Source organism: Rhizobium sp. 01N48 (genome assembly GCF_056399145.1).
Window position 1 is genome coordinate 223672 of the sequence record NZ_JBFTQT010000006.1, and the last position, 53581, is coordinate 277252.

62 protein-coding genes (2 of these 62 running past the window's edge) are annotated in these 53581 nt (G+C 63.3%); 26 read left to right on the forward strand and 36 right to left on the reverse strand.

The features are described 5' to 3' along the window. Positions 1–938 carry the 3' portion of a hypothetical protein gene (locus AC1DOG_RS14285; RefSeq protein ID WP_477928857.1) on the forward strand. 904 nt of this gene lie to the left of the window's left edge, so 938 of the gene's 1842 nt are visible here — the last part of the coding sequence; its start codon lies beyond the left edge, outside the window; it ends in the stop codon at positions 936–938. 6 nt (positions 939–944) lie between these two features. Here AC1DOG_RS14285 and AC1DOG_RS14290 read toward each other — a convergent pair whose 3' ends face one another. Both AC1DOG_RS14290 and AC1DOG_RS14295 read right to left on the reverse strand, forming a co-directional pair. Further along, positions 945–1181, reverse strand: coding sequence for a hypothetical protein (locus tag AC1DOG_RS14290; RefSeq protein ID WP_477928859.1), 237 nt, complete (start codon positions 1179–1181; stop codon positions 945–947). A gap of 99 nt (positions 1182–1280) precedes the next feature. After that, positions 1281–1544 carry a spike base protein, RCAP_Rcc01079 family gene (locus AC1DOG_RS14295; RefSeq protein WP_477928861.1) on the reverse strand — a complete coding sequence of 88 codons (264 nt, stop codon included), beginning with the start codon at positions 1542–1544 and terminating at the stop codon, positions 1281–1283. 218 nt (positions 1545–1762) lie between these two features. Here AC1DOG_RS14295 and xseA point away from each other — a divergent pair, with 218 nt between their 5' ends. Both xseA and AC1DOG_RS14305 read left to right on the forward strand, forming a co-directional pair. Next, positions 1763–3367: an exodeoxyribonuclease VII large subunit gene (gene xseA, locus AC1DOG_RS14300; RefSeq protein WP_477928863.1), complete on the forward strand. Its 1605-nt coding sequence runs from the start codon at positions 1763–1765 to the stop codon at positions 3365–3367. Positions 3368–3555: 188 nt separating this feature from the next. Next, complete coding sequence (locus tag AC1DOG_RS14305) at positions 3556–3909, forward strand: hypothetical protein (RefSeq protein WP_477928865.1); 354 nt, start codon at positions 3556–3558, stop codon at positions 3907–3909. A 21-nt stretch (positions 3910–3930) separates the two neighbouring features. Here AC1DOG_RS14305 and AC1DOG_RS14310 read toward each other — a convergent pair whose 3' ends face one another. Then, the gene (locus AC1DOG_RS14310; RefSeq protein WP_477928867.1) at positions 3931–4413 is read right to left on the reverse strand and encodes a MarR family winged helix-turn-helix transcriptional regulator; all 483 of its coding nucleotides are present in this window, start codon (positions 4411–4413) and stop codon (positions 3931–3933) included. Between the two features lie 97 nt (positions 4414–4510). Here AC1DOG_RS14310 and AC1DOG_RS14315 point away from each other — a divergent pair, with 97 nt between their 5' ends. Continuing rightward, on the forward strand, positions 4511–5431 hold the full coding sequence (locus AC1DOG_RS14315; RefSeq protein WP_477928869.1) for an EamA family transporter: 921 nt from the start codon (positions 4511–4513) through the stop codon (positions 5429–5431). Here AC1DOG_RS14315 and AC1DOG_RS14320 read toward each other — a convergent pair. Continuing rightward, on the reverse strand, positions 5406–6659 hold the full coding sequence (locus AC1DOG_RS14320; protein WP_477928871.1) for an aminopeptidase: 1254 nt from the start codon (positions 6657–6659) through the stop codon (positions 5406–5408). The two genes, AC1DOG_RS14315 and AC1DOG_RS14320, sit on opposite strands and share 26 nt — an antisense overlap. A gap of 150 nt (positions 6660–6809) precedes the next feature. On the opposite strand from AC1DOG_RS14320, the gene AC1DOG_RS14325 reads away from it, so the two are divergent. Then, entirely contained in the window at positions 6810–7616 is an 807-nt protein-coding gene (locus AC1DOG_RS14325) for a hypothetical protein (protein WP_477928873.1), read from the forward strand. Positions 7617–7629: 13 nt separating this feature from the next. Here the strand turns inward: AC1DOG_RS14325 and ybaK are convergent, their stop codons facing one another. Genes ybaK through AC1DOG_RS14345 form a run of 4 tightly spaced genes read right to left on the reverse strand, consistent with a single transcriptional unit; the run spans position 7630 to position 10241 of the window. Beyond that, a complete protein-coding gene (ybaK, locus tag AC1DOG_RS14330) occupies positions 7630–8103 on the reverse strand; it encodes a Cys-tRNA(Pro) deacylase (protein WP_209188800.1) in 474 nt (157 codons plus the stop codon). 3 nt (positions 8104–8106) lie between these two features. After that, entirely contained in the window at positions 8107–8457 is a 351-nt protein-coding gene (locus tag AC1DOG_RS14335; RefSeq protein ID WP_477928875.1) for an ArsC family reductase, read from the reverse strand. Between the two features lie 42 nt (positions 8458–8499). Further along, entirely contained in the window at positions 8500–9579 is a 1080-nt protein-coding gene (locus tag AC1DOG_RS14340) for a succinylglutamate desuccinylase/aspartoacylase family protein (RefSeq protein WP_477928877.1), read from the reverse strand. A 44-nt stretch (positions 9580–9623) separates the two neighbouring features. Continuing rightward, positions 9624–10241, reverse strand: coding sequence for a 2'-5' RNA ligase family protein (locus AC1DOG_RS14345; RefSeq protein WP_477928879.1), 618 nt, complete (start codon positions 10239–10241; stop codon positions 9624–9626). 123 nt (positions 10242–10364) lie between these two features. On the opposite strand from AC1DOG_RS14345, the gene AC1DOG_RS14350 reads away from it, so the two are divergent. From AC1DOG_RS14350 to AC1DOG_RS14365, 4 genes are all read left to right on the forward strand, one after another. Then, positions 10365–11594, forward strand: coding sequence for a glycosyltransferase (locus AC1DOG_RS14350; RefSeq protein ID WP_477928881.1), 1230 nt, complete (start codon positions 10365–10367; stop codon positions 11592–11594). 112 nt (positions 11595–11706) lie between these two features. Continuing rightward, positions 11707–12267, forward strand: coding sequence for a methylated-DNA--[protein]-cysteine S-methyltransferase (locus tag AC1DOG_RS14355; protein WP_477928883.1), 561 nt, complete (start codon positions 11707–11709; stop codon positions 12265–12267). A gap of 77 nt (positions 12268–12344) precedes the next feature. Continuing rightward, complete coding sequence (locus AC1DOG_RS14360; protein ID WP_477928885.1) at positions 12345–12644, forward strand: hypothetical protein; 300 nt, start codon at positions 12345–12347, stop codon at positions 12642–12644. Then, on the forward strand, positions 12641–13072 hold the full coding sequence (locus AC1DOG_RS14365) for a PIN domain-containing protein (protein ID WP_477928887.1): 432 nt from the start codon (positions 12641–12643) through the stop codon (positions 13070–13072). Before AC1DOG_RS14360 ends, AC1DOG_RS14365 begins: the two co-directional genes overlap by 4 nt. Before the next feature lie 96 nt (positions 13073–13168). Here AC1DOG_RS14365 and guaA read toward each other — a convergent pair whose 3' ends face one another. The 3 genes from guaA to AC1DOG_RS14380 form a co-directional block, all read right to left on the reverse strand. Further along, a complete protein-coding gene (gene guaA / locus AC1DOG_RS14370; RefSeq protein ID WP_113198764.1) occupies positions 13169–14731 on the reverse strand; it encodes a glutamine-hydrolyzing GMP synthase in 1563 nt (520 codons plus the stop codon). Positions 14732–14868: 137 nt separating this feature from the next. Further along, a complete protein-coding gene (locus tag AC1DOG_RS14375; RefSeq protein WP_112944838.1) occupies positions 14869–15507 on the reverse strand; it encodes a 5'-methylthioadenosine/S-adenosylhomocysteine nucleosidase in 639 nt (212 codons plus the stop codon). Beyond that, positions 15504–15953: a PaaI family thioesterase gene (locus AC1DOG_RS14380; RefSeq protein WP_026283151.1), complete on the reverse strand. Its 450-nt coding sequence runs from the start codon at positions 15951–15953 to the stop codon at positions 15504–15506. The genes AC1DOG_RS14375 and AC1DOG_RS14380 overlap by 4 nt, the downstream gene beginning before the upstream one ends. A gap of 141 nt (positions 15954–16094) precedes the next feature. Between AC1DOG_RS14380 and AC1DOG_RS14385 the strand changes: the two genes are divergently transcribed. Continuing rightward, positions 16095–16556, forward strand: a complete 462-nt coding sequence (locus tag AC1DOG_RS14385) for a GNAT family N-acetyltransferase (RefSeq protein WP_477928890.1) — start codon at positions 16095–16097, stop codon at positions 16554–16556. Here AC1DOG_RS14385 and AC1DOG_RS14390 read toward each other — a convergent pair. After that, positions 16553–17185 carry a nucleotidyltransferase domain-containing protein gene (locus tag AC1DOG_RS14390; RefSeq protein WP_477928892.1) on the reverse strand — a complete coding sequence of 211 codons (633 nt, stop codon included), beginning with the start codon at positions 17183–17185 and terminating at the stop codon, positions 16553–16555. The two genes, AC1DOG_RS14385 and AC1DOG_RS14390, sit on opposite strands and share 4 nt — an antisense overlap. An 11-nt stretch (positions 17186–17196) precedes the next feature. After that, the gene (locus AC1DOG_RS14395) at positions 17197–17649 is read right to left on the reverse strand and encodes a TspO/MBR family protein (RefSeq protein WP_477928976.1); all 453 of its coding nucleotides are present in this window, start codon (positions 17647–17649) and stop codon (positions 17197–17199) included. Between the two features lie 136 nt (positions 17650–17785). On the opposite strand from AC1DOG_RS14395, the gene AC1DOG_RS14400 reads away from it, so the two are divergent. Then, positions 17786–18862, forward strand: coding sequence for a DUF2252 family protein (locus AC1DOG_RS14400; RefSeq protein WP_477928894.1), 1077 nt, complete (start codon positions 17786–17788; stop codon positions 18860–18862). Here the strand turns inward: AC1DOG_RS14400 and AC1DOG_RS14405 are convergent. From AC1DOG_RS14405 to AC1DOG_RS14420, 4 genes are read right to left on the reverse strand one after another with little or no spacing between them, the layout of a single operon-like run. Then, positions 18848–19945, reverse strand: a complete 1098-nt coding sequence (locus tag AC1DOG_RS14405; RefSeq protein ID WP_477928896.1) for a DUF1513 domain-containing protein — start codon at positions 19943–19945, stop codon at positions 18848–18850. The two genes, AC1DOG_RS14400 and AC1DOG_RS14405, sit on opposite strands and share 15 nt — an antisense overlap. Positions 19946–19949: 4 nt before the next feature. Continuing rightward, positions 19950–21086: an imelysin family protein gene (locus tag AC1DOG_RS14410; protein WP_477928898.1), complete on the reverse strand. Its 1137-nt coding sequence runs from the start codon at positions 21084–21086 to the stop codon at positions 19950–19952. Further along, the gene (locus AC1DOG_RS14415; RefSeq protein ID WP_477928900.1) at positions 21086–22621 is read right to left on the reverse strand and encodes a di-heme oxidoreductase family protein; all 1536 of its coding nucleotides are present in this window, start codon (positions 22619–22621) and stop codon (positions 21086–21088) included. Before AC1DOG_RS14415 ends, AC1DOG_RS14410 begins: the two co-directional genes overlap by 1 nt. Positions 22622–22667: 46 nt before the next feature. Then, on the reverse strand, positions 22668–23948 hold the full coding sequence (locus AC1DOG_RS14420) for an imelysin family protein (protein ID WP_289728487.1): 1281 nt from the start codon (positions 23946–23948) through the stop codon (positions 22668–22670). A 212-nt stretch (positions 23949–24160) separates the two neighbouring features. On the opposite strand from AC1DOG_RS14420, the gene AC1DOG_RS14425 reads away from it, so the two are divergent. Continuing rightward, positions 24161–24667: an HPP family protein gene (locus tag AC1DOG_RS14425; RefSeq protein WP_477928902.1), complete on the forward strand. Its 507-nt coding sequence runs from the start codon at positions 24161–24163 to the stop codon at positions 24665–24667. A gap of 16 nt (positions 24668–24683) precedes the next feature. Here the strand turns inward: AC1DOG_RS14425 and AC1DOG_RS14430 are convergent, their stop codons facing one another. The 5 genes from AC1DOG_RS14430 to AC1DOG_RS14450 all read right to left on the reverse strand — a co-directional run bounded on the left by AC1DOG_RS14430 (position 24684) and on the right by AC1DOG_RS14450 (position 29640). After that, positions 24684–25973, reverse strand: a complete 1290-nt coding sequence (locus AC1DOG_RS14430; RefSeq protein WP_477928904.1) for an RsmB/NOP family class I SAM-dependent RNA methyltransferase — start codon at positions 25971–25973, stop codon at positions 24684–24686. A gap of 161 nt (positions 25974–26134) precedes the next feature. After that, positions 26135–26497, reverse strand: coding sequence for a septal ring lytic transglycosylase RlpA family protein (locus AC1DOG_RS14435; RefSeq protein ID WP_026283154.1), 363 nt, complete (start codon positions 26495–26497; stop codon positions 26135–26137). Between the two features lie 406 nt (positions 26498–26903). Beyond that, positions 26904–27776, reverse strand: a complete 873-nt coding sequence (locus AC1DOG_RS14440) for an SDR family oxidoreductase (RefSeq protein WP_477928907.1) — start codon at positions 27774–27776, stop codon at positions 26904–26906. After that, positions 27776–28936, reverse strand: coding sequence for a tRNA epoxyqueuosine(34) reductase QueG (queG, locus tag AC1DOG_RS14445; protein ID WP_477928909.1), 1161 nt, complete (start codon positions 28934–28936; stop codon positions 27776–27778). The genes AC1DOG_RS14440 and queG overlap by 1 nt, the downstream gene beginning before the upstream one ends. An 11-nt stretch (positions 28937–28947) precedes the next feature. Next, positions 28948–29640, reverse strand: coding sequence for a glutathione S-transferase family protein (locus tag AC1DOG_RS14450; protein WP_047506891.1), 693 nt, complete (start codon positions 29638–29640; stop codon positions 28948–28950). A 282-nt stretch (positions 29641–29922) separates the two neighbouring features. Here AC1DOG_RS14450 and AC1DOG_RS14455 point away from each other — a divergent pair, with 282 nt between their 5' ends. Continuing rightward, the gene (locus AC1DOG_RS14455) at positions 29923–30720 is read left to right on the forward strand and encodes an undecaprenyl-diphosphate phosphatase (RefSeq protein WP_047506892.1); all 798 of its coding nucleotides are present in this window, start codon (positions 29923–29925) and stop codon (positions 30718–30720) included. Positions 30721–30782: 62 nt separating this feature from the next. On the opposite strand, the gene AC1DOG_RS14460 is transcribed toward AC1DOG_RS14455, so the two are convergent. The 7 genes from AC1DOG_RS14460 to dnaN all read right to left on the reverse strand — a co-directional run bounded on the left by AC1DOG_RS14460 (position 30783) and on the right by dnaN (position 35746). Beyond that, positions 30783–30932, reverse strand: a complete 150-nt coding sequence (locus AC1DOG_RS14460) for a hypothetical protein (protein ID WP_477928911.1) — start codon at positions 30930–30932, stop codon at positions 30783–30785. A gap of 284 nt (positions 30933–31216) precedes the next feature. Continuing rightward, entirely contained in the window at positions 31217–32197 is a 981-nt protein-coding gene (locus AC1DOG_RS14465) for a complex I NDUFA9 subunit family protein (RefSeq protein WP_477928913.1), read from the reverse strand. Between the two features lie 109 nt (positions 32198–32306). Continuing rightward, positions 32307–32594 carry a DUF1330 domain-containing protein gene (locus tag AC1DOG_RS14470; protein WP_477928915.1) on the reverse strand — a complete coding sequence of 96 codons (288 nt, stop codon included), beginning with the start codon at positions 32592–32594 and terminating at the stop codon, positions 32307–32309. 29 nt (positions 32595–32623) lie between these two features. After that, on the reverse strand, positions 32624–33331 hold the full coding sequence (pyrF, locus tag AC1DOG_RS14475; RefSeq protein ID WP_477928917.1) for an orotidine-5'-phosphate decarboxylase: 708 nt from the start codon (positions 33329–33331) through the stop codon (positions 32624–32626). A 1-nt stretch (position 33332) separates the two neighbouring features. Further along, complete coding sequence (locus tag AC1DOG_RS14480; protein ID WP_477928919.1) at positions 33333–33920, reverse strand: histidine phosphatase family protein; 588 nt, start codon at positions 33918–33920, stop codon at positions 33333–33335. A gap of 1 nt (position 33921) precedes the next feature. Further along, on the reverse strand, positions 33922–34518 hold the full coding sequence (gene pmtA, locus AC1DOG_RS14485; protein WP_018899329.1) for a phospholipid N-methyltransferase PmtA: 597 nt from the start codon (positions 34516–34518) through the stop codon (positions 33922–33924). Positions 34519–34627: 109 nt separating this feature from the next. Next, positions 34628–35746, reverse strand: coding sequence for a DNA polymerase III subunit beta (gene dnaN / locus AC1DOG_RS14490; protein WP_026283155.1), 1119 nt, complete (start codon positions 35744–35746; stop codon positions 34628–34630). Positions 35747–36075: 329 nt separating this feature from the next. On the opposite strand from dnaN, the gene rsmI reads away from it, so the two are divergent. The 9 genes from rsmI to AC1DOG_RS14535 all read left to right on the forward strand — a co-directional run bounded on the left by rsmI (position 36076) and on the right by AC1DOG_RS14535 (position 45296). Further along, positions 36076–36936 (forward strand): 16S rRNA (cytidine(1402)-2'-O)-methyltransferase, encoded by an 861-nt coding sequence (rsmI, locus tag AC1DOG_RS14495; protein WP_051110797.1) that lies wholly within the window; start codon positions 36076–36078, stop codon positions 36934–36936. Further along, positions 36926–37309 (forward strand): YraN family protein, encoded by a 384-nt coding sequence (locus AC1DOG_RS14500; protein ID WP_477928922.1) that lies wholly within the window; start codon positions 36926–36928, stop codon positions 37307–37309. Before rsmI ends, AC1DOG_RS14500 begins: the two co-directional genes overlap by 11 nt. A gap of 123 nt (positions 37310–37432) precedes the next feature. Beyond that, positions 37433–38761: a sn-glycerol-3-phosphate ABC transporter substrate-binding protein UgpB gene (gene ugpB / locus AC1DOG_RS14505; RefSeq protein WP_113198748.1), complete on the forward strand. Its 1329-nt coding sequence runs from the start codon at positions 37433–37435 to the stop codon at positions 38759–38761. A gap of 66 nt (positions 38762–38827) precedes the next feature. Continuing rightward, the gene (ugpA, locus tag AC1DOG_RS14510) at positions 38828–39712 is read left to right on the forward strand and encodes a sn-glycerol-3-phosphate ABC transporter permease UgpA (RefSeq protein WP_112981617.1); all 885 of its coding nucleotides are present in this window, start codon (positions 38828–38830) and stop codon (positions 39710–39712) included. A 14-nt stretch (positions 39713–39726) separates the two neighbouring features. Next, complete coding sequence (gene ugpE / locus AC1DOG_RS14515) at positions 39727–40575, forward strand: sn-glycerol-3-phosphate ABC transporter permease UgpE (RefSeq protein WP_477928925.1); 849 nt, start codon at positions 39727–39729, stop codon at positions 40573–40575. A gap of 2 nt (positions 40576–40577) precedes the next feature. Then, a complete protein-coding gene (locus tag AC1DOG_RS14520; protein ID WP_477928927.1) occupies positions 40578–41681 on the forward strand; it encodes a sn-glycerol-3-phosphate import ATP-binding protein UgpC in 1104 nt (367 codons plus the stop codon). Positions 41682–41832: 151 nt separating this feature from the next. Next, a complete protein-coding gene (locus AC1DOG_RS14525; protein WP_477928978.1) occupies positions 41833–42321 on the forward strand; it encodes a cupin domain-containing protein in 489 nt (162 codons plus the stop codon). A 133-nt stretch (positions 42322–42454) separates the two neighbouring features. Further along, complete coding sequence (gshB, locus tag AC1DOG_RS14530; RefSeq protein ID WP_018899338.1) at positions 42455–43402, forward strand: glutathione synthase; 948 nt, start codon at positions 42455–42457, stop codon at positions 43400–43402. 361 nt (positions 43403–43763) lie between these two features. Next, positions 43764–45296, forward strand: a complete 1533-nt coding sequence (locus AC1DOG_RS14535; RefSeq protein WP_477928929.1) for a YifB family Mg chelatase-like AAA ATPase — start codon at positions 43764–43766, stop codon at positions 45294–45296. 73 nt (positions 45297–45369) lie between these two features. Here the strand turns inward: AC1DOG_RS14535 and AC1DOG_RS14540 are convergent, their stop codons facing one another. From AC1DOG_RS14540 to AC1DOG_RS14550, 3 genes are all read right to left on the reverse strand, one after another. Then, positions 45370–45669, reverse strand: a complete 300-nt coding sequence (locus AC1DOG_RS14540) for a putative quinol monooxygenase (protein ID WP_477928931.1) — start codon at positions 45667–45669, stop codon at positions 45370–45372. 133 nt (positions 45670–45802) lie between these two features. Further along, positions 45803–46765 carry a cysteine synthase A gene (cysK, locus tag AC1DOG_RS14545; RefSeq protein ID WP_018902717.1) on the reverse strand — a complete coding sequence of 321 codons (963 nt, stop codon included), beginning with the start codon at positions 46763–46765 and terminating at the stop codon, positions 45803–45805. A 133-nt stretch (positions 46766–46898) separates the two neighbouring features. Further along, complete coding sequence (locus tag AC1DOG_RS14550) at positions 46899–47516, reverse strand: LysE family translocator (protein WP_477928933.1); 618 nt, start codon at positions 47514–47516, stop codon at positions 46899–46901. 256 nt (positions 47517–47772) lie between these two features. On the opposite strand from AC1DOG_RS14550, the gene AC1DOG_RS14555 reads away from it, so the two are divergent. Further along, a complete protein-coding gene (locus AC1DOG_RS14555) occupies positions 47773–48288 on the forward strand; it encodes a Dps family protein (RefSeq protein ID WP_018902719.1) in 516 nt (171 codons plus the stop codon). A 22-nt stretch (positions 48289–48310) separates the two neighbouring features. Here AC1DOG_RS14555 and AC1DOG_RS14560 read toward each other — a convergent pair whose 3' ends face one another. Beyond that, positions 48311–49216 (reverse strand): DMT family transporter, encoded by a 906-nt coding sequence (locus AC1DOG_RS14560; RefSeq protein ID WP_477928936.1) that lies wholly within the window; start codon positions 49214–49216, stop codon positions 48311–48313. A 102-nt stretch (positions 49217–49318) separates the two neighbouring features. Between AC1DOG_RS14560 and AC1DOG_RS14565 the strand changes: the two genes are divergently transcribed. Next, positions 49319–49777 carry an Lrp/AsnC family transcriptional regulator gene (locus AC1DOG_RS14565; protein WP_477928938.1) on the forward strand — a complete coding sequence of 153 codons (459 nt, stop codon included), beginning with the start codon at positions 49319–49321 and terminating at the stop codon, positions 49775–49777. 4 nt (positions 49778–49781) lie between these two features. Here the strand turns inward: AC1DOG_RS14565 and AC1DOG_RS14570 are convergent, their stop codons facing one another. Both AC1DOG_RS14570 and dut read right to left on the reverse strand, forming a co-directional pair. Continuing rightward, positions 49782–50681, reverse strand: a complete 900-nt coding sequence (locus tag AC1DOG_RS14570; protein WP_477928940.1) for a GNAT family N-acetyltransferase — start codon at positions 50679–50681, stop codon at positions 49782–49784. Continuing rightward, positions 50681–51151 (reverse strand): dUTP diphosphatase, encoded by a 471-nt coding sequence (gene dut / locus AC1DOG_RS14575; protein WP_289728509.1) that lies wholly within the window; start codon positions 51149–51151, stop codon positions 50681–50683. Before dut ends, AC1DOG_RS14570 begins: the two co-directional genes overlap by 1 nt. 90 nt (positions 51152–51241) lie before the next feature. Between dut and AC1DOG_RS14580 the strand changes: the two genes are divergently transcribed. Both AC1DOG_RS14580 and tsaA read left to right on the forward strand, forming a co-directional pair. Continuing rightward, positions 51242–52825, forward strand: coding sequence for a peptide chain release factor 3 (locus AC1DOG_RS14580; protein ID WP_477928942.1), 1584 nt, complete (start codon positions 51242–51244; stop codon positions 52823–52825). A 56-nt stretch (positions 52826–52881) separates the two neighbouring features. After that, positions 52882–53406 (forward strand): tRNA (N6-threonylcarbamoyladenosine(37)-N6)-methyltransferase TrmO, encoded by a 525-nt coding sequence (tsaA, locus tag AC1DOG_RS14585; protein WP_477928944.1) that lies wholly within the window; start codon positions 52882–52884, stop codon positions 53404–53406. Here tsaA and AC1DOG_RS14590 read toward each other — a convergent pair whose 3' ends face one another. Beyond that, a protein-coding gene (locus tag AC1DOG_RS14590; RefSeq protein WP_018898137.1) for a TOBE domain-containing protein crosses the window boundary here: on the reverse strand, positions 53407–53581 show its 3' portion. The gene runs 35 nt beyond the window's last position; the window shows 175 of its 210 coding nt (coding positions 36–210); the start codon falls outside the window, past its right edge; it ends in the stop codon at positions 53407–53409.

Here is a 53581-nt window from a genome sequence, read left to right on the forward strand (position 1 = left end):
GCGGCTTGCGCTTCGTGGTCCTTGCGGGCGTGGGGGCCGGCGTGCTCGCCTCGGCGCTCATCATCGCCCCGCAATGCCTGCGCAATCCGCTTGCCGATCTCGACCCGATGCTGATCGACCTCTGGCTCAACAATGTCCAGGAAGCGCAGTCGATCTTCGGCGCAATGCATCAGGATCCCTATACGCTCGGCTTCTTCTACGCGACGGGATTGTTCGGCATCGCCGTCTGCGTCTTCCGGCTGTTCCACGCCGATCGTGTTCGTATCCATCTCATCCTGCTGTGCCTGCTCGGCATCAGCTTCGGGATCTCGCTTGTCCAGGTTCGCGGCTCGACCTTCGCCAATCAGCTCGCCGTCTTCCCGCTGGCGCTGCTGATCATCGACATGCGCCGCGTCTCCAATGCCGACAGCGAAAATGGCGCCGCCGCGCTGAGCTATATCCTGACCGTGCTTTTGAGTGTTGCCTCGGTCTGGGGGCTGGTCGGCGGCTTCATCGGCTCGCGTCTGGACAACACCCAGGCCGAATTGGCCGAGGCCAAGGAGAAGCTCACCTGCGCCTCGCCCGAGGTTGTCGCGCCGCTGGCGTCGATCCCGCCCGGCCTTGTCTCCGCACCCTCCGACATGGGCGTTCATATCCTGCGCTTCACGCAGAACCGTATCCTTTCCGCGCCCTACCACCGCAACCAGGGCGGCATGCTCACCGAGCTGCATATCGGTCTCGCGACACCCGCGGATGCGGAAGCCTTCATCCGCGGCACCGGCGTGACCACGCTCGCCTTCTGCCCCGATTTCGCGCAGACGCGCGAGATCGCCAAGATGAAGCCGGATGGTCTCTACGCACATCTGGAAAAGGGTAACGTGCCATCATACCTGCAGCCGCTGCCGAAGCAGGAGGGCTCGCCGGTGCAGTTCTTCCGCTACGTGCCGAGTGGTTCCTGAGGGATATCAGACGAGGCGCGCTCTCTTGCGGGCGCGCCCGATCAGGTGCAGCCCGACAAGGCAGGCGAGCAGGCTGATGTTGTAGAAGAGGATGGCGACGGCGAGATCGATGATCGAGGTCGGCCCGAAAAGCGCCGCACAGATATAGCTTCCGCAGATGAGCAAGCCCACGAGAACCATGGAAAAGATGTTGCGCATCGGCGCGGTTGCGATGCCAATTGCTGATGCGGTCAGAGCAATCATCAGGGTCTCCCGAATCACCTCACTATACGTCCGCTGGCTTTGACGAACAATTAACGCATCGGCAACATTCGCGGTTCCGTATGTATCGCCGTTCGACATTCAGACGAGACCGATGAGGCCGCTTGCCGTGGTGCCTGAGGCGCGCACGCGCGACACCCGAAGCGGCAAGAGCGCGCCATCGGCCACGCCCGCGAAGGTCAGCACCGCGCCCGACGCCATCTCCACCACAAGACTGCCGCCGATGCCGACATAAAGCGCACGCGTGGTTTCTGGCAGCGCCAGCGCGTCGTCGGGCGTGATCGGAAAGCCGCTGCTGGCCGGGCCTGTGAGGGAAGGCGTGTGGGATGCAAAGCGATCGGACATGGGAAGCTCCTTGGTTGCTTCCGCAATCATGGTGCCACCATGCAAAACGGGGAAAATCGCGCGCTGGCTTCAGACGTCGTTCTGTCTTGCCGATCTATCAAGCTATTGAAACAGCGCGCTTGTTTTCGCTGAGACGCAGCATCGAACAGCGCCGACGAACAAAAAACCTCCCCGCGCACGGGGCTGCCTTTGCAGGCTTCTTCAGCTAGAACAGCGCCATGAGCAGCTTCTTCGACAATGATTCGCCGAGCAATCTCACCGAATATTCGGTGTCGGAACTGTCGGGTTCGATCAAGCGAACCGTCGAGACGGCATTCGATCAGGTGCGCGTGCGCGGCGAGATCTCCGGCTATCGCGGCCCGYATTCGTCGGGACACGCCTATTTCTCGCTGAAGGACGATCGCGCCCGCATTGACGCCGTGGTCTGGAAGACGAGCTTTTCGCGCCTCAAAGTCCGCCCTGAAGAGGGGATGGAAGTGATCGCAACAGGCAAGATCACCACTTTCCCGGGCTCTTCCAAATATCAGATCGTCATCGAGACGCTGGAGCCGGCCGGCGCTGGCGCGCTGATGGCGCTGATAGAGGAGCGCAAACGCAAGCTTGGAGCCGAGGGTCTGTTCGATCCCGCCCGCAAGCGGCCGCTGCCCTTCATGCCCCGGGTGATCGGCGTGGTAACCTCGCCGACAGGTGCTGTCATCCGCGATATCCTCCACCGCATCTCCGATCGCTTCCCCGTGCATGTCGTCGTCTGGCCGGTGAAGGTGCAGGGCGAGGGCTCGGGCGAGGAGGTGGCGAACGCCATTCGCGGCTTCAACGCTTTCGAGCCCAATGGGCCGACACCGCGCCCCGACGTGCTGATCGTCGCGCGCGGTGGCGGCAGCCTCGAGGACCTCTGGAGCTTCAACGACGAGATCGTGGTGCGCGCCGCCGCCGAAAGCCGGATACCGTTGATCTCGGCCGTCGGCCACGAAACCGACTGGACGCTGATCGACTACGCCGCCGACGTCCGCGCCCCGACGCCGACGGGCGCCGCCGAAATGGCCGTGCCGGTCAAGGCGGAGCTTGAGGCGCAGCTCTCGGGTCTTGCCGCCCGGCTGCAGGGCAGCACGCTGCGGCAGATGGATCAGCGCCGGCAGCAGGTGCGGGCGCTGATGCGGGCACTGCCCTCGCTCGACCAGCTCCTGGCTTTGCCGCGCCGCCGTTTCGACGAGGCCGCATCGGGCCTTGGCCGTGGCCTCGAGCTCAACACGCTCAATAAGCGCCGCAGCTTCGAGCGCACGGCGGCGCATCTGCGCCCCGACATGCTGTCGAACCGGATCGCCGAGCGCCGCCAGATGCTGGCCGAGCGCATGACGCGGGCCGAGCGCACCGTGGAGCGGCTGATCGATCGCTCGAAATCGCGCATCGGCCGCGCCGACGCGGCACTCGCCTCGCTGCCATCGCGGCTGAAGAGCCAGACATCGCGGATGCGCGACCGCCTCGCCAACCTCTCGCGCAGCGCCGACACGGCGGTGCGCCACCAGCTGGTGCGCGCCCGCGGCGAGCTCTCGGCGCAGGAGCGCATGCTGCAATCGCTCTCCTACAAGAACGTCCTGAAGCGCGGCTATGCCGTCATTCGCGACGAGGATAACCGCCCGGTCTCCGAGGCGGCGATGTTGTCGGCGGGCTCTGGCATCTCGATCGAATTCTCCGATGGCCGCATCGGCGCGATCACCACAGAGGGCGGCGAGCCGCCGGCCGGCGCCAGAAAGCGCGGCAGCAAAACCTCGGAGTCGAAGACCGCTGATCCCGCGGCGCCGCCGAAGCAGGGCAGCCTGTTCTGATCCCGCGAGGCTTCTTTGGGGGCCGCGCGGGGCAATCATCAAATCGTGGCCGCGCGCCATCTCCGGGCGTTTAAAAATTGCCGCAAAGTGCTTATCTGGATGCTGAAGCGACCACCTTTCGGTGCGTCGCGCGTTTGACATGGCCCGCCCATCGCGGCCGCTCTGATATTTGAGACTGGAGAAATACCGTGAACAGAATGTTGCCCGCTCTTCTGATGGTCGGCGCCCTTGCCGGCGCGCTCTCCGGCGCTTTGCCTGCCGCGCCGGCGCTGGCGGGCCAGTCGAAAGTGTCCGAGTTCATTTTCGGCAAGGCTTACAACGATAGCGTAACCGCCATTCGCATCACCTCGCTGTCCCAGCGCGAGCAATCCCTGCCGCTCTCGCTGCGCCACCCCATGCCATCAGGCATCCGCGAGGCGCAGGCTACCGTCAGCGCCGACAGGCACCTGATGCAGGCGATCGCCGATCGCGGCATTGCGCTGAAGAATGTCATCCAGGTGCAGCGGGCGCTCAACGGCGGCCACGTGATCTACTACCGCTGATCACTAAGAGAGGGCGGCGTTTTATTCGAACGCCGCCAGGAACTTCCGGAGCAGCGCATCGAGCGCTGCCTTCTCATCCTGATCAAGCGTCCCCGTCAGCCGCTGCTGGTTGGCGACATGCGCGCCGACAGCTTCGTTGACGAGGCTCAGCCCCTTGCCGGTCAGCGCGATCAGGACGCTTCGCCGGTCATGCGGATTGACCACGCGCTCCACCAGGCCCGATTTCTCCAGCTGGTCGATGCGGTTCGTCATCGTGCCCGAGCTTACCATCGTCATCTCAAGCAGATCGCCCGGCGACATCTGGTAAGGCGCGCCGCAGCGGCGCAGCGTCGCCAGCACGTCGAAGGAAGACGACGACAGGCCGTGGCTCTGCAGCACCTGCTCCACCTCGCGCCCGAGATGCGTCGCCAGCCGCTTCATCCGCCCGAGCAGGCCCATCGCCTGGGTGTCGAGATCAGGCCGCTCGCGGGCCCATTGCTGCAATATCCTGTCGACGCGGTCCATCGGCTCACTCCATGCTGATTGAGCTCTATCGCAATATGTCTTGACGTCAAGATAAATCGGCGTAGGCTTATTTTATCTTGAGATAGAGATACTTGATATGAAGAAAAACACGACATACGCCGCTGATGTGTTGGCCACCGCGCTCGCTCCCGCCATCTGGGGCAGCACCTATTTCGTCACCACGTCCTATCTTCCGCACGGCTATCCGCTGACCGTTGCCATGCTCCGCGCCCTGCCGGCAGGGCTGTTGTTGCTCGCGGTCGTTCGCAGGCTGCCTCAGGGCATCTGGTGGTTTCGTGCCTTCGTGCTCGGCGCGCTGAACTTCTCTTTCTTCTGGGCAATGCTCTTCGTTTCGGCCTACCGGCTGCCCGGCGGCGTCGCCGCGACCGTCGGCGCCATCCAGCCGCTGATCGTCATCGTGCTCTCGCGCCTCGTGCTTGGCCGGCCGATCAAGGCGCTGGCGGTCGCAGCCGGCCTTGTCGGCATGGCGGGCGTGGGATTGCTGGTGCTGACGCCAGGCGCCGCACTGGATCCGATCGGGGTTCTCGCGGGTCTTGCCGGCGCCGTTTCCATGGCCTCCGGCACGGTGCTCACCCGCCGCTGGACGCCACCGGTATCAAGCCTCACCTTCACCGCCTGGCAGCTGACGGCGGGCGGCCTGCTGCTGGTGCCGGTGGCGCTGATCGCCGAGCCCGCTCTGCCGCCGCCGACGCTCGAAAACGTGCTCGGCATGGCCTGGCTCGGCCTGATCGGCGCGGCGCTGACATATATTCTGTGGTTTCGCGGTCTCGCCCGCACCGAGCCGTCTGCGGCATCCTCGCTGGGGTTCTTGAGCCCTGTCGTCGCCACTCTTCTCGGATGGCTGGCGCTCGGCCAGGTGCTGACGCCCGCCCAGCTTTGCGGTTTCGCAACGGTGCTGGCGAGCGTCTGGTTCAGTCAGCGGGTCTCGATGCCCGCCAAATTGGATGACAAATCGGTTGTCGAGCCGGCTGTTACGCCCACTCGCCCTGCCGCATGACGGGAACCTTCGAGCCATCGGCTCTGATGCCGTCGATATCGACCTTGTCGGAGCCGATCATCCAGTCGATATGGATCAGGCTGGAATTGCCGCCCTGCGCCTTGATCTGCTCCTGGCTGAGGCTGGCGCCATCAAGGAAGCACTTGGAATAGCACTGGCCGAGCGCGATGTGGCACGAGGCGTTTTCGTCGAACAGCGTGTTGTAAAACAGGATGCCACTGGCCGAGATCGGCGAGGAATGCGGCACCAGCGCCACTTCGCCAAGCCGGCGCGCGCCTTCGTCGGTATCGAGCACCTTGTTCAGCACCTCTTCACCGCGCGACGCCTTCGCCTCGACGATCCGGCCGCCTTCGAATTTCACGCGGATATTGTCGATCAGCGTGCCCTGGTGCGACAGCGGCTTGGTGCTCGACACGTAACCCTCGACGCGCAGCGCATGCGGCGTCGTGAACACTTCTTCGGTCGGGATATTCGGGTTGCAGGTAATGCCGTTCTTGGCAGTGGAGGCCCCGCCGTGCCACTCGTGGCCATCGGCAAGACCGACCGTCAGGTCCGTGCCCGGGCCGGTGAAATGCAGCGCCGAGAACCGCTCGCCGTTCAGCCAGCCGGAGCGCTTCGCGAGGTTGGCGTTATGCTCCGCCCAGGCCGCGATCGGGTCCTCGACGTCGACACGCGAAGCGGCGAAGATCGCCTTGGCGAGCTTGGCGACCGCGATCGGCTCGGGATCGTTGGGGAACACCAGCTTGGCCCAGGCCGGGTTCGGATAGGAGACGATGTTCCAGTTGATGTCGAAGTTGGAGATCTTCTCAAGCGCCGGCTTGTAGGCCGTCGACATCGCCCGGTTGGCGCGGCCGACCTTGGCGGGATCCTGCTCGGAGAGCATCATCGGATTGTCGCCGGCAACAGCAAGCCGCGCGGCCCCGTTCGCATAGGCCTTCGCCATGCCCTCGTAGAGCCAGCTGGACGCCCGGTCGAAGCTCGCATCATTGGCATATTGATAGCGCGCCAGCGTCGATTCCTCGTCGGAATAGAACGCGCTGACCAGGCCGGCACCAGCCATATAGGCGTGCTTGGTGATCTGCCGCACCAGCGGCAGCGCCACGACAGGCGCGGTGATCACGAGATCCTGGCCGCTCTGAAGCTGCAGCCCGACCTTGACGGCGACTTCGGCGAGCTTGTCGAGCTTGATGGGGTCTACGGCGTTATCGCCCTGCGGCATGTAGTTCATGATCGATCACCTTCTGAAACGACGGACAGCGCATCAGACTTAGACCCCTTTGCGGCGAAATTGAAGCTTGCGGCCCTTGCCAATTTCAACCGTGCATATTCAGATGTCCCACGGGGACATCGGGCGAGCGGGGAGCGGATGAGACAGCTGATGGGGATACTGGCCGCGGCGGGGCTCGCCCTGCCGGCAGCGGCAGTCGCTGGCGAGCTCGGCATGACCATGTTCGGCCACAAGGTCGAGATCGTGAAGCAGGATGACGAGCTTGCCTTGACGGTCGATGGCCGCAGGCTGCTGGCCAATGCCTATCTGATGATCGAGGAAATGGCGGTCGTCGGCAACGTCCCGGTCGCCATCGGCTCCTCGTCCAATGGCGGCAATGCCTGCCCGGGCGATCGTTTCGTGCTGTCCTTTTCACCGGGCGCCGTTCCGCGTCTCGACGGGCAGCCGGACGATTGCGTCGGGCTGGAAGTCGAAAACAAGGGCGATCATCTGCTGTTTTCCTCGCAGCCGATCCCCGGCCGCGCCGGCGTGCAGTGGTCCTGGACTGCGCCCGACGGCTTCAAGCCATTGGCCGACGTCGCCTTCAAACCCAATGCCGCAAAGGGCTGGGACACGCTGCGCGATCACAAGGCGGCGCATCCGGCGGAACTCTTCTCCAACGCGGCGGTGGCAAAGGAAATCTACGCTCTTCTGGGTGCCGACAAGGAACAGTATGAGCGCAGCATCACCGGCGTCGGCAGCGGCAGCTTCGATGGCAATGTTTTTACCGGCATGGCCTGCACGCCGCATATGTGCACGGAAGAGGAGGCGATCCTCGTTGCTGATATCGACAGCCGCGCCGTCTATCTGGCCTGGAAGCCTTTCAACAAGAAGATCATTGTTCGCCCGCCGGTCAAGCAGTGGCCGGACAAGGCGCGGTCGGCGCTGAAGGACTGGGCTGCCAAATGGAAGGGTTGAGGCCGGAACTCGCTCACGCCACCAGCGCAGCCGCCGTCGCCTTCAACACGTCAAGCGCATCCTTAGGCGCAAGCCGCACCTGCAATCCGCGCTGCCCGCCATTCATGTAGACGAGGGCTTCGCTCATTGCCGCTTCCTCGATCGCCGTCGGAACCAGCTTCTTCTGGCCGAAAGGGCTGATGCCGCCCACATGGTAGCCGGTCAGGCGCTCGGCATCCGCCGGCTTCATCATGTTGGCCGACTTGCCCTTGAAGGCGGCGGCGAGCTTCTTCATGCTGACCTCGCGGTCGGATGGGACGACGACACAGACAGGCTTGCCGTCCACCTCGGCCATGAGCGTCTTCAACACGCGGTGCGGCTCCTCGCCGATGGCTTCGGCCGCCTGCAGCCCGATGCGCTCGGCGTTCGGATCATACTCATAGGTGTGGACGGTGAAGGCGATTTTCGCCTTCTCCAGAACCTGTGTTGCCCGCGTCGTCTTCGACATCGATCAGCCCTCGAAGAACCCGCCATAGATCTCCGGCTTGAAGCCTATCAGAAGCTTGCCGTCGGCCTCGACAACCGGCCGCTTGATCATCGACGGCTGCTCCAGCATCAGCGCGATCGCCTTCTCGCGGTCGAGATTTTCGCGGGCGTCCTCCGGCAGCTTGCGGAAGGTCGTGCCGGCGCGGTTGAGCACCGTTTCCCAGCCCGCCTCCTGCGTCCACGTCTCCAGATGCGCCCTGTCGATGCCCGATGCCTTGTAGTCGTGGAAATCATAGGCGACGTCGTGCTCTTCCAGCCAGGTGCGGGCCTTCTTCATCGTGTCGCAGTTCTTGATGCCATAGATGGTGACGGTCATTCGGTTCTTCCCAATCGGTTCCCAGCCCCAATGCCAGGGCGCTCAGTTTTCCAGCGCGCCCGGCTTGCGCACAACCTTGCTGGCCGCTCCGCAGGCAATCTTCATCAGGTCGGCGCGGCGGCGCACCAGGCGCGACGAGGTGCGGGTGACGATCAGACCCGCTTGCGGCGCACGCACTTCGATCGCGCCATCGGCCATGCCCGGGCGGGTGAGGATGGTCGCCAGCAGATCGCCTTCCTTGATCTCCTCGCCGATGTTGCGATGGAAGAGCACGGTGCCGGCCTCAGGCGCGCGGATCATCTCGATATTGTCGAGCGGCACTGCAGGGCCGGTAAACGGCGCAAGCGTAACCGGATGGGCGATGGCGCCGCGCGCGGCGAGGAAGTTGAACAGCCCCTCGGCATCCTTCTTCGCCATTTCGGGGTAGACGTCGCGCATGCCGCGAAGCTCGACGGTGACCGAGAGTTTACCCGGCAGCCGCGTCTTCTTCTCCGAAGTCTCGTGTTTCCAGGCATAGCCGATCGCCTCTTCGAAGGCCGAGCTTTCGCCATCCGACAGGAGCACCGCCTCCATGTCGAGGGCCGAGGCGAGATCAGTCGCCTCCGGCCAGAAGGCCTCGTCGATATAGGCATATTGCAGCGATTCATCGTCGCAATGCAGGTCGATCACCAGGTCCGCTTCGAGCGCCATATGCATCAGCTGGCGCTTCAACCGGTCGACGGCATTGTAGCGGTCGAGCTCGGCCACCAGCCCGTTGTGATCACGAACCGAGATCAGCGGGAACTCGCGGTTGAAATTGGTGCGCGTCCCAAGATCGAACCGGCCCTGCAGCTCGCCGAAATGCGATTGCGCCGCACCGATTGGATTGGCGTGCGGGATGATCGTGATGTCGCTGCGGATCTCGCCGGCGCTTTCGGCAGCGCGCAGCTTCTCGCAGAGGAAATGCACCAGCGCCGTTCCCGGCAGCTCGTTGGCATGCAGCGCCGCCTGGATATAGACCTTCGGCGCCTTCGGGTCGCTGCCCTTGAAGCGCAGCACCGGCAGCCGCCACTCCATCCCCGCCGTATCGCCTGAAATGATGATCTCGGACCTATCCATCTTTGTCTCCGCTGCTGCTGTCATTGCTGCAGCAGCTTTAAGCGTGTTCCCATGTGTGAGGCAAGCCGTCAGCCGCGTTCACTGAGCGGCCAGCTTTCCACATGCTCGTAAGTCGGCTCACCCGGCCGTTTGTGCAGGAGCACGAACTCCCGCGCGGGCATGACAACCGGCGCGGCAAGCACAGTCTTAGCCACCGTCTCGTCGGCGTAAAACAGCGTCGCATGCGGCTGGAAATCGGCTTTCACATGCGGCTCGCAGCCGATCGCATGCATCTCGATACCGATCTGGACATGCAGCTGTCGCAACAGTTCCCGACCGCCATTGCCCGAGAGTACAATGGCGTTGCGCGACCCGGTTCTGAACGACGCGACATGATCGAAGCTGAGATCGAACCGGCAGGCATCGACCGCCGACGCTGCCTGGCAAGCCGCGAAGATCATCTCGTCCTTTATCTTCTCGGCGCTCGCAACGCCATAGAGCGAAACGTGTAGCCGCTCAGGCGCCATGGGCGAGAGCAGCCCGTCATGCTCTCTCTGCAGGCGCGCCTGTATCTCCAGGCAGGCCTGTCGCGCTTCGGGATCCGGCAGGATCGCGAAAAACAGGGTTTCTTTGCCAAATCTTGACGATTTCGGGTGCATCGTGCGGCTTGCGAAATCGAAGGACGATTGCGTGTTCTGTTCGTGCATGACCAACCACCGGAGCATCCGCCCCGCCTCTGTCTATCCAGGGAACGCAGGGATGGTAGCAGGTGAATTGAGGAAATCAAGAACAAAAGAAGAACATTCGATATCGATGCCGGGAGACTGTACATGCGTATCCTGATGGCCTGCGCGGCCTTTCCGCCCTTTATCGATGGCGGCGGCCCGATTTCGGCGATGATGGTCGCCAAGCTCCTGATCGCGGCTGGTCACGACCTCGAAGTCGTCAACGTCTCGGGCGAGGACAGGCACGAGGTCTATGACGGCGTGCCCGTGCACCGCCTGAAGACGCTGAACATCGACTGGAATTACCGGCTTCCCCGGCCGGGCTGGAAGAAGCTGATCTGGCATGCGCTGGAGAATTTCAATCCGCGCGCTTATCTCGTCATGCGCCGCGAAATCCGCCGTTTCAAGCCGGATATCGTGCTGACCGACAGCATCGAAAATATCAACGTCGCAACCTGGGCGGCCGCCAAGCGTTCAGGCGTGCCGGTCTGCCATATCCTGCGCAGCGCCTTTTTGCTTTGCTGGAAGGCCAGCATGCGGCGCGGCGACGACAATTGCGTGCGCGCCTGTTCCTCCTGCCAGGTTTCGTCCTACGGCAAGAAATTCTTCTCGCGCTATGTCGATGCCGTGGTCGGCGAGACCGATTTCATCATCGGCCGCCACACCGAGCATGATTATTTCCCCAACGCCAGCACTTACCGCGTGCCCGGCGCCGTCCCGCCGATTGCCGGTAGCGAGCCGCGCAAACCGCCGGAAGGACCGATGCGCTTCGGCTTCATCGGCGTGCATGATCCGGTGAAGGGCCTCGACACGCTCGCCCGCGCAGCCCATAGGCTGGTCAACGACCAGAACGTCCGCTTCGTCATCGCCGGCAGCGCCAAGAGCGATTATTCGAAGTCGCTGCCGCAGAAGTTTCCCCGCGAGAATACGAAGTTCCTTGGCTGGACCAAGCCCGAGGATTTCTTCCCTCAGATCGACGTGCTCGTGGTCCCCTCGCTCTTCCGCGAGCCCTTCGGCCGCGTGGTGATCGAAGCCTTCGCGCAAGGCGTGCCCGTCATCGGCGCCCGCTCCGGCGGCATTCCCGAGTCCATCGATCCCGGCAAGGACGGCTATCTCTTCGACCCCGGCGACGACAAGGCGCTGGCCGCCGAGATCGCATCCATGGCGGCGAAACCAGAGGCTATTCCCGCGCTGTCGCGCGCAGCCCTTGAGGCCGCACGCCGCTACGAGCCGCAAAAGATCGCCGCCGGCTTCGACGCCGTCTTCGCCAAGCTGCGCCCGGATCTCGCAAAGCCTGCGCAGGACGAAGCCGAGCCCCGCCAGGCGCGCGGCTGACCGCAAATTCGCGGCGCGCAAGAAACGGGTTGAATTCGTAGCCGGCAGGTACGATTTTCGGGTGAGGCCGATCATGTCGGTCGACAGGCTTCACTATCGGGAGGCGAGACCCATGGCCCAACAAGCACAGCACTACGCCATCTTCGAAACCGCAGGCGGTTTCTGCGGCATCGCATGGAACGCCATCGGCATCACCCGCTTTCAGTTGCCGACATCAAGCGCTGATGGAACCGAACGCCTGCTGCTGCGCCGCGTCCCCGATGCCGAACCGGCAGCCCCGACGCCTGACATTGTGGAAGCCATCGCCGCCGTAAAACGCTATTTTGCCGGCGAGCAGATCGACTTCTCCGATCTCGCGCTCGATCTCGCAGGCCAGGACGATTTCTTCCGCGACATCTACGCCGCCGCCCGCCGCCTGCGCTGGGGGGAAACGACCACATACGGCGCGCTCGCCAAACAACTCGGCCACGGCCCCGAAGCCGCCCGCGACGTCGGCCAGGCCATGGCGAAGAACCCGGTGGCGCTGATCATCCCCTGCCACCGCGTTCTCGCCGCCGGCAACAAGATCGGCGGCTTCTCTGCCCCCGGCGGCTCCGTGTCGAAGGCGCGCATGCTGGAGCTGGAGGGCGTGAAGCTCGCGCCGCCGAAGCCGGTGCAGCAGTCGTTGTTTTGAGGTCAGCCTAAATATCGACCGCTCTTGAGGATTTGCGCGTTCCTGGCTATATTACTGGAGATATCAGGAAGCCGCTCATGAGCAGTTCGCAGAAACGAGCCATCCAGAATTACCGCTCGCGCCTCAGCGAGCGTGGCTTGTCGCGCTTCGAGGTGCTCGGGCGCGACGAAGATCGCGATCTGATCCGCTCGCTTGCCCGTCGTCTTGCCGACGATACGCCAGAGGCTTCGGAGCTGCGCGCGACCGTCAGCCGATCCATATCGGGTGAGCCGCCGGCAAAAGGCGGCATATTGGCTGCGCTGAGACGCTCGCCCCTGGTGGGTGCCGATCTCGATCTTGATCGCCCCCGAGAAGAAGGGCGAGAGGTCGATATTTGACCCGTTTCCTGCTCGACACCAACATCATCAGCAACATCACCAAGCCGATGCCATCGCAGGCCCTGCTGGAGTGGATGTCGATGCAAGTGGATGACGATCTCTTCATCGCATCGCTGACGATCGCCGAGATTCGCAAGGGCGTCCTGGAAAAGCCGGCGGGAAAGAAACGCGACCAATTGGAAGCATGGTTCGCGGGGCCGGAAGGGCCTCTGTCCCTCTTCTCCGGCCGCATTCTACCCTTCGATGAGGCGGCCAGCCTAGTCTGGGGACGCCTGATGGCCGAGGGTAAGGCGAGGGGGCGGCCGCGCAGCGCTCTCGACATGATTGTCGCCGCCATCGCCGAGGCCAACGGCTGCATCGTCGTCACCGACAACGAGCGCGACTTCGACGGGATCGACTACATCAACCCGATGCGCGGCACCGTCTGACACCAACACACCAACAAAAATGCCGCCAGACGCATCACGCCGGCGGCATCATTGTCAGCATGAGGCAATTAGCCCCCTGTCTTCAAGCGTGAAGCATCACTCCCACTCGATCGTGCCCGGCGGCTTGCTGGTCACGTCGTACACCACGCGGTTGATCCCGCGCACTTCGTTGATGATGCGGGTGGCGGCGCGGCCGAGGAATTCCATGTCGTAGTGGTAGAAATCCGCCGTCATGCCGTCGACGGAGGTCACGGCGCGCAGCGCGCAGACGAATTCGTAGGTGCGGCCGTCGCCCATGACGCCGACGGTCTGGACCGGGAGCAGCACGGCAAACGCCTGCCAGATCGCGTCGTAGAGACCGGCCTTGCGGATTTCGTCGAGATAGATGGCGTCTGCTTCGCGCAGGATCTCCAGCTTTTCGCGGGTGATGCCGCCGGGGCAGCGGATCGCGAGGCCGGGGCCGGGGAAGGGGTGGCGGCCGATGAAGCTATCGGGCAGGCCGAGCTCCTTGCCGAGCACGCGCACTTCGTCCTTGAAGAGCTCGCGCAGCGGCTCGACGAGCTGCATGTTCATGCGCTCGGGCAGGCCGCCGACATTGTGGTGCGACTTGATCGTCACCGACGGGCCGCCGGTGAAGGAAACGCTTTCGATCACGTCGGGATAGAGCGTGCCCTGGCCGAGGAAATCGGCGCCGCCGAGCTTCTTGGCCTCTTCCTCGAAGGTCTCGATGAACAGGCGGCCGATGATCTTGCGCTTGGTTTCGGGGTCGGAAACGCCTTCGAGCTCGCCGATGAACTTGTCGGCTGCATCGACGTGGATCAGGTGCAGATTGTAGTGTTCGCGGAACATGGCGACGACATTGGCCGCCTCGTCCTTGCGCATTAGGCCGTGGTCGACGAGCACGCAGGTGAGCTTGTCGCCGATCGCTTCGTGGATCAGCAAAGCCGCAACCGAGCTGTCGACGCCGCCGGAGAGAGCGCAAAGCACGCGCTTGTCGCCGACCTGCTTGCGGATATCTTCGACCGCCTTCTGTCGGTAGGCAGACATCGACCAGTCGCCCTTGATGCCGGCGATGTTGTGAATGAAGTTGCCGATCAGCTTGGCGCCATCGGGCGTGTGCACCACTTCGGGGTGGAACTGCACGCCGTAATATTTGCGCTTCTCGTCGGCGATGAAGGCGTAGGGCGCGTTCGGCGAGGTCGCGACGACCTTGAAGCCTTCGGGAAGGGCCGTGACGCGGTCGCCGTGGCTCATCCAGACCTGGTGGCGCGAGCCCTTCGACCAGAGGCCTTCGAACAGTTCGCTGTCTTCGTCGACTTCGAGGAAGGCGCGGCCAAATTCGCGATGATGGCCGCTCTCGACCTTGCCGCCGAGTTGCATGCACATCGTCTGCTGGCCGTAGCAGATGCCGAAAACGGGAAGGCCGCTGTCGAAGATGATCTGGGGCGCGCGGGGCGAACCCTCATCGACCGTCGAGGCCGGGCTGCCGGACAGGATCACGGCTTTCGGCTTCAGGCTCTTGAAGCCTTCTTCGGCGGACTGGAAGGGGACGATCTCGCAGTAGACGCCCGCTTCGCGCACGCGGCGCGCGATCAGCTGGGTTACCTGGCTGCCGAAATCGACGATGAGAACGCTGTCGGGATGTGCTGTCTGGGTCATGGCGAGCCTTTAATGAAAAGCACCCGGTCTTGCAATGCGGGAAATCCGCCGCCGCGGGATTTTATTGCATCGATTGTCCCGCTTTCGCAGGGCCTGTAGTTCAAGAAAGGAGCAGGCTTTCGAGGGCGTCGAAAGCGCTAGAACCAGAATACCCCATCTTCCAGCGCGGTGAACAGGCTGTCGGTGGCATCCGATAGCTTGCGGTCGATCACGTGCAGATATTCGGTCCAGCCGGAGATGTGCTGCAGCTCCTCGACGCCGTCGGAAATCCCGCGCAGGCCGATCAGCGGCAGATTGTAGGCCTGGCAGGCGCGCAGGATGGCGAAGGTCTCCATGTCCACCATATCGGCATCGATGGAAGAATAGGCCGCGCCCGAGACCACGTTGCCGCCGGTCGACAAGGTCGCTTCCGCGACACCGGGAATCCTGAGCGGCAGGTCGATCACGGCAGGCAGGTCGAGAAACGGCGTGCGTCCCTTCTCGAAACCGAGCGGCGAGGCGTCCATGTCGCGATAGGAAACCGACGTCACCTGATAGACCGCCGTCTGCTCGAGCTTGGCCGAGCCTGCCGAACCGAGCGATACCACGAGCTGCGGCAGCTCTCCCTGGTGCTCGAGTGCTGAAAGCGTGCGCGTCAGCACCACGGCGGCCTCGACGGGGCCGACGCCCGTCATCAATGGCTCGAAGCGCGAGCGCAGGAAGGGGCCGTACTCGGCCTCGGCTGCCATCACGAACAGGATGGATTTTCCCGCGACCGATTTCAGTTCGAACGTCATCCAGTAATGCCCTCTCTGCCGCGTATGATCATCATGGTGCTGGTCATCGAGGCGATCAGCTTGGCCGGGCCGTCGCTGATCGCGTAGCCGCGCCCGTCGGCGACGATGATATTGGTGCCGGGCTTGGTGATTTCGCCGCGAAAGAGGAAGCGCTCGCCGCGCCCGGGCGAGAGCAGGTTCACCTTGAACTCGATCGTCAGCACCGAGGCATCGGGGTCAATGACGCTGTAAGCGGCAAAGCCGCAGGCCGAATCCAGCACGGCAGAAATGATGCCGGCATGCAGGATGCCGTGCTGCTGCGTCAGCTTCACGTCGAACGGCAGCTCGATCTCCACCATCGCCCGCTCCACGCGGGTGAGTTCGGCGCCGATCGTGTGCAGCGCCGCCTGGCGCGAAAAGTTGGTCTGGATGCGATCGCGGAAATCGCCGCTATCGGTGTTGGTCATCTGTCTGCCCTCGTGCGAGCCGGAAAGTGCCATGCGTCGCCGCGCCACACAAGCGCAATGGCGGAATGGCCGGTACGATTGTGCACTCAACGCCAGCGGCGGGTCGTGCTAGATCGGGGTTGAGATGAAGGGGAGGTCGGCATGCTGCAGGTGAGGCGTTACACGGCTGGCGATTGCGACGACACGATCGCGATCTTTCTGGCGGCGATCCGCGAGGTGGCATCGCGCGATTACAGCCCGGCCGAAATCGAAGCCTGGGCGCAGGTCGAGGATCACGCCGCCTGGGTCGAGCGCCGCGCCAGCCGGCCAACCTTCATCGCCGAGCATGCGGGACGCGCGATCGGCTTTTCCGATCTGGAACCCGACGGTCACCTCGACATGATGTTCGTCCACCCCGCTAACCAGGGCATCGGCGTCGCCAGCCTGCTGCTCGCGACGGTCGAGGAGGAAGCAAAAAAACAGGGTATCGGCCGCATCTTCACCGAGGCAAGCCTCACCGCGCGGCCCTTCTTCGAGCGTCGCGGCTTCAGCGTCATCGCCCGCCAGAGCGTCGAGAAACGCGGCCAGCGCCTCACCAATTTCCGCATGGAGAAATTTCTCTAGAGCCGTTCCAGCCAGGCATGGTCGGGGTGCGCTTGTCCCAGCGTGGCCTTCAGCCAGTTGCGCTCGGAAGGAGCAAGCTTCGGCAGCGCCTTGGCAAAGTCCATCTCGTCCTTGTCGCGCAGGTATTTGGCCTTGAACAAGAGCACACCGGCCGGCCTGAGATAGGGGATGCCGTCGGCGGTGGTGGCGATCATCTGGGCGCGGGGAAACGCGATCGAAGGATCGCGCTTGTAGACCCAGCGATCGGCCGTTCTCTCCTCGATCATCATGTCGACGCGCCAGCGGCCGGCGGCGCGATCGTGGCACCATATCTGCGCGATTCCGGCGGGCGGCGCTGTATCTTCAGGCAGAGGCGAGACCACGCCGCTCCCGACAGCGTAAAAGTCCATGTCGCCGAGCACCTTGCGAAACATCGCGACGTCGTCGCGCAGCACCGTGAACTCCAGGTCCTCGTGATCGCGCGTCTTCTCTCCATGCCAGAGATCGAGCGCCCAGCCGCCGACCACGCACCATGGCTTCGCAATCCCGCCGAGCCGCAAGGCGAGTTCCGTGGGCTGCCAGGCGTCCCATGCGCCGTGATCGGGGATCGGTCGTGTCTCCATGCGGCCCGTGTTAGCTGGGCGCGGCATCAAGGGCAATCTCAGTTGAGATAGACGATCGAGCCGTTGAGTAGCGTCGCGAAGGAAACCCAGGCAAGGTAGGGCAGGAAGAGCAGCGCCGCGATCCGGTCGGCATTCCAGCGGTTGAGGATGAAGGCGATGATCAGCGCCAGCAGGGCAAGGATCACGATCAGCGCGACCGCCGGGACCTGCAGGCCGAAGAAGAACGGCGACCAGAGAAAGTTCGCCACCATCTGCCCCGCCCAGATCAGCATCCCCACCGAGAGATGCCCGCGCATCCAGGTGCGCGCGCCGGCAAGCCCGATCAGCACGTAGAGAATGGTCCAGGCTGGCCCGAACACCCAGTTCGGCGGGTTGAAGGGCGGCTTGGCGAGCGATTGATACCATTCGCCCGGAAGATTGTTGACGCCGATCACGAGACCGCCGCCAAGCACGATCGCAACGAAGATGATGTAGGTCAGGGCTTTGCTCATGCGGCGGAGATAGGGCGCGACGGTCGCCTCGCCAGAGCCATATCGCATACGATTCAAATGATCGTGCAATGATCCCGATTGCCCGCCATGCGCTTCGGGATATGCTCGACGAAGCAGGAAATTGGAGTGTTTCGAAATGGCCGGCATCGTGCAGTCCACACAGGCCTACGAAAGCTGGCTTCGCGGCCAACTCAGGGCCGATCTGGTCGAAGGCGATCTTCTGCGCAAGCACATGAAGATGCGATCAAGCAGCTTTTCCTTCCTGCGCGCCACCTATTGGCGCTTCTCGGAAACCATCCTCGATATCTGCCCCGATGCTGCCGCCGCGCCGAAGGTTCTGGCGATCGGCGACACGCATCTCGAAAATTTCGGCACCTGGCGCGATGTCGAGGGACGCCTTGTCTGGGGCGCCAATGATTTCGACGACGCGGCCGTGATGCCCTACACGCTCGATCTCATCCGGTTGACAGCAAGTGCGCTCCTGGCGGTCACCGAGGGCGGCCCGCCGGCCCAGACGATCGCGGCCTCTGTGCTGACGGGTTATCTGAGGGCGCTGCAGACGCCCGCGCCCGTCATTCTCGAGCGCGATCACAAATGGCTGCGCAAGGCGCTGACGCTTCCCGATAGCGAGCGCCGCGCCTTCTGGGATAAATTCGCGAGCCTTGCGCCGGGCGAAAAGCCGGCGCCGTCAGCCTATGCCGAAGCGCTCGACGCGTCTTTGCCATCGGGCCATGCAGCTTACGTTCCAAAGCCGCGCACGGCAGGCACCGGCAGCCTCGGGCGTCCGCGTTTCATCGCTTACACGGATTGGCGGGGCGGGCCGGTGTTGCGCGAGGCCAAGGCCATGCTGCAATCGGCATGGTCGCTCGCCCACGCGCCTGATGATCGCGCTATCCACGCCGTCGAGATCGCGGCAGGTCAGATGCGCTCTCCTGATCCGCACTACCGGCTGATCGGCTCGGTTCTGGTGCGGCGGTTGTCGCCGAGCAGCACCAAGATCGAGATCGACGGCAATTCCGATCTGCTGCTGTCGCCGGATATGCTGGATCTGATGGGCTTCGAGATCGGCAACTGCCACGCCAATGATCCCTCGGCCGTTGGCGCGATCCTGCGCGACCTCAAGGCGCGCAAGACGGGCTGGCTGGTGGAGGATGCGAAGGCTGCGGCAGCGCAGATCGGCGCCGAGCAGAAAACATGGTCACACGCGTCGTGAGGGCGCGATCCTGACGATGTGCTGGTCCCAGGCCACATCGCTGCGCTGACCAAGAAAATCGCCCTCATAGGAGGAAACGGCAAAGCCGGTGCTTGCGGGCGCGATGCCGGCCGCCTCGGGCACGATTTCCTCGCGCAGAACCCGACCGCTTATGGCATCGATCGTCACCGAAGCCCCGCCCTTGGGAGACGTCACGCCCACCAGCCCGTCCTTTCGGTTGACGGCGATGGCGCCGACGTAATTGGCGAGCCTTCGGGTGGTCTCTTCGGGCAGATCGACGAAGCGCAGGTCTTCGCCTTTGGCGAAGCAGCCGACCAGCGGCGGCAGATCGTTGCGGCGGCCTTCATACTGGCAGGCAAACCAGATGCGGCCGCTGTCGTCGACATCGACATGGCGCGTCGAGACCTGCGCCCATTCGGCGGGCAGCGTGTGCTTCTCGATTAGCGCGCCGGTTGCGGCATCCACGAGCGTCAGCGAGGGCTGCATGTTGCCAAGGTTGAGCTTGGTGCGGCCGAAATCCGGATGCGTCTCGATCCCGCCATTGGCAACCACGAGCATGCGCCCGTCGTCGCTGACGGTCATGTCGTGCGGGCCGACGCCATAGGTCTCGAATTCGCCGATCCGCTCGAAGCGATGGGTGGCGTCGTAAAGCCCGATCATGCCGCGATTGCCGTCGAAGTCGTTCTCGCTGGCGTAAAGGATGCGCCCATCGGGCGAAAACGCGCCGTGGCCGTAGAAATGCCGGTTCTCGGCGGCGGTGATCACGATCGGCTTGGTTTTCCCGTGCGGGTCGAAGATCATCGCGTAGGTGCCGGGCCGCCGCGCGAAGGCGACGGTCTTGCCCGTGGCGGCGCTGAAGGCCATGCCATGCGAGCGCGCCGGCAGCGCCACCTGGTCGATGATCTCGCCGCGCTCGGAAACGGTCGCGACCGCGAAGGACCCATTGGCCTGCCGCACGCCGGAGGCATAGACGGCGTCGGCGCGCTCGAGCGCCATCAGCGCGCGCGGCGGCAATGCCGCCAGGAAGGTCAGCCCGGCCGCCTTGACGAAGCTGCGCCGGTCGATCGCGGCACTCCTGATCATCGGCTCAGTCGCCGTCGGAGAAGGAGAAGCCGGCCGAAAGTCCGATCGCGGCGCCATAATTGTCGCTGATCATGGTCACGAGATCGCGGGTATCGACCAGGAGCTGGTCGAGCTTTGCCTTTTCGGCATCGCTGGTCGCGACCTCGATGTCAGGGTTGAGCTTCGGCACGGTTTCCAGAAGCGACTTCAGCTTGGCGTCGATCGCGTCGGCAACCGGCTTCTTGTCTGATGGAAGCAGGTCGGCCATTTCGGCCTTCTGCCAAAGGTTGCGCAGCCCCTCCAGATTGGATGTCATCGACTTCCAGGTGTTCTTGGAGCGCCAGTAGATCGCCATCTTCGGGCGCGGCGTCGTGTCCTTGCCCTTGTAGAATTGCTCGAGGCGCTGATCGCGGACATTCTCGGCGCCGTGCACCAGAGTGCCGAGCAGCGCGGTCACGGCTTCCTTGTTGTCCATGAAATCGGCGCTCTGCGGACCGGGGTGCTTCCAGCTCGCCTGGATGCCGTCGGGCTTTTCCCAGGCAGCAACCACTTCGGCCGCCTCGCGTTGGATGTTGCCGGCCACAGCGGCACCATAGAGGCAGCGGAAACCGCTCTTCTGGTTGGTGAGGTCTTCCGATCCCGTCCCATAGAGCACGTATTCAAGCGCAGTCAGGCCTTGCAGGGCAACGCTCTTGGAGGCGATCGCATCGACCGTCGTGTCCTTGGGGTCTGCCTTGGCGATCAGCGTCTGCACCTGCCTCAGGCCCACGCCCTTGCGGTCCGGGTAGAACAGGATGTGCTCGAAGAGATTGTCCTGGATGACAGGCCCGACCTGCACCATTTCGATGGCAGACCAGTAGCGGATGATGTCGTCGAAAGCTGACTTTGCCTTGTCGAGGCTGCCGGGCGTGCCCTTGTCGCAGAGATCCTTCATCGCCGTGGTCAGCCGCGCGGCGGACTGCTGAGCATTGCGGTAACCCGGACGGATCACCTCGTCGACCGCGCGCTGCATCACGGCAGGCACGGCATCCTCGTTCAAGCCTGCCTGTGCGGCAGCCTGACCCGCCGGTGCTGGGGTCTGGCCCGCCTGCGGAGCGGCCGTCTGCGCCACGGCATGGGAGGCAAGGGCAAGCGAGAGAACCAGAGGGTACCAAAGGCGCATCAAAGAGACTCCAAAAACGTAATCAGTGCCTGCCTGTTATCCGCAGGCAGGGAGGCAAATGCGTCGCGCGACTTTTGTGCTTCGCCGCCATGCCAGAGAATGGCCTCGGTGAGGTTTCTGGCCCGGCCGTCATGAAGGAAAAAGCTATGTCCGCTGACAGTCTTGGTGAGACCTATACCCCATAGCGGCGGCGTGCGCCATTCACGTCCGCTTGCAAGTCCAACCTGTTGTCCGTCCGCCAGCCCGTCGCCCATGTCGTGCAGCAGGAAGTCGGAATAGGGCCAGATCAGCTGGAAGGATTGCGCCTTGTCGAGGCTGTCGCGCCGCGTCACATACTTCGGAACATGGCAGGCCGTGCAGCCACTTTCGTAGAACACCTGCTTGCCCTTCAGCGTCTCGGGAAAGCTCGCCTTGCGCCGCGCCGGCACGGCCAGATTGGCGGAATAGAAGGTCACGAGGTCGAGGATCGGCCCTGGCGCTTCCTCGTTCCCAAGCCGCTTCTGCACGCCTGTGGCCATCGCCTTGCACTTGGCCTGCGCCTCCGTGCAATCGCCATGCGGGTCGGGCTGGTCGGGGGTGGAGATGCCGATGTCGTTCAGGAACGCATCGGCGCTCTGGTCGCGCACGCTAGCGTTCTGCGCCTTCCAGCCGAAGCGGCCAAGCGCGGGTTTTCCGGTGCGGTGATCGCGCACGATCGCCGCCTTGCCGTGGATGCCATCGCCGTCCTTGTCGTCCGGGTCGGCATGCGCGAGGATATCGGCCTCGGGAATGGCCTCGATCAGCCCCAGCCCGATCATGGCCGGCGCCACGCGCGGCGAGATCGTCGTTGCCGGGTCGAGCGGCCCGTAGCCGAGGCTGTCGATCGCGTAGCGCGGTCGCCGCAGGGATATGGTCTCGCCGCCGGCAAGCGTCACTGGCTCTTCGGTGTATTCGATCGTCATCTTCCCCTCGGCGGGAAGGCCGGGTACCGCGCGGTCCTGCAGCTGGTGGCCGTAGACGGGATCGGGGAAGTTGATGGCCTCGGCATTGGCGACGGCGCGCTCCTCGTCGGGCGTCTTGGCCGTGCGCGCTAGTCTCAGAAACATCGAGCTCGTGCTGGCGTCAGGCTCCGGCTTGCCGCGCCCGTCGTTGAGGTGGCAGTTCATGCAGGAGCGCGCGTTGAACAGCGGCCCCAGCCCGTCGGAGGCCTGCGTCGAGGAAGGGGCGGAGACCCAGAGCTTCTTGAAGAGCGCATTGCCGAGCTTGAACGGCTGCTCCTCCTCGAAAGGGATGTTCGCGGAGATATGCGAGAAGGAATTGCGCGTCACCGGATCGATCGACGTCGCGCCGCCCGCCTGCATGGCCTCGTATGGCTCGGCCTTGGAGAAGTCGGTGATCGGCCGCGTCACGTCGGCAACGCGCTTGGCGTCGGCTTCCGTGAGATCGGTGCGCTTGGTGGGAAGGTCGAAATTATCCGCAAGGGCGGCGGATAGGCCGGCGATCGTGGCGCATATGGTTGCGCTGAAAAGAAGACGACGGGCCGAGAAAGGCGACATTTCGGAGTTCGGGCCGCCTCGACAGCGAAGCGGCCCGCCTTTTCACTTATTTGAAGACCGCGCCAGGATTATCCAAGCTGTCGGAACCTTCAAGCTTGACCGTGCCGAGATCAAGGGCTGCGATCACGCGCTGCACCGATTTCGTCTGGTCGACGAGGCCGTCGATGGCGGCCTGGACAACGGCGTTGCCCTTCTTGTTGCCCTCGGCGATCATCTGGTCGTACTTTTCGACGTTCTGGCCACGCTTGGCCATGATCGCCATCGCCTTCAGCGTCGCGTCGAGCTTGCCCTGCATTTCCTTGTCGAGCTTCTTGTCCTTGGCGGCGACGAGATCGTGCAGCGACGGACCCTTCATCTTCGTACCGTCGACGCGGGTGTAGTTGCCCGTATAGGCGGCAGCGATGCCGACAGCGTCGTTGAGGTGCGAGTTGTAGGTGTTGTCGGAGAAGCAATCATGCTCTTCTTCCGGATCGTGCAGGATCAGGCCGAGCTTCATGCGCTCGCCGGCGAGTTCGCCGTAGGAGAGCGAGCCCATGCCGGTCAGGATGGCGACGAGGCCGGCCTTCGGATCGGCTTCGACATGCTTCGTGGCTTCGCCATCCGGCTTCCAGTTGTCGGTCATTTCCTGCAGGTCGGAGACCAGAAGCGTCGAGGCAGACTTCAGATATTCGGCGCGGCGGTCGCAATTGCCGTGCGTGCAATTCTTCAGGTCGTAATCGGTGGCCGGGCGGTTGCCGGCGCCTGGGCCGGTGCCGTTCAGGTCCTGGCCCCAGAGCAGGAATTCGATGGCGTGATAGCCGGTCGCAACGTTGGCTTCCACGCCGCCGGCTTCCGCCAGCGTGCCGGAGAGGAATTCGGGCGTCAGCTTCGAAGCGTCGACATCCTTGCCGTCGATCTTGATCGTCTTGTTGGCGATCACGTTGGCGACGTAAAGGGAGTTCTCGTCGCTCTCGGTGCCGTAGGAGGCGTCGACATAGTCGATCAGGCCTTCGTCGAGCGGCCAGGCGTTGACCTTGCCTTCCCAGTCATCGACGATCGGGTTGCCGAAGCGATAGACTTCCGTCTGCTGATAGGGAACGCGAGCCTTGATCCAGGCGGCGCGGGCAGCTTCAAGCGTCTTGTCCGTCGGCTCCTTCAAGAAGGCGTCGATCGCGGCGTCGAGGGCCTTCGCCGTGATCAGCGCGTCCTCATACTTCGCGTGGCCGACTTCGGTGTAATATTTCACAACGGCAGCAGCATCCGGGGCCGCGTAAGCGGGGATGGCGGACAAAGCGGTTGGGGCCACCGCCAGCGCCAGGGCTGCGCAGAAATTCCTGTTGAGTTTCATGGGATCCTCTCCTGTGACGGGCGTGCTTTATAAGGCCCGGCGAAAATGTCTTCGCGCAAAAGCAAACTGGTGTCAAACACTCTAGTTTGGAATGGTTTTAAGGAAGGAAATGCGCCGAAAGGCCGTCAAATCGAAATCGAATTGCTTGGAAAATGGGCGATATATGAGTAATCACTGTGCAACTGCATAAACACTGTCCGGATTGACCGCGTATGCGCCGACATATCAAGCATTTCACCCATCGCCATGAACCGAAGGGTACTGTCCACCTCCATCTGAAATCCGGCATCGGCGCCATGATCGGCATGGCCTCTGTCGGCGCGCTGACCGTATTTACCGGCATTCCGCTGCTGATCGCGCCCTTCGGCGCCACGGCGGTGCTGATCTTCGGTCAGCCGAAGAGCCCGCTCGCACAGCCGGCCAACGTCATCGGTGGCTACCTTCTGGCGGCGCTGATCGGCGGCCTGGCGGTCTTCCTGTTTCCAGGTCTCTGGTGGGTCGGCGCGATCGCCGTCGGGTTGACGATTGCCGGCATGCTGATGCTGCGCGTCACCCATCCGCCGGCGGGCGCCGTGCCGCTGGTGGCCTTCGGCTCGCATATGGGCGGACCGATGCTGCTTCTGATCGTCGGTTTCGGCAGCGCGCTGTTGATCGCGATCGCCGTGCTGCATCACCTGATCCCGCCGCGGCATCAATATCCGCTGCGGGCCCCACACTGATCCAGGCTCTATTGATTTAGGCTTTGCGCTTCATCCGGCAGAAGAAGAATCCGTCCGTGTCTGTCGAAGCGGGCGTCAGCGTAATCGTCTGGCCGTCCGACGAGCGCGGATGCGGGCTATCCTTGCCGAACAGCTGATCCCAGCCCTCAAGCGCGCCCGAAATCTCGAACGCGGGATTGGCGGCCGTAAACGCGCGCACCTGTTCCTCGTTTTCCTGCGGCAGCACCGAGCAGGTCACATAGATGAGTTCGCCGCCGGGGCGCACATAGGCACTCGCTTGGCTCAGCGCGTCCTGTTGCTGCGCGGTGCGCTCGTCGAGATTCTTGGCCGTCAGGCGCCATTTCGTGTCCGGGCGTCGGCGCCATGTGCCGGTTCCCGTGCAGGGCGCATCGACCAACACCTTGTCGCAACGATCCTCGAGGTTCTTCAGCGCCTTCGGATTGTCGTGCACCTGAACGTTTCGGGTGCCGGCGCGCTTCAGCCGCTCGATGATCGGCGCCAGCCGCTTGCGGTCGGCGTCATAGGCGTGAACCTGGCCCTTGTTGTGCATGGCAGCCGACATGGCGAGCGTCTTGCCGCCGCCGCCGGCGCAATAGTCGAGCACCTGCTCGCCATCCTGCGGCAGCACGAGATCGGCCACGATCTGCGACCCTTCGTCCTGAACCTCGAACCAGCCTTTTTGGAACGAAAGCTCCGCTGTCACGTTGGGAAGACGGGAGGCTCCTTCGCCCGCGGCAATCCGGATGCCGTAGCGCGCGATGCTGGCCTCCTGTGCGCCTGATCTTTCGAGCGCCTTGACGGCCTTTTCGCGGGTGGCCTTCAGGATGTTCGCACGGAGATCGAGCGTCGGCCGCTCGGCGAGCGCCTGTGCTTCGCGAAGCCAGGTATCGCCGAAGGATTTTTCGAAAGTGGGCTGTATCCACTCCGGGATATCGCCCTGAATATGGGAAGGAGCGTCGTTGAGATCACGGGAGTGAAAGGCCGAAAGTGTTGCCTCGGAAAGTGCTGCCGGCGCGAACTTGTCATCGGCAAGCTCGGCGGCAAGCGTCTCGGGCGTAAAGCCCCACTGGCGGAACATGACGGCATGGGCGATTGCCGATGCGCTGTCGTCGTCCATCAGCCAGGCGTGCGAGAGGCGCATGCGAAGCGCGTCGTAGACGATGTTGCCGATTGCGGCGCGGTCGCCGGAACCGGCGAAGCGATGCGCGAGCCCCCAATCCTTGAGGGCATCGGCGACAGGCCGTCTGCGGGCATCGATGTCTTCAAGAACCGAAATCGCCCCTTCGAGCCTACCGCCCAATCGCATTCACAACGCTCCTATTGCCTGGATCAATGCCGGACCTTCAAGGACCGGCGGCTTGTGAACGATCCGCAGGAAGCGCGACAGACGCAGCGGATGGTACACAAGTCTCAACCGCGTGGTATCCGCGATTGGCGGCAAGAGCAAGCGGTGCCTTATATCAGGCGTTAGCCGATGACTTCGTAGCAGACCTTGGCGGTGCCGGTGCTGACCATGCCGATGTTGCTGGCGGCTGCACGGGAAAGATCGAGAACGCGGCCGCGGATGAAAGGACCACGATCGTTGATGCGCACGACGACGCTGCGGCCGTTGTTGCGGTTGGTGACCTTGACCTTGGTGCCGAAGGCGAGCGAGCGGTGCGCGGCAGTATTGATGGTCGGGTTCATGCGTTCGCCGGAAGCGGTTTTGGAGTGAAGTGCGTACCACGACGCGCCACCGCAACCATTTGCAGCAAAGCCTTCCATCGGAAGGATCGTAGAACAGGCTGCTATAGTTGTGACGGCGATAATAGAACGGCAGATTTTCTTCAAAACGGGGTGTCCCTCAACTGTTAAACCTACGCCTTGTGGGCGGCGGGGGCTTAAACCGGTCGAAAAGTGGCAGAAAAGTGCCCCGAGTTATCACGGAATGTTACATGTTGAAATATATGTGATGAGCCGGCAAAATGATTCGAACCGTCGTCAAGCGGTTTCGAATGAAAAAAGCGCAATTGAATCAAGTAAAATTAGAACTTTTTTTGCGGGAAGCCGTTCACGACTCCCGCGATCACAAAAATCACGAAAATAATTTTGCGCGGGCGTCATAATTCTTGCCCCATTTGGGCAATTTCCAAGGCTTCCGCCCAAATTTTGCGCCAAATTTTAACGAAATCTGCCTGGAGTAGGAATTTCCTACCAATTCATCTGGTGCAATATAGCGATATCAGGGGCGTCTAAGTCAGCCGCGCCAGCGCTCGTTCTGCAACAACTGCGCGAGTGATTGCGGGTAGGTGGGGAAGGCGAAGGCGAAGCCGGCGGCCTTCAGCTTGGCGTTCGAAACGCGCTTGTTCTCGCCATAGAAGGAGCGCGCCATTGGCGTCAGGTCGGCCGTCTCGAAGGCCTGTTCCGGCGGCGGCTCGACACCCATGAGCCGGGCCGCCTCGACGATGACATCCTGCGGCGGGCCGGGGCGGTCGTCGGTGACATTATAGATGCCGCCAAGTTTGCGGTCCGAGAGGAACCGCGCGCTGGCGCCGATATCCTCGACGCGGATGCGGTTGAACACCTGATCCTTCTTGATCAGCCGCCGCGCCGTGCCCCGCGCCAGATTGACGAAGGCGTTGCGGCCCGGTCCGTAGATGCCGGAAAGGCGCAACACCGCCGCGGGAATGCCGATCCGCTCGCCGACCGCAATCCACGCCGCCTCCGCCTCCAGCCGCTCCTTGGAGCGGCCCGAGACCGGCACGCAAGGCGTCTCCTCGCTCACCCATTCGCCCTTGTGGTCGCCATAGACGCCGACGGTCGAGAGATAGCCGATCCAGGAGAGCTCAGGCAGGAGCGTCTCGATGCGCTCGCCCGCAAGCCTCAGCAGCGGATCGCCCGTCTCACGCGGCGCGATCGATTGCACCAGATGCGTGGCCGAGCGCATGGCATCCACAAGCGTAGCATCGAGCGTCTCGCCGTCGAAGACGAAGGCCTCGATGCCCTGCGCTCTCAGCGCCGCCGCCTTCTCTTCAGAGCGCGTTGTGCCGGAGACGCGAAAACCCTCGGCCATGTACGCCTTGGCGATTGCCGTGCCGGAATAGCCGCAACCGAAAATCACAAGATGCATCACGCCGCTCCCGACAGTCTCCATTCGTTCAGCACATCGCTGTCCGACTCATCCGGAGGCCTTTGTGCCGCAAAGCGCCGGAATTCGCCAGCCTCCATCAGCCGCGACAGCGCCCATATCGCCATGGCGCGGACGACGGGAGAGGCATCGGCGGCAAGCGAAAGGCAGGCATCGAGGAACTGGCGGTCGCCGGAATTGCCGGCCGCGATCAGCACGTTGCGTACGAAGCGATCACGGCCGATGCGCTTGACCGGGGAGCCGCTGAAGAAGCTGCGGAAAGAGGGATCGTCGAGCGCAAGCAGCGCGGAGATATCCGGCTCCTGCAGATCCTCGCGGGCCTTCAGCTTCATTTCGGAAGCAGCACTTGCGAACTTGTTCCACGGACAGGCGGCGAGACAGTCGTCGCAGCCATAGATGCGGTTGCCGATCAGCGGCCGGATGGCGGGATCGATCGGCCCCTTGTGCTCGATCGTCAGATAGGAAATGCAGCGCCGCGCGTCGATCTGGTAGGGCGCCGGGAAGGCTGCCGTCGGGCAGGCGTCGAGACAGGCCCGGCACGAGCCGCAATGATCGATTTCGGGCGCATCGATCAAGAGATCGGCCGTGGTGAACATCGAGCCGAGAAACAGCCAGGAGCCATGCGCCCGGCTGACGAGATTGGTGTGCTTGCCCTGCCAGCCAAGCCCGGCCGCGGCCGCCAGCGGCTTTTCCATGACGGGGGCGGTATCGACGAACACCTTCACGTCTTCGCCGGCGCGCGCCGCAAACCGCGTGGCGATCTCTTTCAGCCGGCCCTTGATGATGTCGTGATAGTCGCGGTTGCGCGCATAGACCGAGATCGCCGCCTTGTCCGGCTTCTCAAGAATGCCGCGCGGGTCTTCCTCGGGCCCGTAGTTCATCGCGAAGACGACGACCGACTTCACGTCGCTCCAAAGCGTTCGCGGATCGCCGCGCCGCTCGCGCGTCTCGGCCATCCACTCCATCGTTCCGTGCCTGCCGGCATCGATGAACTGGCCGAGGCGTTCCTTCGCCTCGGGAATGCTGTCCGGCCGCGTGATCCGACAGAGGTCGAAGCCGAGCGCCTGCGCTTCCGCCTTGACGAAGGCGGTCAGCGTCTCTCTACGTTTGTCTTCCTTGGTCAGTGCGGATCGTTCGGGCATGAGAGGCCCCGTCAGAAATCCAGGTCGGCGTAGTGGGAAACGGGGGTCAGGCCGCGCACGCGCTCGGTGAGCAGCGGGCGGAAGGACGGGCGCGACTTGATGCGCTGGTACCATTCCTTGACGAGCGGCGATTCCGTCCAGTCGATCTCGCCGAGATAGTCGAGAATGGAGACGGAAGAGGCGGCCGCCAGATCGGCATAGCTCATCCGGTCGCCCGCCAACCACTGGCGCGAGCCGGAGAGCCAGGTGAGATACTTCATGTGCTGGCGGATATTGGCGCGCGCCGTGCGCAGGATCTTCGAATCCGGTGCGCCACCGCCCTGGTCCGCCGTCATCTGCAGCTTGTAGACGCGCTCGCGCGCCAGCGGCCGGGTGACGTCGGTTTCCATCTTGACCATGAACCACTCGGTCAGCCGCCGGATTTCGGCGCGCTGGAACGGGTCTTCGGCGAGCAGCCGGCGGTCGCGCTTCAGCACACCGTGGGTCTCGTCGAGATATTCGGAGATCACGGTGGACCCACAGAGCGCGCGCATGCTGTCGTCGACATAGACGGGCAGGGTGCCGGCCGGGTTGAGCGCCAGGAAATCCCGGCGCTTCTCCCAGGTCTGCTCTTCGATCAGGTCTGCCTGATAGCCGTACTCCGTCAGGATCAACCGGACGAAGCGTGATGCGGATGACATGGGGTGATGATAGAGCGTGGGCATCGAGACTCGGATTTTTGGATGGCTGGGGGTGCACGTCGCATGGACGCGATGATTATAGCGCCCTAGTCATGACTCATTCGTTGAAGCTATAGAAGTTTGGCCCCTCCAACACAAGCGAGTCGGGCCGCCCGAAACCCTGACGAAGGAAATCGACGTCGCCCAAAAATCGCCGATAACCGATCAGAGGTTCTCGTCGCATCCTCGTCTGGTGAAAATTGGTGTCGTTCCCCCAGCGGCACAGCACAATTCCCGTCTGACCGAACCCCGAAACGGAGACAATTGATGGATTACATAAACGCGATAATCCTAGGCATAGTCGAAGGCATTACCGAGTTTCTACCGATTTCAAGCACCGGCCACCTCATCATTGCGGAGCAATGGCTCGGCCACCGGTCTGATCTTTTCAACATCGTCATTCAGGCGGGCGCCATCCTCGCCGTCACCATCATCTATTGGCGCCGTATCATGACGCTTCTGCTCGGCTGGCAGGATCCCGAAAACCGCTCCTATCTCTTCAAGCTCATCCTCGCCTTCCTGATCACCGCCGTCCTCGGCCTGATCGTCAAGAAGCTCGGCTTCGAACTCCCGAGCACGGCCACCCCGATCGCCTGGGCGCTGATCATCGGCGGTATCTGGATGATGGTCGCCGAATGGCTCGCCGCCCGTCGCCCGCCGCACAAGGAGATCACCTGGCTGGTCGCCATCCTTGTTGGTATCGCGCAGGTCGTCGCCGGCGTCTTTCCGGGCACCTCGCGTTCGGCATCGACGATCTTCGTCGCCATGCTCGCAGGCACCGGCAACCGCGCGGCCGCCACGGAATTCGCGTTCCTGGTCGGCATCCCGACCATGTATGCGGCAAGCGCCTATGAATTGCTGAAGACGTTCAAGGATGGTGGCGCGGCCAATGAAGACTGGACCGCTCTCGGCATCGCCTTCGTCGTGTCGACGATCGTTGCCTTCGTCGCCGTCAAGTGGCTGCTCTCTTATATCCAGAGCAACAAGTTCACGGCCTTCGCGATCTACCGCATCATTCTCGGCGCCATCCTTCTCGGCATGGCATCGGTCGGTATGATCGCCTGATCGGGAAGCAAAGCTCCCCAACCAAAAAAAGAAACCGGCGTCTTGGGGCGCCGGTTTTTCTTTTACCTGAGAGCTGCGGTTTCGCAGGGATCGACGCCGTAGGCCGGCGAGCATTCGCCGTTCACGGCAGCGACCGAACCGGGCGCCACGAAAGAACCAGCCAGAATCACCAGCGCCGCGGAAGCAAAAAGCAGCGCAATTGACCTACCCATCGAAGTAACCTTTCAAGTCGTTTGATCGCGCCAGTTTGAGGCGCTGAGTCCAAGCACAGACGCGCGGGGTGTGTAGTCAGWGGAATRGSAAATAGCAATAAATGTTCCTGCTAAATTTSSTGTTAATTCCGCTAAACTTTTCATGCGACTTTTATGCAACGCCCGGCGGTGCATAAACCCGCGAAAGCTGATGGTTCAGCCTGTTTTTTAGCCTCTGCCTCGAAACGCACAACACCGCCCGCGGGGTCCGCGAGCGGCGTTGTCGTTAAGAAAATCGGCGTGGATCAGGCAGCCTTGCCGGTGTTCGTATACTGGCCCTGCGGGCGGAACTGCACGAGGTAGCCATCGATGACGGAGCTTACCATCGTCGGCGCAATGCCGAGATCCCTCAGGGTCCGTCCTTCGGTCTCAGCTTCCTTGGAAACGACGTTGTCCTTCTTCAGAAGCTTCACCTGATCAGCGGTGATCGGCGGGGCGATCAGCGGGATCATGGAGGCAACGCTGCCGATCAGCGAGGCAACGCCGAAGGGAAGCGAGACCAGCGGGTTGGTGCGCGCCGTCGACTTCAGCACCGCTTCGAGACACTGGCGGAACGTCAGCACTTCCGGGCCGCCGAGTTCGTAGATCTTGCCGCCGGCAACCTTGCCTTCGACAGCCTTGGCCACGGCCTCTGCAACATCCATGACATAGACCGGCTGCAGCTTCGTCTTGCCGCCACCGATCAGCGGCAGAAACGGCGCCGAGCGCGCCATGCCGGCGAATTTGTTGAAGAAGCCGTCTTCCGGACCGAACACGATCGACGGACGATAGATGATGGCGTCGGGCGCGACCGTGTGGATCGCAGCTTCCGCGCGTCCCTTGGTGCGGGCGTAGGACGAATCGGAGTTGGCGTTGGCGCCGATCGCCGAGATATGGACGAGCTTGGCGCCGACGCCGCGCGCGGCTTCGGCCACGGCGCGACCGCCGAATTCCTGGACGGCCTCAAACGAGTTGCGGCCGCTTTCAAACAGGATGCCGACACAGTTGACGACGTATGACGCACCTTCGACGGCGCGGTCGACCGACTGGCGGTAGCGCAGGTTGGCCTGCACGAAGGAAATCTGGCCGACATTGCCGAGCGGCTGCAGGAAACCTGCGAGATCGGGGCAGCGGACGGCCACCCGGATGCGGTAGCCGCGCTTGGCCAGCGCGCGTACGACGTGCCTGCCAACGAAGCCGGAGCCTCCGAACACGGTGACGAGTGGCGGCAGGTTGGCAAGGGTCATGGCAGGTTCCTCGGAAGGCTGATGTGATTGGCGGGTGATCTCGTCTTAGCCCAATCAGGGTGCGACGAAAAGACCTATCGCACCACGCTTGCCACGACTTTGATCTGCCTCAAACGCCTTCGACGACAACCATTTCCGCGTCGGCCACTTCCTGGCGGATCTTGGCAGCGATCTGGTATTCGGGCGAGTTGTAGCAATCCACCGCGTGCTGCATCGAGGGGAACTCGATGACGACATTGCGCGCCCGCGCCTTGCCCTCGAGCTCGGCCAACGCGCCGCCGCGGGCGAGGAAATTGGCGCCGTATTTCTCGAAGGCCGGCTTGGCGGCGGCGACATAATCCTTGTAGCGCTCGGCATCGCGCACATCCACGCGAGCGATCCAGTATCCCTTGGCCATGGTGTCTCCTCCTGGGTTATGTCGTAGGATCAGCGATTGGCGGGCCAGAGTGCGCTGACCATCTCGTCGAGAATGGCCTTGGCAGCCTGCTCAGGTTCCGGCGCCTTGACGATCGGGCGGCCGACGACGAGATGCGTCGAGCCGGCGCGCAGCGCGTCATAGGGCGTCATCACCCGCTTTTGGTCGCCGCGCTCGCTGCCGCTCGGGCGAATGCCGGGGGTAACGATCGCCATGTCGGGGCCGACGATCTCGCGCACGACAGACGATTCCTCGGCCGAGCAGACGATACCGCCCATGCCGGCTTCGCGCGCCTGTTCGGCGCGACGCAGCACCAGCGAACGCGGATCGCCGCTATAGCCGGCCTCGGTGAGGTCGGCCTCGTCCATGGAGGTCAGTACCGTGACGCCGAGCAGGCAGAGCCCCGAGCCCTTGGCGGCCTCGACGGCGGCGCGCATTGCTTTGGGATAGGCGTGTAGCGTCAGCATCGACATGCCCATCTTGGCGATGTTCTCGACGCCCGAGGCGACCGTGTTGTCGATGTCGAGCAGCTTCATGTCGAGGAAGACTTTCTTGCCGTCCTTGGCAAGGTCGCGGGCGAATTCCAGTCCGCCGGCAAACACCAGCTGATAGCCGATCTTGTAGAAGGAGACGGTATCTCCGAGCGTCGCGACCATCTTCTCGGCTTCACCGAGTGTTGGAACATCCAGTCCGACGATCAACCGTTCGCGCGCGTCCATCTCACATCCATCCCTGCCAGTCTTCGATAGGCGTCCAGTCGCATGATAGGCGCCGATCCGCAAGACGGAAACAATAGAGATTGCCGCCGCCACCGGGCTGGTCGCGATCCCGCCCGATCGGCCGGCCCTCAAGGTGACATTTCAGAAGCGTGCCCACGCCGCCATGGCCGACGAATGCGATCGGCAGGCTGGTATCGTGCGTGGCGAGAATGCGCTCGACGTTGGATACGATCCGGCGCTGCGCATCGATCGCCCGCTCCCATCCGTTGAAGCTCTTCTCCGGATTGGCGAAGAACCAGTCCGCCGCCTTCTCGAATTCTGATGGAGGCAGGAAACCGGTCGCCGACCGGTCGTTCTCGTGCATTTCCTCGACGATCTCGACCGAAACGCCCGAGGGTGCGGCCAGAATTGCGGCGGTCTCGATCGCCTTGGTCTCGTCGCTGCTGACGATACGTCGCAATTGCGACGCCCATGGGTTACCCGCCGCCAGCCGTGCGCGTGCGGCGCCGACATCCGACAAGCCCCATTTGGGCACCGGGACGGCGGCGTCGATCTTCACTTGCGGGTGGGTGATATAGAGACCGAACACGTCAGCCTCGGCGGTAGATCCAGAGCTGCGCCGGCGGAATATTGCGGACGATGAAGTCGAAGTGCTGGATGTGGTAGCGCTCGGGCCGCGCGATGATCGGCGAAACCGGGCCGTAGGAAATCTGCACGAAGGGGCGTCCTGCCGGCAGGCGGTCCAGCACGCTTTCCAGCATGGCGATGCGCGCCTGCATCGGGAAGTTCAAAAGCGGCACGGCGGAAACGACGCTGTCGAATTTCTGCCCATCCATATGGGCCAGCGTCTTGTCGAGATTGAAGGCGTCGCCATTGATGACGTTTACGCCGGGATAGAGCCGCACCAGATGTTCGTAGAAGTCGGTCGAATATTCGATGGCGACGAGGTTTTCAGGCTTCACGCCACGCTGCAGGATGGCTTTGGTGATGGCGCCGGTGCCCGGGCCGAGTTCGAGAACCGGAAGGCCGGAGTTTGGGTTGATGACGCTTGCCATCTTACGCGCCGTGATCGACGACGTCGGCACGATGGAGCCAACTGTTTTCGGCCCCTGCATCATCCCCTTGAAAAACCGGATCTCCTCGTCGAATTTCTTGCCCAGCCGTTCCTTGAGGCGCAAGCCACCCATGCCGTTCTCCTTCGTGCAGCACATGCTGCATGCTTATGTGCAGGCAATACGGCGCTAAAACAAGGCAGAGCGTCGCAATTGACAAAGTTTGAACGGCAAATGCGACGCGCTACACGCGCATCGGCATCAGCACGTAGAGGGCATCGTCGCCGGCGGTGTCGCGAATGAGCGTCGGAGAGCCGGCATCGGCCAGAAGGAAGATCGCCTGATCACCGGAGAGTTGCGCGGTGATATCGAGCAGGTACTTGGCGTTGAAGCCGATTTCCATGGCGTCGGTGTCGTATCCGACCGCCACTTCTTCCGTGGCGCTGCCCGAATCCGGGTTGTTGACGGTGAGCAGCAGCTGTCCGTCCGAAAGCGCCAGCTTCACGGCGCGGCCGCGTTCCGACGAGATGGTCGAGACGCGGTCGACGGCCTGCGCGAAGCTCGTGCAATCGACGCGCATTTCCTTGTCGTTGCCGGTCGGGATGACGCGCTGGTAATCGGGGAAGGTGCCGTCGATCAGCTTCGAGGTCATGACGATAGAGCCGATGGAAAGGCGGATCTTGGCGTCGGAAACTTCGACCGTGACCATCGCTTCCGGGTTGTCGACCAGCTTCTGCAGTTCGCCGACCGTCTTGCGCGGAATGATGATGCCAGGCATGCCCTCGGAGCCCGAGGGAGCGTTGACGTCGGCGCGCGCCAGGCGGTGGCCGTCGGTTGCGACGGCGCGCAGCTTCAGGTCGCCTTCGCTTTCGATCGTGTGGAAGAAGATGCCGTTCAGATAGTAGCGGGTCTCTTCCGTCGAGATCGCGAACTGGGTGCGATCGATCAACATCTTCAGATCCGTCGCCTTCAGCTTGAAGGTGTGCGTGAAGGTGCCGGCCGTCAGGTCTGGGAAGTCGGATTCCGGCAGGCACTGCAGCGAGAACTTCGAACGGCCGGACTGAACCGTCATCGAGCCGCCATCCTGGCTGGTGGCGAGCAGAACTTCCGAGCCGTCGGAAAGCTTGCGCACGATGTCGTAAAGCAGATGGGCGGGAACCGTGGTGGCGCCGGGCTGCTCGACATTGGCGGGCGTCGCTTCCGTCACTTCCAGATCGAGGTCGGTCGCCTTCATGTCGAGGTTCTGGCCATCGGCGCGCAGCAGGATGTTCGACAGGATCGGGATCGTGTTGCGGCGTTCAACCACGCGGTGAACGTGGTTCAGCGACTTCAAAAGGTTGGACCGCTCAATAGTAATACGCATGGGATGCTACCGCTTTCGACCGTTACTGCCCGGGCGCGCTTGAACGCGCCTGAATAATGCCTTTCCCAAAAGCTGGGATCGGAGGATTGGACGCGCAAAATGGCAGAATTTTGCGGACGAATGCAAGAGGCGCAAAGGTCGCTGCCCCAGCAATTGCCATTTTCGCTGCGGATGCTCACAGAAATCACCGTTACCGGCGAAGTCCTGCCCCTTGCCGAAGAGAAAGGTGTCGCCCATAAAGGCCGGAAGCCAGAAAGGGCACACATATCTTGAGCAATGACGAGACGACGACAGAGGGCGGCAGGCAGCGCAGCTTCCGCCTGCACAACATGGCCGTTCCCGCCCGCCCGCAGGAGCCCGGCCTTTATCTCGTCGCGACGCCGATCGGCAATCTCGGCGACATAACGCTGCGCGCGCTGGAAACGCTCGCCGGTGCCGATGTGCTCGCCTGCGAGGACACCCGCGTCACCCGCGTGCTGCTCGATCGCTACGGCATCCAGAACCGCCCCTACGCCTATCACGAGCACAATGCCGACGAAGCCGGGCCCCGGCTGCTTGCCGCGCTCGAAGCGGGCAAATCCGTGGCGCTGGTCTCCGATGCCGGCACCCCGCTGGTCTCAGACCCCGGCTACCGCCTCGCGCAATCGGCGATCGAAGCCGGCTATCGGGTGATCCCGATCCCTGGCGCATCGGCGCCGCTGGCAGCCCTTGTCGGCTCCGGCCTTCCGAACGATGCCTTCCTCTTTGCCGGTTTCTTGCCCACCAAGGACAAGGCCCGCCGCGACCGCCTGTCCGAGTTCGCCGCCACGCCGGCGACACTGATGTTCTTCGAATCCCCGCACCGCATCGGCGCCACGCTCATTGCCGCAGCGGACGTTCTCGGCGGCGATCGCCCGGCATCCGTCTGCCGCGAGCTGACAAAGAGCTACGAGGAATTCCGCCGGGGCACGCTCGCCGAGCTCGCCGCTCACTATGCGGATGTCGATAATGTCAAAGGCGAGATCGTCCTCGTCATCGGCCCGGCGCCGGAACGCGCGATCGAAGAGACGGATATCGACGCCATCCTCGCCGATCTCTCGCAAACGCTTCCGACCGCCAAGGCCGCCGCCGAGGCCGCCCGCATCACCGGTCTCCCCCGCAAGGAACTCTATCAGCGCCTTCTCGACCGAAAGGCGGGCGATGTCAGGTAACGACGCTACGGACCCGCATCAAAAGGGTCTTCGCCGCAAGGCACTGCGTCGGGGCCATGTCTCCGAATACATCGCCGCTTTCTATCTCATTCTCAAAGGCTACCGCATTGTCGCGTTGCGCTACCGCACGCGCCTCGGCGAGATCGACATCATCGCCCGCAAGGGCGATCTGGCTGTGTTCGTCGAGGTGAAGGCGCGTCGCGACGAGGGCGCGGCCGTCGATGCCGTCTCGCATCTCGCGCAGACCCGCATCCGTGGTGCCAGCGATCTCTGGCTCTCCCGCCAGCGCGACCATGCCCGCCTGTCTCAACGCTACGACATCGTCGCCATCTTGCCCGGGCGATGGCCGGTCCATTTGCGCGATGCGTTCTGATCGCTTTCGTTAGCTGAGTAAATTCTTCGGAATTTGTAATCGGCCCGTCACAAAACTGTTAAGGAGGTGTCACAATAGGCCTCTATTGCGTCCTCACGCCAACAACGGTGGAGAGGGTTTTTCATGTTTAAGTCGATTTCATTGGCCGCTGCTGCGGTTGCTTTGTCCGCTTCCGCGTCCTTTGCTGCAACCGAAGTGACCTGGTGGCACGCCATGGGTGGCGAGCTCGGCAAGAAGCTCGAGGAAGTTGCCCAGAAGTTCAACGACAGCCAGAGCGAATACAAGATCGTTCCGGTTTACAAGGGCACCTATCCCGAGACGCTGACGGCCGCTATCGCCGCCTTCCGCGCCGGCCAGCAGCCCGCCATCGTTCAGGTTTTCGAAGTCGGYACCGGCACGATGATGGCCGCCAAGGGCGCCGTCTACCCGGTCTACCAGCTGATGAAGGACGAGGGTGAGCCTTGGGATCCGTCGAAGTTCCTGGCGCCTGTCGTCGGCTACTATTCCGACGCTGAGGGCAACATCCTGTCGATGCCGTTCAACTCGTCGACCCCGATCCTCTACTACAACAAGGACGTCTTCAAGAAGGCCGGCCTCGATCCTGAAGTCGCTCCGAAGACCTGGGCCGAGCTTGCCGAAATGAGCAAGAAGATCGTCTCTTCCGGCGCTGCCAAGTGCGGCTTCACCATGTCCTACGGCGCGACCTGGGTTGGCCTGGAAAACTACTCCGCCATCCAGAACCTGCCTTACGGCACCCAGCAGAACGGCTTCGGCGGCATGAACGCCGAGTTCACCTTCAACGGCCCGAACCAGGCCAAGTTCTGGGATCACCTGAAGACCTGGCAGGATGAAGGCGTCTACAAGTACGGCGGCCCGAGCGCCGGTGCCGACGCTGCTCCGCTCTTCTACTCGCAGCAGTGCGCAGCCTACATGAACTCGTCTGCTTCGCGCGCCGGCGTCATCAACAACGCCAAGGACTTCAAGGTCGGCTTCGCGCCGATGCCTTACGACGACACCGTCACCCAGGATCCGAAGAACTCGATCATCGGCGGCGCAACGCTGTGGGTTCTGAACGGTCAGAAGGACAAGGCTGTCTACAAGGGCGCCGCCAAGTTCTTCACCTACCTGTCGCAGCCTGAAGTTCAGGCCGATTGGCACCAGTTCACCGGCTACCTGCCGATCACCAACGCTGCTTACGAGCTTGGTCAGAAGCAGGGCTACTACGAAAAGAACGCCGGTTCTGACATCGCCATCAAGCAGATCATGCGCGGCACGCCGTCGGAAAACTCCAAGGGCGTTCGCTTCGGCAACCTGACGCAGATCCGCGACGTCATCGACCAGCAGTTCGAAGCCGTTCTCAACGGCAAGAAGACCGGTCAGGAAGCGCTCGACGAAGCCGCAAAGCAGGGCAATGCCAAGCTGCGCGAATTCGAAGCAGCGAATTCCAACTAAGGGTCGCTCCCTCCGTCAGCCCTCTCCGGCCCGTCCGGGGAGGGCATTTTCCTTGAGGGGTCATGCATGCAAACCAAACGCACCGTCTTCCAAAGCCGTCTCCTGCCTTATCTCCTGATCGCACCGCAGTTGCTCATCACGATCGTCTTCTTCGTGTGGCCGGCGGTTCAGGCCGTATGGCAGTCCTTCCTGCGCCAGGATCCCTTCGGTCTGAAGGACACCTTCGTCGGTTTGGCGAACTACACGCGCTTGCTGCAAGATCCGGATTATCTGAATTCGCTGACCGTCACCTTCGTCTTCTCGATCGGTGTCACCGTGCTGTCGATGGGGCTGTCGCTGCTCTTCGCGATCTGCGTCAACCGCGTGATCCGCTCGCAGCGCTTCTATACGACGCTTCTGGTCTGGCCCTATGCCGTTGCGCCGGCCGCATCCGGCCTGCTCTGGTGGTTCATGTTCAACCCCAGCGTTGGTATCATTCCCTATGTGCTGGAACATTTCGGCTACAGCTGGAACCATCGCCTGAACCCGAACAATGCGATGATCCTGATCATCATCGCCGCCGCCTGGAAGCAGATCTCCTACAACTTCCTGTTCTTCGTCGCCGGCCTGCAGTCGGTCCCGCATTCGCTGACCGAAGCCGCCGCGATCGATGGCGCCGGACCCATCAAGCGCTTCTGGACCGTGGTCTTCCCGCTGCTGTCGCCGACCACCTTCTTCCTGGCTGTCATCAACATCACCTACGCGATGTTCGACACCTTCCCGATCATCGACGCGGCCACCTCGGGCGGTCCGTCGCAATCGACCAACATCCTTGTCTACAAGGTCTATGCCGATGGTTTCGTCGGTCTCAATCTCGGCCCGTCGGCCGCGCAGTCGGTCGTGCTGATGCTGATCGTGGTCGTCCTGACCGTCGTCCAGTTCCGCTGGATCGAGCGCAAAGTGCAGTATTGAAGCGAGAGCCAGCCATGGTCGAGAACCGTCCCTTCCTCAATTTCCTCACCCACTTCGTGCTGATCATCGGCATCGGCATGGTGGTGTTCCCCGTCTACCTCGCCTTCATCGCCTCGACGCGCGGTCCCTCGGACTTCTTGACCGGCGTGGTGCCGATGACGCCGGGCCACCAGATGCTGGAGAACTACGGCGTGCTGCTCGGGACCGGCGCATCCAACGCCGGCGCACCGCCGTTCCTCCTGATGCTCGGCAACAGCCTGGCGATGGCCATCCTGGTCGCGATCGGCAAGATCGCCATTTCGATCATCTCGGCCTTCGCCATCGTCTATTTCCGCTTTCCCTTCCGCACGGTCGCCTTCTGGATCATCTTCATGACGCTGATGCTCCCCATCGAGGTGCGCATCCTGCCGACCTACAAGGTCGTTGCCGATCTCGGCATGCTGAACTCCTATGCCGGCCTCGTCATTCCCGTCATCGCGTCGGCGACCGCCACCTTCCTGTTCCGGCAGTTCTTCCTGACGGTTCCCGAAGAGATGATGGAAGCGGCGCGCGTCGATGGCGCCGGCCCGATGAAGTTCTTCTGGGATATCCTGCTGCCGCTGTCGCGCACCAATATCGCGGCACTTTTCATCATCATGTTCATCTACGGCTGGAACCAGTATCTCTGGCCGATGCTGATCACCACCGAACCCGGCTACTACACCGTCGTCATGGGCATCAAGCGCCTGGCCGCGGTGCTGGATGGCGATACACAATGGAACCTTGTGATGGCAGGCGTCATCCTCGCGGCCCTGCCGCCGGTTCTGGTCATCATTTTCATGCAGCGCCTTTTCGTCAAAGGCCTGGTTGAGACGGAGAAGTAACAATGGCCTCCATCGACGTCGATAATGTCGGCAAGATCTATCACGGCGGCGTTCGCGCCGTTTCCGGCATCGAACTCAAGATTGCCGATGGCGAGTTCATCGTGCTCGTCGGTCCCTCCGGCTGCGGCAAGTCCACCCTGCTGCGCATGATCGCAGGCCTCGAGACCATCTCCGAAGGCGAGGTGAAGATCGGCGCGCGGGTCGTCAACAATGTCGAGCCCGCCGATCGCGACATCGCCATGGTCTTCCAGAACTACGCGCTCTATCCGCATATGAGCGTGCGCCAGAACCTGGAATACGGCCTGAAGAACCGCAAGACGCCGAAGGCCGAGATCGATGCGCGCGTGGCCGAGGCCGCCCGCATGCTGGAGATCAACCAGTATCTCGAGCGCAAGCCGAAGGCGCTCTCCGGCGGCCAGCGCCAGCGCGTCGCCATGGGCCGCGCCATCGTCCGCAAGCCGGCCGTCTTCCTCTTCGACGAGCCGCTGTCCAACCTCGATGCCAAGTTGCGCGTGTCCATGCGCGGCGAGATCAAGCGCCTGCAGCGCCGTCTCGGCACCACCTCCATCTACGTCACCCACGACCAGCTGGAAGCGATGACGCTGGCCGACCGTCTGGTCGTCTTGAACGGCGGCAAGATCGAGCAGGTCGGTTCGCCGCTCGATGTCTACCACCGCCCGGCCTCCACCTTCGTCGCCTCCTTCATCGGCTCTCCGGCCATGAACCTCCTGAAGGGCGAGCTGCACGGCGACAAGCTGGCGCTCGGGCCGAGCCTGATCGACCTTTCCGGCTGCGCTCCGACCTCGGGCGCCGTCACCGTCGGCATCCGCGCCGAGGATCTCTGCCTTGCCGGACCCGACCAGCACGCCATGCCAGTCAGTGTCGAATATGTCGAGGAACTCGGCGCCCAGCGGCTGGTCCACGGCCTGCTCGGCGATCAGCCGATCACCGCAGTGCTGGCGCCCGATATCGACATTCCCGCCGAACTGCGCCTGACCATCGCGCCCGAAAAGCTGCATTTCTTTGCGGCCGACACAGGCAAGCGCATCGTCGCCGCCGACACCGATGGCGCATCTAAGCCCGCCATGGCTGCCCAGCCCGCTTGACGATAGCGCCCGCGTTAGGCGGGCGTTGCATTATCGCGACACTCGTTACAACTTTAGCGAATGTTTGAACGGCTCCGTGAGGACTCTCTGATATCCCCCACACTAGGGGATAGCCTATACTCAGGGGGTTCTGGTGGCATCACTGCATCTTATGTTCGCGAGCGCGATGGCCTTGGCCGCCCGCTCCATGCCCGACATCGTGGCATTGCCGCGCGGCAAGTCCTTCGTCGCGCATTCGAGCGATCTCATCGCCATGAAACCGACGCCGATCAATCCGGACTGGATTGTCGCCGGCGATCCGCAGGCGCGCACCGGCGAGCACTCGCGCGGCCACGACGATGCCGCGCTGACGGCGATATGGGACTGCACGGCGGGAGAGTTCCGCTGGTTCTTCGGCTGGGACGAGACGGTGATGATCCTCGAGGGCGAGGTTCACATCACCGCCGACGACGGCACCGAGCGCATGCTGCGCGCCGGCGACGTCGCCTTCTTCGCCGGCGGCACCTGGGCCAGCTGGCGGGTCGACAATTACGTCCGCAAGGTCGCCTTCCTGCGCAAGCCATTCCCCAAGCCCGTGGCGCTCGCCTATCGCCTGCGCAACCTGCTGCGCGGCAGCGGTCAACAGGGCATCGCGGCCTGAAACACGGCTAGAGTTGAAGCCTGAAGGGAACGCCGGCCAATTGCGCCGGCGCACCGCACAAAAGCCGTCCATTGACCGTTGCGTTCGCGCCCTCTGCGGCCTACATCTGTCCGGCAATCGCTAAGGGACAGAAATGGCCAAGATCAAGAACGTAGCGGTCCAGATGGACCATGTCGCCTCCATCAATATCGCGGGCGACTCCACCTTCGCCATGAGCCTCGAGGCGCAGACCCGCGGCTACAAGCTCTTCCACTATACGCCCGACCGCCTGAGCTTCCTCGACGGCAAGCTCTACGCTTCCGTCGAGCCGATGACGCTGCGCGACATCAAGGGCGACCATTTCGATCTCGGCGCGCCCGAGCGCGTCGACCTGTCGACCATGGATGTGATCCTGCTCCGCCAGGACCCGCCCTTCGACATGTCCTACATCACCTCGACGCATCTCTTGGAGCGCATCCACCCGAAGACGCTGGTCGTCAACGACCCGGCCTGGGTGCGTAATTCGCCGGAGAAGATCTTCGTCACCGAATTCTCCGACCTGATGCCGCGGACGCTGATCACCAAGGATCCCGCCGAAATCCGCCGCTTCCGCGACGAAATGGGCGACATCATCCTGAAGCCGCTCTACGGCAATGGCGGCGCCGGCGTCTTCCATTCGACCAAGGACGACCGCAACCTCTCCTCACTGCTCGAAATGTTCGGCCAGCTCTTCCGCGAGCCCTACATCGCCCAGCAATATCTGCCTGACGTGCGCAAGGGCGACAAGCGCATCATCCTCGTCGACGGCGAACCCGTCGGCGCCATCAACCGCGTTCCGGCCGAGCACGACAGCCGCTCCAACATGCACGTCGGTGGCCGCGCCGAGGCGACCGAGCTCACTGCCCGCGAAAAGGAAATCTGCGCCCGCATCGGCCCCGCGCTTCGCGAGCGAGGCTTCCTGCTGGTCGGCATCGACGTCATCGGCGACTACATGACCGAGATCAACGTCACGTCACCGACCGGCATCCGCGAAGTCAAGAAATTCGGCGGCGCCGATATCGCCAGCCTCTTGTGGGATGCGATCGAGCGCAAGCGCGCGTAAGGTGGGCTATGGGGCGGGCGGCGACGTCTGGCGCCAGCAATGGCGCCTGCTGTAAGCGCGGCCGCCCCACGCTCTACCGTCATGCTCGGCCTTGTGCCGAGCATCTGCTGAGCATCCAACTTGCTCGACCTGAGTGGATAGCTTGCACGCCGCCTGCAGCAAGTGCCGCGCAAGCCCTCCCCACCTTTGTTCCACCCATACAACCCACCACAACCGCCCCACATCAATGGCGCGCAATTGTTCATTTATTGTTCTTGTTTCATTCCAATTTCTATGTCAGATTGCAATCCGCGACCATGATGGGTCGCGGTTTCAGGTGCAAGGGGTTGCACCATAGGGGATCTGGGCCAAGGGGTTGGGCATGGTGGCGCGCGTCAGCACGGTTGCATTCCAGGGCATAGAAGGGGTTCCGGTCGAGGTTCAGGTCATGGTCGCGCCCGGCAAGCTGATCACCCAGATCGTCGGCCTGCCCGACAAGGCGGTGGCCGAAAGTCGCGAGCGGGTGCATGCGGCACTCCACGCCTCCGGCCTGGCGCTCCCCGCCAAGCGCATCACCGTCAACCTCGCCCCCGCCGATCTCCCCAAGGAAGGCAGTCATTTCGACTTGCCGATCGCGCTCGGCCTGATGGCCGCCCTCGGCGCCATTCCTGGTGATGCGCTCTCGGGCTATGTCGTCATCGGCGAGCTCAATCTCGACGGCACGATCGCTGCCGTCACCGGCGCGCTGCCGGCCGCAATCGGCGCCAATGCCATGGGCAAAGGCCTGATCTGCCCGGCCGAAAGCGGCCCCGAGGCTGCCTGGGCCGGCGCCGAGCTCGATATCCTGGCGCCCCGCAGCCTGATCGCCCTCGCCAACCATTTCCGCGGCACCCAGGTGCTCTCGCGTCCCGAGCCGTCGATCCGCGCCACCGCCGCCAATCTTCCCGACCTCGCCGACATCAAGGGCCAGGAGAGCGCCAAGCGGGCGCTGGAGGTGGCGGCCGCCGGCGGGCACAATCTGTTGATGGTCGGACCTCCCGGTTCCGGCAAGTCGATGCTCGCCGCTCGTCTCCCGTCGATCCTGCCGCCGCTTTCGGCCGCCGAGCTGCTCGAGGTCTCGATGATCCATTCGATCGCCGGCCAGCTCTCCGGCGGCAAGCTTTCCGACCGCCGGCCGTTTCGCACCCCGCATCACTCCGCCACCATGGCGGCCCTTGTCGGCGGCGGTTTCCGGGCTCGTCCAGGCGAGGCGTCGCTTGCCCATCACGGCGTGCTCTTCTTGGACGAATTTCCGGAATTTTCGCCGCAGGCGCTGGATGCGCTGCGCCAGCCGCTGGAAACCGGCGAATGCATCATTGCGCGGGCCAATCACCGCGTCAGCTATCCCGCCACCATCCAGCTGGTGGCGGCCATGAACCCCTGCCGCTGCGGCATGGCGGGTGAGCCCGGTCATAGCTGCGCCCGTGGCCCGCGCTGCATGGCTGATTACCAGGCCCGCATCTCTGGCCCGTTGATGGACCGCATCGATATCAGGATCGACGTCCCCGCAGTCTCCGCCTTCGATCTGATCCGCCCGGCGCCGGCCGAAAAGAGCGCCGACGTCGCCCGCCGTGTCGCCCGCGCCCGTGATCTGCAGCGAGACCGCTTCCGCGCCGCCGGCCTCGGCGAGACCGGCACCAACGCCCGCTGCTCCACCGCGATGATCGAGACCTACGCGGCCCCCGATGCATCCGGCCTGCAGCTTTTGCGCGACGCCGCCGAAAAGATGAAGTTCTCCGCCCGTGGCTACCACCGCGTCCTCAAGGTCGCCCGTACGCTCGCCGACCTCGACGGCCAGGAGATGGTCGGCCGCATCCACTTGGCCGAGGCTATCTCCTACCGCATGGCGGGCGAGCGGCTGACGGCGGTGGCGTGAAGGGGAGGGGCTAGCGAAAGCGGATGGGCCGTCGGCGGGCCGACGCTGGCTTGGCCGAGAAGAGTCCGGTGCATCAGGTCTCGCGCGGCGCGCCGACCTCGTAGCTCTGGAGCTTGCGGTCATGAATGCGGAGTGCTGGCCATGCGGCGCGCCAGTCGCTCAGGTGCGCGGTTTGAAAGTGGCGATCGAGCGAGGCTTGGTCGCGCCAGCGTTCTGTAACGTGAATGAGGCCGGGCTCGAGCACGTCCTCGGCGTAGGAATAATCCAGGCAGCCGTCTTCGGCGCGGCTCATCTCCACCATGCGCTGCATCACGGGGCGTGCGAGCGCGAGGTTTTCGTGGGGGAGGCGGATGGTTCCGACGATCAGCAGCATGGGGTGACTTGCTTACGGTAAGAGCTTGGTGCGGGATTGCAGACAGTGGAAAGGGCGCCGAAGCGCCCTTTTGATAACGAAGTAAAGCGTGAAGTGCGGATGCTGGGAACCGCGACACGCTTCAGCCTAATCCTCAGCCGCCGAGGCCTTCGAACAGCGCCGTCGAGAGGTAGCGTTCGGCGAACGACGGGATGATCACAACGATGTTCTTACCGGCGTTTTCCTCGCGGGAGCCGATCTTGATCGCGGCGGCCAGCGCTGCACCCGAAGAGATGCCGACGGGCACGCCTTCGAGGCGGGCGACGTGGCGGGCGGTTTCGAGCGCGGTCGCGCTGTTGATGGTGACGACCTCGTCATAGATGTGGGTGTCGAGGATGGCGGGCGCGAAGCCGGCGCCGATGCCCTGAATCTTGTGCGGACCCGGCTGGCCACCGGAAAGAACCGGGGATTCCTCGGGCTCGACGGCGATCACCTTGATCTCCGGCTTCTTCGACTTCAGCACCTGGCCGGCGCCGGTAATCGTGCCGCCGGTGCCGATGCCCGACACCAGGATATCGACCGTCCCATCCGTGTCGTTCCAGATTTCTTCGGCCGTCGTCTTGCGATGAATCTCGGGGTTGGCGGGGTTTTCGAACTGCTGCGGAATGATCGCGTCGGGCAGCGTCGCGGCCAGTTCCTCGGCCTTGGCGATCGCGCCCTTCATGCCCTTCGGGCCCTCGGTCAGCACCAGCTCGGCGCCGAGCAGCGCCAGCATCTTGCGGCGCTCGACCGACATGGTCTCGGGCATGGTGAGGATCAGCTTGTAGCCCTTGGCGGCGGCGGCGAAGGCGAGCGCGATGCCGGTGTTGCCGGAGGTCGGCTCGACCAGCGTCGTCTTGCCGGGCGAAATCTTGCCCTGCGCTTCCAAGGATTCGATCATCGCCACGCCGATGCGGTCCTTGACCGAGGCGATCGGGTTGAAGAATTCGAGCTTGGCCAGAAGGTTGGCCTTCACGCCCTTTTCCTTGGCGAGCTTGTCCAGTCGAACGATCGGGGTATCGCCGATCGTTTCCGTGATCGAGGAGTAGATGCGGCCGCGGCCCGGTTTCTTCGACATGATAAGGCTCCCTTGATGAAATATAGAGTGAGAATAGGGTCTAAGCCGGTGGTCGGCCAGAGTAGCTTCACCCGCCAACCCTGTGGTTCAGAGAAAAAAGCCTTTTCGAACCACGGTTTAGCGGATGATTTTTTCAGGCCGCGCGAGTGGCGATGAAGGCGGCGGTGCCTGCCAGAATGCTCGCCGCCACCCGGTTCAGCGCCTGCAGCGCACGTGGTTGTTTGAGCAACGTGCGCGCTCGCGACGCCAGCAGCATATAGGGTATCAGCACCACCAAGAGCACGACGAAGGTGGTCAAAAGCAGCAGGCCGTATTCGCGCATCCCGACGCTGTCGATGCTGATCAGCGTCGGCACCAGCGCCACGTAAAACAGCATCGTCTTCGGGTTGCCGAGCGTGACCAGCAGGCCAGAGAGAAAGCTCATGCCGATACTGCTGGATTTCTTCGCAGCGATGTCCTGCGGCAGCAGGCCCGCGGTCCATAGCTTGTAGGCGATATAGCCGAGGTACAGCGCGCCGAGGATCTTGATGACGATGAACACCTCGGTGAAGGTCTGCGCCACGAAGGCAAGGCCGAGGATCACGGCGGTGAGATAGGTCATGTCGCCGAGCACCAGCCCAAGGCCCATGAAGAAGGTCTCGCGGAAGTTCGAGCCCAGCGCGCGGGCGACGATGGCTGTAATGCCGGGGCCGGGAATGGCGGCGGCGATGAACAGCGCCGCGGCATAGGCAAAGAGTGCGGTGAACGACATGTGAGCCTCCCAATCGGCTGTGTTCTACGCCTCTTGCGGGACCGTTTCAACAGGCCGTTGGGTAGCCTCAACGGAGCGGATTTCCGGCGCGGGCATTCTGTCACGGGCGTCTGCTATTGACGCCTCGGGTCGCGGTTCTAATTCTCGGTTGGTGGCGGATGTCTCGCCGTAGCCGGAGCCGGAATTGTCGGCCACATGGGGGACGCAACCCGTTCCGGCACCCGTATCACGCCGATCTGGCGAAGGAGAAAATTTCATGTCGACACCCGTCGAAAAGCGCAAGACCGCGGCCCTCGCAACCCCGACCGATCTGAAGAGCAACGCCATCCAGGATATTTCCGGCGCGCTGGCAGCGCTTCTGGCCGATACCTTCGCGCTCTATCTGAAGACCAAGAATTTCCACTGGCACATGTCCGGCCCGCATTTCCGCGATTATCATCTGCTGCTGGATGAGCATGCCGAACAGATCTTCGCCATCACCGACGAGATGGCCGAACGCGCCCGCAAGATCGGCGGCACGACGCTGCGCTCGATCGGCCATATCGGCCGGCTGCAGCGCCTCGCCGACAACGACGCCGACTACGTGACGCCGGAGGACATGCTGGCCGAACTGCGCGATGATAACCGCCAGCTGATCTCGCTGATGCGCGAGACCCACGATGTCTGCTCCGAACACAACGACGTCGCCACGACCAGCCTTCTCGAAAACTGGATCGACGAAGCAGAGCGCCGCCACTGGTTCCTCTTCGAGATCACCCGCCAGGCGAAATAATCGCAGCCGTCAGGCCGATCGCTCAGGCCCGGACGCCCCGCAGCGCACTCTTCAGCCGCGCGGGCGTCCAGCCAAGGTTCATGCCCGCCGCCGCCAAAAGAATGATGGCGGCGCCGGCGATTTGCAGCGGCTGCAGCGCATGGCCGAAGGCGACCCGGTCGACCACGATCGCCGCGATCGGGTAGAGGAAGGACAGCGCGCCGGTCAGGTGGATCGGCAGCTTCTGGATCGCGCCATAAAGCAGCACATACATCAGCCCCGTATGCACCACGCCCAGCGTCACCAGCAGTGACCATGTCTCGCTGTCATGGGGCAGGGCGGAGAAGTCCGTCATCGGCGCCAGCATCACGACGCCTGTGGCGACCTGGATCAGCGCGATCAGATGCGGCGGCGTGCCCTTCAGCCATTTCGCGGCCAGCGCCGCCAGCGCATAGAAGAAGGCGGCGCCCAGCGCCATGGCGATGCCGGTGGCATAGTCACCGCCCGCGCCTGCCACCTGCGGCTTGCCCTCGACGATCCCGATCATGCCTGCGAATGCCAGCACCAGCCAGAACAGCTTCGCCGCCGTGATCCGGTCGCCGAGAAACAGGGCGCCGAGCCCGAGCAGCATGAAGGGCTGCGTGTTGTAGACGGTGGTCGCGACCGAGATCGACGTATGCCCATAGGCGCCGAAGAGCAGCAGCCAGTTGAGCACGATCGCAACGCCGCCGAAGACAGCGATCGCGACGGCGCGCAGCCCGATCGTCCCGGGCTTCAGCAGTCCCATCGCCGCGCAGACGACGAGCAGACTGATCGCCCCGAACAGGCAGCGCCAGAAGACGACGCCACTGACCGGTTGGCCCGACATCACGACAAACCAGCCGATCGTCCCCGAAATCAGCATCGCCGCCGTCATCTGCACGCTGCCGCTGCGGATATCCTGTTGCATCGCAGTCTCCCATTGTTGAGAATGAGAATATTGCGGTCGCGACACCATTTATATAATCTTGAAGCGTCAAACGGCAGCTTTCACCTTTCATCGTGAGGCGAAATGAGCGTCCAGCCTAACAATGATATCGACGATATCGACCGCCGCATTCTTGAGGCGCTGGCCGCCGATGCGCGGATGTCGCTGAAGGAGCTTGCGCAGGCAGCCGGCCTCTCTTCGCCCAGCGCCGGCGAGCGCCTGCGCCGGCTGGAGGAGCGCGGCGTCATTTCCGCCTTCACCGTCGATATCGATCCCACGGCCCTCGGCTATCCCCTGCAGGCGATCGTCCGCGTCCGGCCGCTGCCGGGGCAGCTGCATGTGGTGGAGCGGATCATCCAGGAGACGCCGGAATTCGTCGAATGCGACAAGGTCACCGGCGATGATTGCTTCGTCGCCCGCCTCGTCGTCCGCTCCATGGCGCAGCTGGACACGATTTTGGACAAGGTCGCGGAGAAGGCCGAGACCAGCACGTCGATGGTGAAGGCCTCGCCGGTAAAGCGCCGCCTGCCGCCGCTGAGCTGAAAGCCTAGAAATCCGCCATCGGCGAAAGCATCGCCGGCCGGTCGAGGCTGATGTCGAGATCGGTCCGGATCATGAACTCAGTGCCGCCGTCAAGCGCCCGAGCTTCGCCCTGCCAGCCGAGCTTGTCCGGCGAAAACAGAACCTCGACCGCAAGCGGCGCGATACCGAGCCCACCGAGAATGGCCTCAAGCGGCGGGATGGTCGGAGCGATCACATCCGACAGCACGAATGTGTTGTCGTCCCCCACCTTCCAGGCGATCACCGCCTGCCGGTCTTCCAGCCAGCTCAACCGCACATCCGGATCGAACTGCGTGTTGATCAGGAACATCGCCGCGCTCTCGCAGACCGCCAGAGCGTCGGAGACTGGCGTACGGGATTTCAGCGCCGGGTGCAGCAGCGCAAGATCCTCGGGCTTCCACGGGTCGAGCATTCGCGCTGGCTGGGCGCTCATCGCGGGCTCCGGCGCCGCGCCGGCATAGAGATGCATCGGCAGCGAGCGGAAGCCATAGGGCGTGTAGAGATCAGGCTTGTCCGTATAGAGCACGATCGCCTCGAAACCCTGGACCTCGCACCAGTCGAGCGCCTTGTGGGTCACGTCACGATAAAGCCCGCGCCCGCGCCACGGCGGCCGCACGGCGCCCGATTGCAGGCCGGCGGCATTTATTTTGCGGCCGTTGATGATGATAGGCATGGCGAAGGCCGAGAGATTGGCGGACAGAAGTCCTGTCTCGTCGAACCAGCCGAAGGGCATGCTGGTGGGGTCAGCGCCGCCGAGACGCTTCAGCGGGTCTAGATCGATCCCGAACGTATCGGAGAGAAGCGACACCAGCGCCGCCCAAGCCTTGTCGTCGGCAAAATAGTCCTGCCGGAAGGTGAGGTCGGAGCTATCGGTCGCCTTGTCCATCACACGCCCGTGGAGCCGAAGCCGCCGGCGCCGCGCGCCGTTGTGCTCGCTTCGGTGATTTCGGCGACGCGCGCCTGCGTCACCGGCGCGATCACCATCTGGGCGATCCGCATGCCGCGGGTGATCTCGAACGGTTCTTCGCCGAGATTGATAAGCAGCACCTTCACTTCGCCGCGATAATCGCTGTCGATCGTGCCTGGTGTGTTGAGGCAGGTGATGCCGTTCTTGAAGGCAAGCCCGGAGCGCGGGCGGATCTGGCCTTCGAAACCCTCGGGGATCTCGAAGATCAGCCCTGTCGGCACCAGCGCCCGCTTGCCCGGCGCAAGCACCATCGGTGCACCGTCGTCTACGGCGGCGCGCAGGTCCATGCCGGCGGCGCCCTTGGTTTCATAGGCGGGCAGCTCGATGCCTTCGCCATGGGGCAGGCGCAGGAGATTGAGGGTCGGGCGGGTATCTGTGTGAATGGTCATGCGCCATTACTTTGCCCCCGCAAGGCCAAGGTCAATTGCAAAGCGGCGCCTAAATCGCTAGATACGCCGCAACTCCACAGGATTCATAGCATGGCCGAAAGTCTCGCCGAGGCGGTTTCCCGCCGCCGCACATTCGCTATTATCGCCCACCCGGACGCGGGCAAGACGACGCTGACCGAAAAGCTGCTGCTGTTCGGCGGCGCCATTCAGCTCGCCGGTGAAGTCAAGGCGAAGAAGGATCGCATCCAGACCCGGTCGGACTGGATGAAGATCGAGCGCGAGCGCGGTATCTCGGTCGTCACCTCGGTGATGACCTTCGAATATGAAGGCAATGTCTTCAACATTCTCGATACCCCAGGCCACGAAGACTTCGCCGACGACACCTACCGTACGCTGACGGCGGTGGATGCGGCCGTCATGGTCATCGACGCCGCCAAGGGTATCGAGCCCAGAACGCTGAAGCTTTTCGAAGTCTGCCGCATGCGCGACATCCCGATCATCACCTTCATCAACAAGATGGACCGCGAAAGCCGCGATCCCTTCGAGATCCTGGATGAGGTCGAGGAAAAGCTGGCGCTCGATACCGCCCCGGTCACCTGGCCAATCGGCCGCTCCAAGACCTTCTGCGGATCTTACAACCTCGCGAACAACACAGTTCGCGGCTCCGATACCGAAGTCGAGGGAACGCCGGTCAACGGCCCGCAGGCCGTCGCAGATCGCCTGCCGGAAAACGAGCGCTCCGCCTTCGTCGATGAGACGGAACTGGCGATCGAGGCCTGCCGTCCATTCGACCGCAAGGCCTTCCTCGAAGGCCACCTGACGCCTGTCTTCTTCGGCTCGGCGCTGCGCAATTTCGGCGTTCGCGATCTCATCAATGCGCTCGGCGAGTTCGCGCCGCCGCCGCGCGACCAGGTCGCCGATATCAGAACCGTGCATGCCGCCGAAGACAAGATGACGGCCTTCGTCTTCAAGATCCAGGCCAATATGGACCCCAACCACCGCGACCGCATCGCCTTCGCCCGCATCTGCTCCGGCAAGCTGGAGCGCGGCATGAAGGCGCGTCTCGCCCGCACCGGCAAGCAGCTCGGCCTCACCGCGCCGCAGTTCTTCTTCGCCTCGCAGCGCCAGCTGGCCGACACCGCCTTTGCCGGCGACGTCGTCGGCATCCCGAACCACGGGACGCTCAGGATCGGCGATACGCTGACCGAAGGCGAGGCGCTGGTGTTCCAGGGCGTGCCGAACTTCTCGCCGGAAATCCTGCGCCGCGTGCGGCTTGAGGATGCGATGAAGGCGAAGAAGCTCAAGGAGGCGCTGCAACAGATGGCCGAAGAGGGCGTCGTTCAGCTCTTCTCTCCGGAAGATGGTTCGCCGGCTATCGTTGGCGTCGTCGGCGCCCTGCAGCTCGATGTTCTGAAGGAACGACTGTCGGCCGAGTACACGCTGCCGGTCTCGTTCGAAATGTCGCGCTTCTCCGTCTGCCGCTGGATCTCGTCTGACCAGCCGGCCGAGCTCGACAAATTCCTGAACGTCAAGCGCGGCGACATCGCCCGCGACCTCGACGGCGACCCGGTCTTCCTGGCGCAGGACAGCTTCTCGCTGCGCTACGAATCCGAACGCTTCCCGGCGATCAAGATGGTCGCGATCAAGGAATATCACGTCGCCAAGGCGGCGTGATGTTTCATCGGCAATAACGCCATGCCATAGTGCCTCCCGCAAACTGGGAGCGCAGCATGGTCAGGGAAAACGAAATCCGGAAAAACGAAGTGGCGGTCGATGTTCCGCCGCCGACGGATGCCGGCCTCGTCTTCATCGGGCGAATTCGCACGCCCTGGACGTCCCGCATGGAAACCCCGCGCCAAGGGCGCCATGACGGGCCGATCTGCCGGATCGAGATCTTCGAGCCGTGGACGCAGGCACTGAAGGGCGTCGAGGCCTTCGAGCGGCTGGAAATCCTATACTGGCTGGATCGCTCCCGCCGCGACCTCGTGCTGCAGAGCCCGGCCAATTCGGGCAAGGTGCACGGCACCTTTTCGCTCCGCTCCCCCGTCCGCCCCAATCCGATCGGCACCTCGATCGTCAAGTTGGAAGCTGTAGAAGGATCGACGCTTCTGGTGCGCGGCATGGATTGCCTCGACGGCACACCGCTGCTCGACCTGAAGCCGGATCGCACCCTGTTCAAACCGATCGCGCCGCCGCAACCTGGCGATTTCCAGACTGGCGACGACGGAACGGCGCATTATTGCCAGAAGGCGTAATCAGTCGACGGCGACCATCACGTCGGAAGCCTTGACCACGGCATAGGCGTCGGATCCCACGGTCAGCCCGAGTTCCTTGACCGCCTCGTTGGTAATCGACGACGTCACGATCGAGCCGCCGCCGATATCGATGCGCACATGCGCCGTCGTGGCGCCGAGCGTGATCTCGACGACC

Coding starts and splice junctions, on each gene's coding strand:
- AC1DOG_RS14290 (WP_477928859.1), bottom strand. CDS start 1,181: ATGATTGCTCTGACCGCATCAGCAATTGGCATCGCAACCGCGCCGATG.
- AC1DOG_RS14295 (WP_477928861.1), bottom strand. CDS start 1,544: ATGTCCGATCGCTTTGCATCCCACACGCCTTCCCTCACAGGCCCGGCC.
- AC1DOG_RS14310 (WP_477928867.1), bottom strand. CDS start 4,413: ATGGACCGCGTCGACAGGATATTGCAGCAATGGGCCCGCGAGCGGCCT.
- AC1DOG_RS14315 (WP_477928869.1), top strand. CDS start 4,511: ATGAAGAAAAACACGACATACGCCGCTGATGTGTTGGCCACCGCGCTC.
- AC1DOG_RS14320 (WP_477928871.1), bottom strand. CDS start 6,659: ATGAACTACATGCCGCAGGGCGATAACGCCGTAGACCCCATCAAGCTC.
- AC1DOG_RS14325 (WP_477928873.1), top strand. CDS start 6,810: ATGGGGATACTGGCCGCGGCGGGGCTCGCCCTGCCGGCAGCGGCAGTC.
- ybaK (WP_209188800.1), bottom strand. CDS start 8,103: ATGTCGAAGACGACGCGGGCAACACAGGTTCTGGAGAAGGCGAAAATC.
- AC1DOG_RS14335 (WP_477928875.1), bottom strand. CDS start 8,457: ATGACCGTCACCATCTATGGCATCAAGAACTGCGACACGATGAAGAAG.
- AC1DOG_RS14340 (WP_477928877.1), bottom strand. CDS start 9,579: ATGACAGCAGCAGCGGAGACAAAGATGGATAGGTCCGAGATCATCATT.
- AC1DOG_RS14345 (WP_477928879.1), bottom strand. CDS start 10,241: ATGCACGAACAGAACACGCAATCGTCCTTCGATTTCGCAAGCCGCACG.
- AC1DOG_RS14350 (WP_477928881.1), top strand. CDS start 10,365: ATGCGTATCCTGATGGCCTGCGCGGCCTTTCCGCCCTTTATCGATGGC.
- AC1DOG_RS14355 (WP_477928883.1), top strand. CDS start 11,707: ATGGCCCAACAAGCACAGCACTACGCCATCTTCGAAACCGCAGGCGGT.
- AC1DOG_RS14360 (WP_477928885.1), top strand. CDS start 12,345: ATGAGCAGTTCGCAGAAACGAGCCATCCAGAATTACCGCTCGCGCCTC.
- guaA (WP_113198764.1), bottom strand. CDS start 14,731: ATGACCCAGACAGCACATCCCGACAGCGTTCTCATCGTCGATTTCGGC.
- AC1DOG_RS14375 (WP_112944838.1), bottom strand. CDS start 15,507: ATGACGTTCGAACTGAAATCGGTCGCGGGAAAATCCATCCTGTTCGTG.
- AC1DOG_RS14380 (WP_026283151.1), bottom strand. CDS start 15,953: ATGACCAACACCGATAGCGGCGATTTCCGCGATCGCATCCAGACCAAC.
- AC1DOG_RS14385 (WP_477928890.1), top strand. CDS start 16,095: ATGCTGCAGGTGAGGCGTTACACGGCTGGCGATTGCGACGACACGATC.
- AC1DOG_RS14390 (WP_477928892.1), bottom strand. CDS start 17,185: ATGCCGCGCCCAGCTAACACGGGCCGCATGGAGACACGACCGATCCCC.
- AC1DOG_RS14395 (WP_477928976.1), bottom strand. CDS start 17,649: ATGAGCAAAGCCCTGACCTACATCATCTTCGTTGCGATCGTGCTTGGC.
- AC1DOG_RS14400 (WP_477928894.1), top strand. CDS start 17,786: ATGGCCGGCATCGTGCAGTCCACACAGGCCTACGAAAGCTGGCTTCGC.
- AC1DOG_RS14405 (WP_477928896.1), bottom strand. CDS start 19,945: ATGATCAGGAGTGCCGCGATCGACCGGCGCAGCTTCGTCAAGGCGGCC.
- AC1DOG_RS14410 (WP_477928898.1), bottom strand. CDS start 21,086: ATGCGCCTTTGGTACCCTCTGGTTCTCTCGCTTGCCCTTGCCTCCCAT.
- AC1DOG_RS14415 (WP_477928900.1), bottom strand. CDS start 22,621: ATGTCGCCTTTCTCGGCCCGTCGTCTTCTTTTCAGCGCAACCATATGC.
- AC1DOG_RS14420 (WP_289728487.1), bottom strand. CDS start 23,948: ATGAAACTCAACAGGAATTTCTGCGCAGCCCTGGCGCTGGCGGTGGCC.
- AC1DOG_RS14425 (WP_477928902.1), top strand. CDS start 24,161: ATGCGCCGACATATCAAGCATTTCACCCATCGCCATGAACCGAAGGGT.
- AC1DOG_RS14430 (WP_477928904.1), bottom strand. CDS start 25,973: ATGCGATTGGGCGGTAGGCTCGAAGGGGCGATTTCGGTTCTTGAAGAC.
- AC1DOG_RS14440 (WP_477928907.1), bottom strand. CDS start 27,776: ATGCATCTTGTGATTTTCGGTTGCGGCTATTCCGGCACGGCAATCGCC.
- queG (WP_477928909.1), bottom strand. CDS start 28,936: ATGCCCGAACGATCCGCACTGACCAAGGAAGACAAACGTAGAGAGACG.
- AC1DOG_RS14450 (WP_047506891.1), bottom strand. CDS start 29,640: ATGCCCACGCTCTATCATCACCCCATGTCATCCGCATCACGCTTCGTC.
- AC1DOG_RS14455 (WP_047506892.1), top strand. CDS start 29,923: ATGGATTACATAAACGCGATAATCCTAGGCATAGTCGAAGGCATTACC.
- AC1DOG_RS14460 (WP_477928911.1), bottom strand. CDS start 30,932: ATGGGTAGGTCAATTGCGCTGCTTTTTGCTTCCGCGGCGCTGGTGATT.
- AC1DOG_RS14465 (WP_477928913.1), bottom strand. CDS start 32,197: ATGACCCTTGCCAACCTGCCGCCACTCGTCACCGTGTTCGGAGGCTCC.
- AC1DOG_RS14470 (WP_477928915.1), bottom strand. CDS start 32,594: ATGGCCAAGGGATACTGGATCGCTCGCGTGGATGTGCGCGATGCCGAG.
- pyrF (WP_477928917.1), bottom strand. CDS start 33,331: ATGGACGCGCGCGAACGGTTGATCGTCGGACTGGATGTTCCAACACTC.
- pmtA (WP_018899329.1), bottom strand. CDS start 34,518: ATGGGTGGCTTGCGCCTCAAGGAACGGCTGGGCAAGAAATTCGACGAG.
- dnaN (WP_026283155.1), bottom strand. CDS start 35,746: ATGCGTATTACTATTGAGCGGTCCAACCTTTTGAAGTCGCTGAACCAC.
- rsmI (WP_051110797.1), top strand. CDS start 36,076: ATGGCCGTTCCCGCCCGCCCGCAGGAGCCCGGCCTTTATCTCGTCGCG.
- AC1DOG_RS14500 (WP_477928922.1), top strand. CDS start 36,926: ATGTCAGGTAACGACGCTACGGACCCGCATCAAAAGGGTCTTCGCCGC.
- ugpA (WP_112981617.1), top strand. CDS start 38,828: ATGCAAACCAAACGCACCGTCTTCCAAAGCCGTCTCCTGCCTTATCTC.
- ugpE (WP_477928925.1), top strand. CDS start 39,727: ATGGTCGAGAACCGTCCCTTCCTCAATTTCCTCACCCACTTCGTGCTG.
- AC1DOG_RS14520 (WP_477928927.1), top strand. CDS start 40,578: ATGGCCTCCATCGACGTCGATAATGTCGGCAAGATCTATCACGGCGGC.
- AC1DOG_RS14525 (WP_477928978.1), top strand. CDS start 41,833: ATGTTCGCGAGCGCGATGGCCTTGGCCGCCCGCTCCATGCCCGACATC.
- gshB (WP_018899338.1), top strand. CDS start 42,455: ATGGCCAAGATCAAGAACGTAGCGGTCCAGATGGACCATGTCGCCTCC.
- AC1DOG_RS14535 (WP_477928929.1), top strand. CDS start 43,764: ATGGTGGCGCGCGTCAGCACGGTTGCATTCCAGGGCATAGAAGGGGTT.
- AC1DOG_RS14540 (WP_477928931.1), bottom strand. CDS start 45,669: ATGCTGCTGATCGTCGGAACCATCCGCCTCCCCCACGAAAACCTCGCG.
- cysK (WP_018902717.1), bottom strand. CDS start 46,765: ATGTCGAAGAAACCGGGCCGCGGCCGCATCTACTCCTCGATCACGGAA.
- AC1DOG_RS14550 (WP_477928933.1), bottom strand. CDS start 47,516: ATGTCGTTCACCGCACTCTTTGCCTATGCCGCGGCGCTGTTCATCGCC.
- AC1DOG_RS14555 (WP_018902719.1), top strand. CDS start 47,773: ATGTCGACACCCGTCGAAAAGCGCAAGACCGCGGCCCTCGCAACCCCG.
- AC1DOG_RS14560 (WP_477928936.1), bottom strand. CDS start 49,216: ATGCAACAGGATATCCGCAGCGGCAGCGTGCAGATGACGGCGGCGATG.
- AC1DOG_RS14565 (WP_477928938.1), top strand. CDS start 49,319: ATGAGCGTCCAGCCTAACAATGATATCGACGATATCGACCGCCGCATT.
- AC1DOG_RS14570 (WP_477928940.1), bottom strand. CDS start 50,681: ATGGACAAGGCGACCGATAGCTCCGACCTCACCTTCCGGCAGGACTAT.
- dut (WP_289728509.1), bottom strand. CDS start 51,151: ATGACCATTCACACAGATACCCGCCCGACCCTCAATCTCCTGCGCCTG.
- AC1DOG_RS14580 (WP_477928942.1), top strand. CDS start 51,242: ATGGCCGAAAGTCTCGCCGAGGCGGTTTCCCGCCGCCGCACATTCGCT.
- tsaA (WP_477928944.1), top strand. CDS start 52,882: ATGGTCAGGGAAAACGAAATCCGGAAAAACGAAGTGGCGGTCGATGTT.